At 42.3% G+C, this 57,671-nt stretch carries 48 protein-coding genes (2 of these 48 cut by a window edge); 14 read left to right on the top strand and 34 right to left on the bottom strand.

Annotated elements, in window-relative coordinates; all coding sequences use genetic code 11:
• The 6 genes from C0V77_RS19245 to C0V77_RS19270 form a co-directional block, all read right to left on the bottom strand.
• On the bottom strand, positions 1-512 hold the beginning of the coding sequence (locus tag C0V77_RS19245; RefSeq protein ID WP_229236329.1) for an ABC transporter permease. The gene continues 1,855 nt to the left of window position 1, outside the view; the window shows 512 of its 2,367 coding nt (coding positions 1-512); the start codon lies at positions 510-512; the stop codon falls past the left edge of the window.
• Between the two features lie 69 nt (positions 513-581).
• Entirely contained in the window at positions 582-2,981 is a 2,400-nt protein-coding gene (locus C0V77_RS19250; RefSeq protein ID WP_101728009.1) for an ABC transporter permease, read from the bottom strand.
• A 70-nt stretch (positions 2,982-3,051) separates the two neighbouring features.
• Positions 3,052-5,496, bottom strand: a complete 2,445-nt coding sequence (locus C0V77_RS19255) for an ABC transporter permease (RefSeq protein WP_101728010.1) — start codon at positions 5,494-5,496, stop codon at positions 3,052-3,054.
• Between the two features lie 140 nt (positions 5,497-5,636).
• Positions 5,637-8,060 carry an ABC transporter permease gene (locus tag C0V77_RS19260; protein WP_101728011.1) on the bottom strand — a complete coding sequence of 808 codons (2,424 nt, stop codon included), beginning with the start codon at positions 8,058-8,060 and terminating at the stop codon, positions 5,637-5,639.
• Between the two features lie 151 nt (positions 8,061-8,211).
• The gene (locus C0V77_RS19265) at positions 8,212-8,889 is read right to left on the bottom strand and encodes an ABC transporter ATP-binding protein (RefSeq protein WP_101728012.1); all 678 of its coding nucleotides are present in this window, start codon (positions 8,887-8,889) and stop codon (positions 8,212-8,214) included.
• A 209-nt stretch (positions 8,890-9,098) separates the two neighbouring features.
• Positions 9,099-10,349 (bottom strand): efflux RND transporter periplasmic adaptor subunit, encoded by a 1,251-nt coding sequence (locus C0V77_RS19270; protein WP_101728013.1) that lies wholly within the window; start codon positions 10,347-10,349, stop codon positions 9,099-9,101.
• Between the two features lie 355 nt (positions 10,350-10,704).
• On the opposite strand from C0V77_RS19270, the gene C0V77_RS19275 reads away from it, so the two are divergent.
• Positions 10,705-12,057 carry a sigma-54 dependent transcriptional regulator gene (locus tag C0V77_RS19275; protein ID WP_101728014.1) on the top strand — a complete coding sequence of 451 codons (1,353 nt, stop codon included), beginning with the start codon at positions 10,705-10,707 and terminating at the stop codon, positions 12,055-12,057.
• Between the two features lie 66 nt (positions 12,058-12,123).
• On the opposite strand, the gene C0V77_RS19280 is transcribed toward C0V77_RS19275, so the two are convergent.
• Entirely contained in the window at positions 12,124-12,768 is a 645-nt protein-coding gene (locus C0V77_RS19280; RefSeq protein ID WP_101728015.1) for a pyridoxamine 5'-phosphate oxidase family protein, read from the bottom strand.
• A 91-nt stretch (positions 12,769-12,859) separates the two neighbouring features.
• Between C0V77_RS19280 and C0V77_RS19285 the strand changes: the two genes are divergently transcribed.
• On the top strand, positions 12,860-14,341 hold the full coding sequence (locus C0V77_RS19285; RefSeq protein WP_101728016.1) for a PLP-dependent aminotransferase family protein: 1,482 nt from the start codon (positions 12,860-12,862) through the stop codon (positions 14,339-14,341).
• Here C0V77_RS19285 and C0V77_RS19290 read toward each other — a convergent pair.
• The 14 genes from C0V77_RS19290 to C0V77_RS19360 form a co-directional block, all read right to left on the bottom strand.
• Positions 14,325-14,684: an arsenate reductase gene (locus C0V77_RS19290; RefSeq protein ID WP_101728017.1), complete on the bottom strand. Its 360-nt coding sequence runs from the start codon at positions 14,682-14,684 to the stop codon at positions 14,325-14,327. The two genes, C0V77_RS19285 and C0V77_RS19290, sit on opposite strands and share 17 nt — an antisense overlap.
• Positions 14,685-14,810: 126 nt before the next feature.
• Positions 14,811-15,371, bottom strand: coding sequence for a DUF4136 domain-containing protein (locus C0V77_RS19295; protein ID WP_101728018.1), 561 nt, complete (start codon positions 15,369-15,371; stop codon positions 14,811-14,813).
• A 214-nt stretch (positions 15,372-15,585) separates the two neighbouring features.
• Positions 15,586-16,611 carry a 3-dehydroquinate synthase gene (gene aroB / locus C0V77_RS19300; RefSeq protein WP_101728019.1) on the bottom strand — a complete coding sequence of 342 codons (1,026 nt, stop codon included), beginning with the start codon at positions 16,609-16,611 and terminating at the stop codon, positions 15,586-15,588.
• 115 nt (positions 16,612-16,726) lie between these two features.
• Entirely contained in the window at positions 16,727-16,963 is a 237-nt protein-coding gene (locus C0V77_RS19305; RefSeq protein WP_229236330.1) for a hypothetical protein, read from the bottom strand.
• Entirely contained in the window at positions 16,932-17,537 is a 606-nt protein-coding gene (locus tag C0V77_RS19310; protein WP_101728021.1) for an RNA polymerase sigma factor, read from the bottom strand. The genes C0V77_RS19305 and C0V77_RS19310 overlap by 32 nt, the downstream gene beginning before the upstream one ends.
• Before the next feature lie 998 nt (positions 17,538-18,535).
• Positions 18,536-19,228 (bottom strand): YjjG family noncanonical pyrimidine nucleotidase, encoded by a 693-nt coding sequence (locus C0V77_RS19320; protein ID WP_101728023.1) that lies wholly within the window; start codon positions 19,226-19,228, stop codon positions 18,536-18,538.
• Between the two features lie 9 nt (positions 19,229-19,237).
• Positions 19,238-19,555, bottom strand: coding sequence for a ferredoxin (locus C0V77_RS19325; protein ID WP_101728024.1), 318 nt, complete (start codon positions 19,553-19,555; stop codon positions 19,238-19,240).
• 83 nt (positions 19,556-19,638) lie between these two features.
• Entirely contained in the window at positions 19,639-20,067 is a 429-nt protein-coding gene (locus tag C0V77_RS19330) for a hypothetical protein (protein WP_101728025.1), read from the bottom strand.
• Between the two features lie 88 nt (positions 20,068-20,155).
• A complete protein-coding gene (locus C0V77_RS19335) occupies positions 20,156-20,893 on the bottom strand; it encodes a shikimate dehydrogenase (RefSeq protein ID WP_101728026.1) in 738 nt (245 codons plus the stop codon).
• Complete coding sequence (locus C0V77_RS19340) at positions 20,890-21,540, bottom strand: VTT domain-containing protein (protein ID WP_101728027.1); 651 nt, start codon at positions 21,538-21,540, stop codon at positions 20,890-20,892. The genes C0V77_RS19335 and C0V77_RS19340 overlap by 4 nt, the downstream gene beginning before the upstream one ends.
• 47 nt (positions 21,541-21,587) lie before the next feature.
• Complete coding sequence (locus C0V77_RS19345) at positions 21,588-22,412, bottom strand: phosphosulfolactate synthase (protein WP_101728028.1); 825 nt, start codon at positions 22,410-22,412, stop codon at positions 21,588-21,590.
• 131 nt (positions 22,413-22,543) lie between these two features.
• Positions 22,544-23,383, bottom strand: coding sequence for a hypothetical protein (locus C0V77_RS19350; protein WP_143706134.1), 840 nt, complete (start codon positions 23,381-23,383; stop codon positions 22,544-22,546).
• A 211-nt stretch (positions 23,384-23,594) separates the two neighbouring features.
• A complete protein-coding gene (locus C0V77_RS19355; RefSeq protein WP_101728030.1) occupies positions 23,595-25,241 on the bottom strand; it encodes a pseudouridine synthase in 1,647 nt (548 codons plus the stop codon).
• 162 nt (positions 25,242-25,403) lie between these two features.
• A complete protein-coding gene (locus tag C0V77_RS19360; protein ID WP_101728031.1) occupies positions 25,404-26,021 on the bottom strand; it encodes an inorganic pyrophosphatase in 618 nt (205 codons plus the stop codon).
• Positions 26,022-26,334: 313 nt separating this feature from the next.
• Here C0V77_RS19360 and uvrB point away from each other — a divergent pair, with 313 nt between their 5' ends.
• A complete protein-coding gene (gene uvrB / locus C0V77_RS19365; protein ID WP_101728032.1) occupies positions 26,335-28,362 on the top strand; it encodes an excinuclease ABC subunit UvrB in 2,028 nt (675 codons plus the stop codon).
• Positions 28,363-28,443: 81 nt separating this feature from the next.
• On the opposite strand, the gene C0V77_RS19370 is transcribed toward uvrB, so the two are convergent.
• Positions 28,444-28,908 (bottom strand): single-stranded DNA-binding protein, encoded by a 465-nt coding sequence (locus tag C0V77_RS19370; protein ID WP_101728033.1) that lies wholly within the window; start codon positions 28,906-28,908, stop codon positions 28,444-28,446.
• Positions 28,909-29,035: 127 nt separating this feature from the next.
• Entirely contained in the window at positions 29,036-30,106 is a 1,071-nt protein-coding gene (gene mutY, locus C0V77_RS19375) for an A/G-specific adenine glycosylase (protein ID WP_101728034.1), read from the bottom strand.
• A gap of 299 nt (positions 30,107-30,405) precedes the next feature.
• Here mutY and C0V77_RS19380 point away from each other — a divergent pair, with 299 nt between their 5' ends.
• The 4 genes from C0V77_RS19380 (at position 30,406) to C0V77_RS19395 (ending at position 34,844) form a co-directional block, all read left to right on the top strand.
• Positions 30,406-30,690, top strand: coding sequence for an HU family DNA-binding protein (locus C0V77_RS19380; protein WP_101728035.1), 285 nt, complete (start codon positions 30,406-30,408; stop codon positions 30,688-30,690).
• 72 nt (positions 30,691-30,762) lie between these two features.
• Entirely contained in the window at positions 30,763-31,593 is an 831-nt protein-coding gene (locus C0V77_RS19385; RefSeq protein WP_143706135.1) for a tetratricopeptide repeat protein, read from the top strand.
• A 329-nt stretch (positions 31,594-31,922) separates the two neighbouring features.
• Entirely contained in the window at positions 31,923-33,473 is a 1,551-nt protein-coding gene (locus C0V77_RS19390; RefSeq protein ID WP_101728037.1) for an Rne/Rng family ribonuclease, read from the top strand.
• A gap of 102 nt (positions 33,474-33,575) precedes the next feature.
• Positions 33,576-34,844, top strand: coding sequence for a DUF2264 domain-containing protein (locus C0V77_RS19395; RefSeq protein ID WP_101728038.1), 1,269 nt, complete (start codon positions 33,576-33,578; stop codon positions 34,842-34,844).
• Between the two features lie 28 nt (positions 34,845-34,872).
• Here the strand turns inward: C0V77_RS19395 and C0V77_RS19400 are convergent, their stop codons facing one another.
• From C0V77_RS19400 to C0V77_RS19410, 3 genes are read right to left on the bottom strand one after another with little or no spacing between them, the layout of a single operon-like run.
• Positions 34,873-37,023 carry an FN3 associated domain-containing protein gene (locus C0V77_RS19400; protein ID WP_101728039.1) on the bottom strand — a complete coding sequence of 717 codons (2,151 nt, stop codon included), beginning with the start codon at positions 37,021-37,023 and terminating at the stop codon, positions 34,873-34,875.
• A gap of 43 nt (positions 37,024-37,066) precedes the next feature.
• On the bottom strand, positions 37,067-38,521 hold the full coding sequence (locus C0V77_RS19405) for a DUF1501 domain-containing protein (RefSeq protein ID WP_101728040.1): 1,455 nt from the start codon (positions 38,519-38,521) through the stop codon (positions 37,067-37,069).
• A gap of 39 nt (positions 38,522-38,560) precedes the next feature.
• Positions 38,561-40,906, bottom strand: a complete 2,346-nt coding sequence (locus C0V77_RS19410) for a PSD1 and planctomycete cytochrome C domain-containing protein (protein WP_101728041.1) — start codon at positions 40,904-40,906, stop codon at positions 38,561-38,563.
• Positions 40,907-41,207: 301 nt separating this feature from the next.
• Between C0V77_RS19410 and C0V77_RS19415 the strand changes: the two genes are divergently transcribed.
• From C0V77_RS19415 to C0V77_RS19435, 5 genes are all read left to right on the top strand, one after another.
• Entirely contained in the window at positions 41,208-42,362 is a 1,155-nt protein-coding gene (locus tag C0V77_RS19415; RefSeq protein ID WP_101728042.1) for a low specificity L-threonine aldolase, read from the top strand.
• Between the two features lie 172 nt (positions 42,363-42,534).
• Positions 42,535-43,626 carry a creatininase family protein gene (locus tag C0V77_RS19420; protein ID WP_101728043.1) on the top strand — a complete coding sequence of 364 codons (1,092 nt, stop codon included), beginning with the start codon at positions 42,535-42,537 and terminating at the stop codon, positions 43,624-43,626.
• A gap of 220 nt (positions 43,627-43,846) precedes the next feature.
• A complete protein-coding gene (locus C0V77_RS19425; RefSeq protein ID WP_101728044.1) occupies positions 43,847-46,417 on the top strand; it encodes a DNA translocase FtsK in 2,571 nt (856 codons plus the stop codon).
• 63 nt (positions 46,418-46,480) lie between these two features.
• A complete protein-coding gene (locus C0V77_RS19430) occupies positions 46,481-47,125 on the top strand; it encodes an outer membrane lipoprotein carrier protein LolA (protein WP_101728045.1) in 645 nt (214 codons plus the stop codon).
• Between the two features lie 142 nt (positions 47,126-47,267).
• A complete protein-coding gene (locus C0V77_RS19435) occupies positions 47,268-47,990 on the top strand; it encodes a DUF4386 domain-containing protein (protein WP_101728046.1) in 723 nt (240 codons plus the stop codon).
• Here C0V77_RS19435 and C0V77_RS19440 read toward each other — a convergent pair.
• Entirely contained in the window at positions 47,973-48,551 is a 579-nt protein-coding gene (locus tag C0V77_RS19440) for a Crp/Fnr family transcriptional regulator (RefSeq protein ID WP_101728047.1), read from the bottom strand. The genes C0V77_RS19435 and C0V77_RS19440 overlap by 18 nt on opposite strands.
• A 97-nt stretch (positions 48,552-48,648) precedes the next feature.
• On the bottom strand, positions 48,649-49,848 hold the full coding sequence (locus C0V77_RS19445) for an acetyl-CoA C-acetyltransferase (RefSeq protein ID WP_101728048.1): 1,200 nt from the start codon (positions 49,846-49,848) through the stop codon (positions 48,649-48,651).
• Positions 49,849-49,979: 131 nt separating this feature from the next.
• On the opposite strand from C0V77_RS19445, the gene C0V77_RS19450 reads away from it, so the two are divergent.
• On the top strand, positions 49,980-51,167 hold the full coding sequence (locus C0V77_RS19450; protein WP_101728142.1) for an MFS transporter: 1,188 nt from the start codon (positions 49,980-49,982) through the stop codon (positions 51,165-51,167).
• A 17-nt stretch (positions 51,168-51,184) separates the two neighbouring features.
• On the opposite strand, the gene C0V77_RS19455 is transcribed toward C0V77_RS19450, so the two are convergent.
• The gene (locus C0V77_RS19455) at positions 51,185-52,012 is read right to left on the bottom strand and encodes a phytanoyl-CoA dioxygenase family protein (RefSeq protein WP_101728049.1); all 828 of its coding nucleotides are present in this window, start codon (positions 52,010-52,012) and stop codon (positions 51,185-51,187) included.
• Between the two features lie 170 nt (positions 52,013-52,182).
• On the opposite strand from C0V77_RS19455, the gene C0V77_RS19460 reads away from it, so the two are divergent.
• Positions 52,183-53,031: an AraC family transcriptional regulator gene (locus tag C0V77_RS19460; RefSeq protein WP_101728050.1), complete on the top strand. Its 849-nt coding sequence runs from the start codon at positions 52,183-52,185 to the stop codon at positions 53,029-53,031.
• A 3-nt stretch (positions 53,032-53,034) separates the two neighbouring features.
• Here C0V77_RS19460 and C0V77_RS19465 read toward each other — a convergent pair whose 3' ends face one another.
• The 5 genes from C0V77_RS19465 to C0V77_RS19485 form a co-directional block, all read right to left on the bottom strand.
• Positions 53,035-53,829: a M48 family metallopeptidase gene (locus C0V77_RS19465; protein WP_101728051.1), complete on the bottom strand. Its 795-nt coding sequence runs from the start codon at positions 53,827-53,829 to the stop codon at positions 53,035-53,037.
• Positions 53,830-53,984: 155 nt separating this feature from the next.
• On the bottom strand, positions 53,985-55,295 hold the full coding sequence (gene rimO, locus C0V77_RS19470; RefSeq protein ID WP_101728052.1) for a 30S ribosomal protein S12 methylthiotransferase RimO: 1,311 nt from the start codon (positions 55,293-55,295) through the stop codon (positions 53,985-53,987).
• 230 nt (positions 55,296-55,525) lie between these two features.
• Complete coding sequence (locus C0V77_RS19475) at positions 55,526-56,521, bottom strand: aspartate-semialdehyde dehydrogenase (protein ID WP_101728053.1); 996 nt, start codon at positions 56,519-56,521, stop codon at positions 55,526-55,528.
• Between the two features lie 135 nt (positions 56,522-56,656).
• Positions 56,657-57,229, bottom strand: coding sequence for a 5-formyltetrahydrofolate cyclo-ligase (locus C0V77_RS19480; RefSeq protein ID WP_101728054.1), 573 nt, complete (start codon positions 57,227-57,229; stop codon positions 56,657-56,659).
• A gap of 3 nt (positions 57,230-57,232) precedes the next feature.
• Positions 57,233-57,671 carry the 3' portion of a cupin-like domain-containing protein gene (locus tag C0V77_RS19485; protein ID WP_101728143.1) on the bottom strand. It continues 413 nt past the right edge of the window, so only the last 439 of its 852 coding nucleotides appear in the window; the start codon falls outside the window, past its right edge — the gene reads right to left on this strand; its stop codon occupies positions 57,233-57,235.

A 57,671-nucleotide genomic window follows, 5' to 3' on the forward strand; every position in this document is an offset into this window, starting at 1 on the left:
AGTTTGATAGATTTTCCAATAGGGTTGTCATTCCCGAAGAATTTACGAACATAACTTTCAGTCAAAACTGCCTGATTGGGGTTGTCTAATACTTCTGGCTTACCTGCCTTCCACTCGTAATCAAATATCCTAAAGTAGTCAGCATTGGTAAATGCAGCCGATTCTCTTTCTGAATATTTTTGTATTTCTCCATTTGAGGCAACCGCAATTGTTAAAGGTTTATGGGCCAGATAAGTAGCTTTTTCAATGGCAGGGTAATCCTTTGGCCAGGTCTGGTGCAACATATAAGTACTGCCCTTTTCTCTCTCAATTTTACCGTCTCCCAGATGCAGGTCCACCACTGCCCGGTAAATCCGGTCTGCATTTTTATGATAGGTATCAACACTTACATGGTATTTCACCAATTGAAAAACCAGTATCCCTCCGGCCATACCCAAAGCCAGACCGAAAACATTCAGGAAGGTAAAGAGCCTGTTTCTAGCCAGAACTCTTAATGTAAATTTCAGTTTCATGTTATTTTGCATAGGGCAGAGAGCAGAGAGCAAAGGGCTTACACTATGCCCCATGCCCTTTGCCCTGTGCTATTCACTTTTAAGTGATTTAATCGGATTCATCAATGCTGCTTTGATAGCCTGAAAACTTACGGTAAGAAGAGCAATCAGAGTAGCTAAGAGACCTGTAACCACAAATACCCACCATTGGATAGTTATCTGATAAGCAAAGTTTTTCAACCAGCTATTCATAAAATACCAGGCAATGGGGCTGGCTATTACTACAGCAACCACTATCAGTTTCATAAAATCTTTCGATATCAATGTGGTCAGACCAGCTACCGAAGCTCCTAAAACCTTACGGATACCAATCTCTTTGGTTCGTTGCTCTGCTGTAAAAGCTGCCAGACCAAAAAGCCCCAGACAGGCAATTAGAATAGCCAGACCAGAAAAAACGAATACCACTCTGGCCGTTTGCGTTTCTGATGTATATAATGTGTTCAGGTACTGATCCAAGAATAGATATTCAAATGCTGAACTGGGTACACTTTTTCTGAAAGTAGCTTCCAGCTGTTTCATGGTCTGCTCAAGATTGCCTGTATTTAATTTAACGAGCACGTATGGCCTTGACTCGGTGTCATTGTTATGAAAAACATAAGACCCGATAGGCTGATGGAAAGAATCATAGTGAAAGTCTCTTACCACACCCACAATTTCAGCCTTGCGGTTCCAGAACAAATCTTCTGAAAACTTACCGATGGCATCCTGTGGGGTTTTATAACCCAAGAGTTTTACAGTTGTTTCATTCACAACAATCTGCACGGTTGTATCTTTCTCTGCCTTGGTAAGTGGCAGCGTTTTGCCTGCAACAAATTTGAGGTTCAGTACTTTTGCAAAATCGCCATTTACGCGGTTGGTGCGCACTGCAAAAGATTCATTAGGATTGCTTACTTTACTCATGCTCCGGCCGCTACCGCCAGTGCCGGGATAAGCCTGCGCGCGTGCAATCTCCAGCACATTGCTTAAATCTTTATAGTTATTAATTAACGCATCTATCTGTTCTTTATTCTCGGCTGCTGAGGTCATCACAGCTACCACTTGCTCCGGGTTATACCCCAGCTTTTTGTTTTGAATAAACCTAAGTTGCTGGAAAAATACAAAGGTGCAGATTATCAGAATTATTGAGGCTGAAAACTGAATAACCACGAGCGACTGGCGGAATAATCCGGCTCCGGTTTTACGACTAACAGGTGCCTGCAAAAGACTTTTTGGAGCAAATGAAGACAGGTAAAAAGCCGGATATGACCCTGACACAAACGTAACGAACGTAAAAATTGCCAATAAACCCAGCCCCACTTCAGGTGTAAAAACATCTCTTACTGATAACTCTTTACCGGCGATGTCATTAAAAAATGGCATCATTAACACCAGAATAACAAGCCCTAATATAAGGGCCAGCAAGACCGTCAAGAGGGTTTCAGTATAAAACCTGCCAATCAATTGGGCGTTGGTGGCGCCTATTGTTTTATTAATACCCACTTCTTTAAATCTTTTCTGCGAACGCGCCGTAGACAGATTCATGTAGTTAATACACGCAATTACCAATACCACCAAAGCAAGAACTGATAGTATCTTTACCTGGGCGGCATCTCCTGCCCTTTTTGTATTGGAATTGGTGATGTCTGCAGAGTTAAGATGGATATCAGTTAGCGGTTGCAGCCATAAACTAAACCAGCGGTCTGATTTGTCCGGAATGTTCTTTTCAAGTAAAGCCGTCATTTGGGCTTCTACCTTTTGCTGGCTTGCACCTGGCTTCAATAACACGTAAGTTTCAAAACTTGAATTACTCCACACAAGGTTTTTTGAGGCCCACTCAACACTATTAAAAGAACCCATCAATTCGGCATCCAGCGTAAAATTATGCGGAAGGTCTTCGTACACCCCTGTTACTTCCATTGTGTATTTGGCGCCAATTTTTACAATTTTGCCCATAGGGTTGGCATCACCAAAATACTTTTTGGCAGTAGCCTGGCTTAATACAATTTTATTGGGTTCTTTCAAAGCCGTTTTGGGGTTACCCTGTAGAAGATTAATATCAAAAATTTCAAAGATGGAGCCATCTACCCAATACAATTTTTTCTCGGTAAATTTCTTATCTCCAAGGTTTACAAAGGCCGTTTCCCCGTAATCATTCAGCAAAATACGCGCTTGCTGAACTACTTCTGGCACTTCATTTTTCAGGCTGGGTCCAACAGCATTGGGGGCATTGGCCCATTTAGCACTTTTACCATCAAAAGTAGCCGTTACCCCGATGCGGTAAATATTTGCGGCATTGGTATGATACTTATCAAAAGACAGTTCGTCTTTTACATATAGTATCAACAAAAGAGATACAGTAAGCCCAAGGGCTAAACCCAACAAGTTAAGCAAAGTAAAGAGTCTGCTTTTTACCAGACTTCTCCAGGCAATTTTCAAGTAGTTAAGTAGCATAATTTTATTGCTTTGGGCAGAGGGATAAGGGCAAAGGGCTTACACTATGCCCCATGCCCTTTGCCCTGTGCTATTCAGATTTCAATGACTTTACCGGATTCATTAATGCGGCTCTGATGGAATGAAAACTAATTGTAAACAGGGCAATTAAGACCAATACTATACCTGCCAGTGCAAAAATCCACCAATATAATTCGGTTCGGTGGGCAAAATCCTTTAACCAGTTCTGCATGGCAAAATAGGCCACCGGTGTTGCTGTTACGAATGCAAGGCCTACCATTTTCAGGAAGTCGATTGAGATAAGGCCCACAATACCACTGATACTGGCCCCTAAAACTTTCCGGATACCTATCTCTTTGGTACGTTGCTCTAGCACTATCAATGCCACTGCAAACAGCCCCATACAAGAAAGCAAAACGGCTATACCAGCTGCCAGGCTGAATATCTGAGACAGACGCTCTTCTTTCTTATACCAGCGGTCAACGTTTTCGTTGATAAAAGAGCCTTTGAATTCTTCGGTAGGCGCCAGCTTTTTCCATATATTCTTTACTAATTCCATCGACTCATTCAGGTTCTTTGACTGTGCGCGAATCAAAATATAGTTTACACTGCCTTTAGGAGCCATTTCAAGTGTGATGGACCGGCCTTCTCTGCGAAGCGAATACAGATAGAAGTCAGGAATCACACCTATAATTCTTTGCCGTCCAATTGCTGAATCGGGTAGCAGAAATTTATCAACCACAAAGGTTTCACCCATTTGTTTCACCAGACTTTCGGTTACAATTAAAGCCGTTGAGTCGGTACCGAATGCCGGGGAGAAATCGCGCCCCTGTACGGTTTTTATACCAAGCGTTTTCAGAAAATCATAATCCACATAAAGCCAGTCGCTTATAATAGGACGCACATTTTTAGTGTCGTTTTCATTGGGATAATAATCAAACCCGGCGGTACTTCTGGAAGAGGAGCCATCAAGCCCATTACCAAAATTAACGCCCGAACCACTAACTGATACGATAGAAGGATACCTGGCAAGCTCGTTTTTCATTTGCTTTACAGCCGTTTTATGGTCTAAAGCGCTACCAATGGGTACGCTGATAACCTGCTCTTTGTCATAGCCAAGCGGTTTGCTTTTCAGGTATTGCAGCTGTTCAAAAATCACAATTGTACAACTAATAAGCAGACATGAAATTGAAAACTGAACAATAATCAAAGAATTACGTAATACGCCGGGTTTCCTTTTTGTAAATCTGCCTTTCAATACTTCTACAATATTAAAACGAGACGACACAAACGCAGGGTACCCGCCTGCAATAAGGGTTACTAACAAAAAGCCCGACAATACAATAAACAGATTGGAAGAATTGAGAAAGTTTTCAATAGAAAGACTTGATTGAAACAAACTATTAAACTGTGGCAGAAAACCATAAGCTGCCGCCAGACCTAAAAATATAGCCAATGTGCAAATCAAAAACGATTCTCCCCAGCCTTGTATAAAAAGTTGCCCTTTGTTAGCACCCAGCGACTTCCGTACACCTACTTCTTTGGCTTGTGTTAATGATTTGGCTATGGTAAGATTAATGAAGTTAATAGAGGCTATGAGCACTATCAGTAAGGCAATTATTAACAAAGTATAGATATAGCTTTTACTTACGCCACTGCCCCAACCCGTAATGGTATCGAAATGCACATCTTCAAGCGGCATCATTAACAAACTCAGGTATTGCCCTTGCCCGTTCTTCATTTTGCCCGACTTCCGGGCGTCTTCTAAGGCGGGTTTCATGTATTTACTTACCAGTGCCTCAAACCGCTTTTCAGTAGCCGACTGAGTAGCGTTTTCTGCAAGTTTTACATATACCTGATGATTCTGGTTTGTCCATTTGTCTTTTATGGCCTCATAACTGCCATGATTCTCAGACCTGATGAGTACGTCATACTCAATACTAGAGTTTTTAGGGGCATCGTCAATAACGCCGGTTACCACAAAAGGTGTTTTACCCGTGGCCAGGTCAATAAGTAGTTGCTTACCCAAAGGGTCTACTTTACCAAATATATTTTCAGCTGTGGTTTTGCTGATAACCATGCCGTTTTTATCTGCCAGAGCAGAATTAATATTGCCTTTCAGCAGAGGAAAAGAAAAGACCTTCAGGAAGTCGGCATCAACGGTTCTGACATTCTTTTCAAATTTCTTACCGTTATAAATAATTGGCCCGCCTCCCCAGTTTATGCGGGTTGCCGCTTCTACCTCCGGATACTCGGCTTTTAAAGCAGGTGTAAGCGGATAGGCCATAGCAGCGCTGTATTCTGGTTTACCCAGCTTATCTACACTATTAAAATAGAGATAGTAAATCCGGTTGGCATCTTTATGAAAAGTATCATAAGAGAACTCGTAAGCCACAGTCAGGTAAAGCAGAATACTACTGCCAAAAGCCACAGATAGGCCAATAATATTAATGGCAGTATGCGTCTTGTTTTTCAATAACTTACGAAAAGCTATTATTAAGTAATTACGTATCATAGCCCCTCCGATTCGTCGGACCGTCCCCTAAGGGAGGATTTTTTTAAGTTAGATAATATTTTTACAAACTCCCCTTTTGGTTACTTTGTACTCGCATTTTAAAATTAGGCGTAAGCAACTCCCCTTTAGGGTCGGGGGCGCTATTCACTTTTTAGTGACTTTACCGGATTCATCAAAGCGGCTCTGATTGACTGGTAACTTACTGTAAACAAGGCAATCATAATGGCAGTGGCACCTGCTACTGCAAAAATCCACCAGCTGATGTTCGTTTGGTAGGCGAAGTCCTCAATCCATTTATTCATCAGGTAGTAAGCCAATGGCGTGGCCAGCAGAATGGCTATTAAAACAAGGCTCAGAAACTCTTTTGAAAGCAGCATAACCAGATTTGGGATACTGGCGCCCAATACTTTACGGATGCCGATTTCTTTGGTACGCTGCGCCATTATCATCAGCGCAATGGCAAACAGCCCCATGCAGGAAAGAATAATGGTTAGCACTGCGGCACTCATTACAATCTGCGACATCCGCTCTTCTTTTCTATATTGGTTATTGGTGTTTTCGTCAAGAAACGACGGAAGAAATTCTGATTTAGGCGCAATTTCTTTATAGGCATGGCCAATTACATCTACAATTGATTTGGGGGCATCAGGAGCCAGTTTTACAAAAACATAGTTGATGCCGAAATCGCCGGGCATCATAAAAGTAATGGCTTCTATTCTATTTTTTAATGATTCAAAATGATAGTCTTTTACAACGCCTACTATGGTTTTGCCGATACTATCGCCAATAGCTACTTTTTTGCCAATCGGGTCTTTGTAGCCCATTTGTTTGGCCATGGTTTCGTTGATGATACATCCGCGGTCTTTATCGGTTGTAAACTGCCGAGAAAAATCGCGGCCTTCTACCAGTTTTAACCCAAGTGTTTTTATGTAGTCGTAATCAATAGTCAGGCCATTGGTTCTATAGCTTTTTCCTTCCATCTCAAAAGTAAACACTGATTTTGAACTTGACCCGTCCTTTCCTCTGCCGATGTTGATATCAGCGCCTGATATTCCCAGAATCCTTGAGTCATTGGCCAGTTTATTGCGCATGTAGTCAAGCACCTTGCTGCCCTGAACCTCATTACCTACCGGAAAACTAATCACCTGCGTTTCATCAAAACCCAGTGGTTTGTTACGTAGGAAATCAATTTGTTTCCAGATTATTAACGTACAGCTAATTAATAAAATAGCGATGCTGAATTGCGCCACAATCAAAGCGCTTCTGATTCCCCCTGAACGCGAACTTACTTTTACTTTGCCCTTTAGCACCTCTATGGTATTAAACCGGGCAACAGCCAATGCCGGGTAGCCACCCGCTATGAGGGTTATGACCAGAAAACTTAGCAATAGCAATATACCAACTGTGGGATTAAGCAGATTATGAAACGTCAGCTCGCTTCTGAACATGGCATTGTACTGTGGCATAAGCATGGTGGCCAGTAGGCATCCTAAACCAAAGGCAACTACGCAAATAATAAACGCCTCGCCCCAGAACTGACCGACAATCTGGGCTTTCAAAGCTCCCAATGCTTTTCTCATGCCCACTTCTTTGGCGCGGGTCATTGAGCGGGCAATAGACAGATTAATAAAATTAATACAGGCTATTAACAAAATGAGCCCGCTAATAACCAGCAGAATATACGGGTAAGTAATATCAATAGCCCGGTTGCCTTCGGCCTGTTTGTTAAAATGTAATCCGATTAATGGTGCTATTCTAACACTTATTATTTCTCCTCTGTCATCAGGTTTTGCACCCTCTTTTTTTAGCTGGTCTATGCTTCCTTTAAAATATTTTTCGGTAAAAGACTTCATTTGCTTTTCTAAAGTCTCAGCTTCTACCTTATCGGCCAACTGCACGTAGGCATCATGGTAATTTGAATTCCAACTGTCTTTTGTATCTTTATATTCAGGGTTGTTTTCAAAGCGTATCAGTATTTCATTGTCTAACGTTGAGTTTTTAGGAGCCTTTTCTACCACGCCCGTTACCACAAACGCTTCAACTTGCCCACCAAAATTCATATTAAGTGTTTTCCCAACCGGGTCTGCCTTGCCGAATATATTCGCTGCCACTTCTTCATTTAAAACTACACTCCGAAGGTCGTTCAAGGCAGTGGCCGGGCTCCCTTTTAGCATTTTAAATGAAAACATCTTCAGAAAATCGGCGTCTACATACCTTATGCTCTCATCAATAGTTTTTTCCCCTTGCATAATCTGCACCCCACCTCCTACAATTCGGGTGGCATATTTTATTTCAGAGCCAAAATCAGAAATTAAAGCCGGGGTTAGCGGCGCAGGCATGTTGCCCTGGTAATGTATTTTATCTGGTTGATTAATTTTAAAGTAGACCTTAAAGATGTGGTCTCTATTCGCCTGGAAGTCGTCGTAGGTAAATTCAAACCAGGCAGTAAGAAACAATAAAATGGCGCTCCCGAAAGCAATAGAGAGCCCGACAACGTTGATTGAAGTATAAGATTTATTCTTCCAGAGGTTTCGGAATGCGATTTTGAAATAATTTTTTAACATAGTTTTTCATAATTATGATTATACAAGAATCCTTCGGAAGGCAATAGCAATGCGAGCCTACTATATTTTTGGTTATAGTAAGCCCATTTTATATCAATTTTGCTTTAATTAAGCATACCTTAAGAGACCAAAGCTCTGGTAAGGCAGTTAATTAAACGTGGAAGTTTTCAGTTACAACCTTGCCGTCAAACAGGTTAATGATTCGGTGAGAGAAGCCTGCATCATAAGGTGAGTGGGTAACCATAATAATGGTTGTGCCTTCGTTGTTCAATTCCTGAAGCAACTTCATTACCTCTTCTCCATTGGTTGAGTCAAGGTTACCGGTAGGCTCATCGGCCAGAATCAACTTTGGTTTGGCCACTACGGCACGGGCAATAGCCACGCGTTGTTGCTGACCACCTGATAGCTGTTGCGGAAAGTGATTACGGCGGTGCATGATGTTCATGCGCTCTAATACTTCTTCCACTTTTTTCTTGCGTTCGGTAACCGGAGTTTTCAGATACAAAAGCGGAAGCTCTACGTTTTCAAAAACGGTTAGCTCATCAATCAGGTTAAAGCTCTGAAAAACAAACCCGATATTTCCTTTGCGGTGAGAAGCCCGCTCTCTCTCACTAAGTTTAGCTACTTCCACTCCATAAAAGTCATAGCTTCCTTCTGACGGATTATCCAGCAAACCCATGATATTGAGCAGAGTTGATTTTCCGCAACCTGACGGCCCCATAATAGCTACAAACTCGCCATCTTTGATGCTCATATCAATGCCATTGAGGGCTGTGGTTTCCACCTCTTCGGTAGTGAACACTTTCTGAAGATTAGATATTTTAATCATAATTTTGTTTTTAGGTTTGCGAAAATGGGAAAGTAGAATAGAGAAACTATGCCTCAACTATTCTCTGCTTCTTTCCATGTTCAATTTATATCTTTAAGTTAATAATCTACTTTAAACTATTGGTTGGCTAACGGCACTTAATTGGTGCCGGCATTGAAGCTTTAGAAGTTGTACCAAGAATGAATGTTTTCTATCGATGACCACCCCTTTTACTTCAATTGAAGCACTTCGTTATCGCCGAAGTTCTCGTATGACGAAGTAATTACCTTTTCGCCCACTTCAAGCCCTTCCAGTACTTCAAAGAATTCAGGGTTTTTACGACCCAAAGTAATTTTGCGTTTTACAGCCTTGGTACCAGACTTATCTACCACATATACCCAGTTTCCGCCAGTATCTGAGAAGAAACCACCTACAGGCAGCAATACCGCTTTGGTAGCTTTGCCTAATTCGAGACGGATGGGTGACGACTGCCCTCTCTTAATACCTTCTGGTACTCCCTTCGAGAAAATCATGTCTACCTGAAAACGTCCGTTGCGAACTTCGGGATATATTTTGGTAATTTCAAGCGGATACTCTTTTCCGTTAAATTCAAAAGAGCCGCCAAGACCTGCAAAAATTCTTGAAATATAGTGTTCATCAATATCTACACGCATTTTAAATCCGTTCAGGTCATCTATCTGCCCGATGTTCTGGCCCTGGCTGATGTTTGAACCCACCTCTACATCAATAGATGACAACAAACCTGAAACGGGTGCTTTTACTACCAGATTCTCTAGTGTTTCGCGCCATAGCTGAACGTTCTTCTGGGTGCGCTCCAATGTACCCTCCAACTGTTTAATCTGCATGGCAGCGTTTTCTTCCTGATACTTCTGCGATTCCTCATCAATTTCGCGTTGGCTTAATAGCTTTTCATAATCGCGTTTGGCTTTCAGATAATCTGCCTCTGGTATCACTTTGTCTGCATATAGTTTTTTGTTTCTGACGTAGAGGTCTTTTGCCTGGTCGGTCAGGAAATCCAGGTCAGACATATTCTTGCGAATCGTAAATTTCTCCACCTTCAATCGCTGGCGCGTATTCTGCAGGTCATTCACCAATCGGCTGGCTTCTGTTTCCGACTGCAGGAAATTCAGTTTAAGGTTCTGATTCTCGAGTTTCAGAATAACCTGGCCTTGTTTTACCATATTACCACCGTCTACCACTTTTTCTTTTACGTACCCACCCACAATGGCATCCAGACGGATAATTCTTAAAGGTAAAACCACACCTGTTACTACAATAAATTCATCAAAATTACCATTAGACACCTGCGAAATCGTCATTTTATCTTTTTCAGCATTCAGAGTTGAGCGGCGGTCTGCAAAAAGCAGGCTATAGGCTGCAAATGATGCAAATAATACTCCGCCGAGGGTTAACAGGATTCGTTGTTTATTCCAGAATTTCTTTTTAATCTGCTTGTCCATTGTATTCTTTAAAATTGCCGTACAATTTGCTTCAGACAAATTGCCGCAGTGACTGTTAGTTTAATTGATTAATTGTGATTTAAATCTGTAATTCCTTAATTCACAATGTGTGCCAAATATTTCAAACAACTGACTATCAGTATTTTATAAAATATTTACTCTTTAAATTTGTCCGAAAACGGACAGCACTTGTACGCACACGGACGAATGGCTGAAAAGCATTAAATTAACAGAAAAAATTAATCAGTTTATTATCAATCTGTTATCTTCGTCTTAAGAAAGTTATCCTTTGAAAGGTATAATTTTTGTCGTAAAATGCATAAAACTACCTGATATTCTAATCTGACCCCGAATTATGTCTAAACTACTGATAATTGATGATGATGTAGATGTACTAAGCGCTGCTAAATTATTCCTGAAAAGACATTTTACTCAAGTTGATATTGAAAAAAATCCGGAGCGAATACCTTTTCTGGTTTCTAACGGCGATTACGATGTTATTTTGCTGGACATGAATTTCACACGAGACGTAAATACCGGCAAAGAAGGTTTTGAATGGCTCGATCGTATCCTGGATATAGACCCGAAGGCTTCTGTTGTGTTATTTACTGCATACGGAGATGTAGAAATGGCTGTGCGTGCCATTAAAGTAGGTGCGTCTGACTTTGTGCTGAAACCCTGGGAAAACGAAAAATTACTGGCCACGATGCAGTCGGCACTGGAAATAAGAGAACACCGAACAGGTAAAACCCCAACTGTAAAACGCAAAGCCGAAGGTAAAGTTGAGATAATAGGCAAAAGCCCTGCCATGCTTAAAATTTTTGAGACCATTGAGCGTGTGGCAGCTACAGATGCCAATATTCTGATACTGGGCGAAAACGGAACCGGAAAGGATGTAATTGCACGGGCATTACATGAAAGATCGGACAGGGCAGACAGCCCTTTTGTACATGCCGACCTGGGGTCAATATCAGAGTCTTTGTTTGAGAGCGAGTTGTTTGGTCATGTAAAAGGGGCTTTTACCGATGCGCGGGAAGACCGTGTAGGACGCTTTGAAGAAGCCAGCGGCGGTACGATATTTCTGGACGAAATTGGCAATATACCTTTACCTTTACAAGCCAAACTACTGACGGTATTGCAGAACCGGAGTGTAACCAAAGTTGGTTCAAACAAATCAAAAAACGTTGATGTACGGCTTATCTGCGCAACCAACGAACCAATTCATGCCCGCGTGGCGCAGCGCACTTTCAGGCAGGATTTACTTTACCGAATCAATACCATTGAAATCAAACTTCCGGCTTTACGAGAACGAACGGAGGATATTCTGCCACTGGCTGAACATTTTCTTAAAATTTATCGTAAAAAATATAACCGCCCGGTTAGCAGCATCAGCGCTGCTTTGGTTAAACAACTGCAACGCTACCAATGGCCTGGCAACGTGCGTGAGCTGCAACATGCCATTGAACGGGCTGTAATACTATGCCAGGGCAATGTACTGCAACCTGAAGACTTTTTTGAAGGCCACCCTTTTGAAAAGCAGCAGGATTCGATGCCGTCATTTGAGCAGACTTTCCAACTGGATGAAATGGAAAAAATGCTGATTATTAAAACCCTGAAGAAATTTAATGGGAATATAACCGAGGCCGCCCGCGAAATGGGTCTTACCCGGCAAGCCTTGTATAGACGAGTAGAGAAATACGGAATTTAATGCCCAGATTTTACCTGAATATAAACTGAAAGGCCGGCTTAACCAGATTGAAGCCGGCCTTTCAGTTTATCGCTTGTAATTCAACACATAATGGGGTACGGGTATTTCCTGCACCATTTTTGGGTCTGGTATAGGTGTATGCGGTTGTTGGCTTAGTGGCAGCACACCAGCCCATACAGGCCATTCCAAATCTTCTTCATCGTCATTCGGATTTCCGGTTCTTACCTTGGCCGATACCTCTTCAATAACAAAAGAAATAACCATCGTGGCTTTCATTTCTTTTGTATTGGGTTGTCTTACTTCTTCCCACCGACCAGGTATCACCTGATTGGTAAATGCTTCCAGGGCATCCCAACGCTCCTGCTCGTCAGTTACCAGAGTTGCCGCACTAAAAAGCACTACAGAGCGGTAATTGACCGAATGGCTGAAAGCTGAACGCGCCAGCACCAGACCGTCCAGAAAAGAAACGGTCAGGCAAACGCAACGCCCGTCGGCAATATTGCGCATGAAATGGCTACCCACCGAACCATGAATATATAATTTATTACCCATGCGGCAGTAGCCTGTTGGTATCATCATAGGTTGGCCCTCATGTACATAGGCAATATGGCAAAACAGGCCTTCATCCAGAATCTTATAAATGGTTTCCTGGTCATACAGCCCTCTTTTAGCAGACCGGCTGATTTTGGTATTTTTTGTAATCGGATACATAATATTTAATGATAATAGCGATTTATAAGGCAAATGTATATCTTTACTGGATTAGTCAGCTCATCCAACTTTACACAATCAGGTAGTCCAGTTGAAAACACCATTTAAAAGCCTTATCAATTTAGACAAGTCGCATTCTATTCCCTTGTATATTCAGATTGCCAACGCCATCATCAAGCAAATTCAGGCAGGAACTCTGCCCACTAACTCGCCTTTGCCCGGCACCCGCCAAATGGCTGCGTTACTGCAAATACATCGAAAAACAGTAATTGCTGCGTACGAGGAGCTGTTGTCGCAGAACTGGGTAGAAACCTTACCACAAAGAGGGACTTTCGTAGCAGGTAAACTGCCGGTGCTGCAACCCACGCAATTCTCAACAGAGGTGGGCAGGGTAGAACAGGGAGTTCTTATCAAAAACAGATTGAATAAACAATGGTCAATACCTTTACCCCCCAGTATTAACCATAGGCTGGCGTTTAATGATGGAATACCCGACGTAAGACTGGCCCCACGCGAAGAATGGGCAAAGCTCTACGCACACCATATACGCTATGCCAACACTGCCACCATGACTTATACCAACCCCAGGGGAAGTCTCAGATTCCGCTCTATTTTTGCCAGATACCTGAACGAAACCAGAGGAATACAGGCCAATGCTGAAAACATTATCACTACCCGCGGTAGCCAGATGGGTATTTACCTGGCCGGTTTAACCTTGCTGCAAAAAGGTGATACAGCCATTGTAGGTGAGTTGAATTACAGGGCTACCAATTATACCTTCAGGCAATTGGGCGCCGACCTGGCTACTATACCGGTGGATGATGAAGGCTTACAGGTAGAAGCCATTGAGGATATTTGTCTGACTAAAAAATTAAAACTGGTTTATGTTACTTCGCACCATTATCATCCTACGACGGTAACACTAAAACCCGAACGGCGACTAAAACTATTGGCACTGGCTGAAAAATATCAGTTCTTTATTTTAGAAGATGACTACGACTATGACTACCATTATGCCAATGCGCCTATATTACCCCTTGCCAGTGCAGACAGATACGGCTGGGTTGTATATCTGGGGTCATTCACCAAAAAGATTGCCCCTGCTTTCAGGGTGGGTTATGTAGCCGCCCATGAAGCCATTATTGATGAAATGACTCGCTTAAGACGAGTAATAGACCGCCAGAATGATTCTATTCTTGAAGAATGCCTGGCAGATATGCTCGAGAACGGAGATTTGAAACGTTATACTACTAAAGCCCTGAAAGTGTACAGAGAACGACGAGACTTTACATGCAGCCTATTGAAAGAATCGCTGGGAGATGTTATTCAATTCAGGATTCCTGACGGTGGTATGGCCATCTGGGCGCAGTTTGCGCAGGATATACCACTTGGCACACTATCTGAAAAAGTTGCTTCATACGGCTTATATCTGGCAAACGGCCAAACCTATGCCGACGAAAAACCGGATATAAATGCCTGCAGAATGGGCTTTGCAGGCATGAATCAGAAAGAAACAGAGGATGCCGTCAGAATCCTGAAAAAAGTTATAGGCTCTTTTAAGCCTCTGGGGTAAAAATAGCTTTGTACTGGTCTGGCTTAAAACCTACGGCCAGCACCTTACCGTCTTTTTCTACAACAGGTCTTTTAATAACTGAAGTTTTTTCCTGCATTAGCTGAACCGCCACAGCGGGGTCTCCAACGGTTGGTTTAACCTCGTCAGGCAATTCTTTAAAAGTAGTGCTGGCTTTATTGAACAGCTTTTCTAAGGGTACTTGTGCAAGCCAGTCATTCAGTTTTTCTTCACTAATACCCTCTTTTCTGTAATCATGAAACTGAAACTCAATCTGGTTGGCTTTCAGCCAGTTCAGTGTTTTTTTAATTGTATCGCAATTGGGGATTCCGTAAACCGTTAGCATAATGATAAATTAAAAATGAGGAACGTGTCACATTCCTCATTTTGTGTATAAAATTCTCGATACAAAATTACTAAAAAAGTATTGGCCCCGGGTTAGCAGGCAATAAAAAAAACGCACTACGCAGCACTAAAGGTCTTCAATTTTTCGGGGTTTTTCGCCAGCTGCAAAAAGCGGATACTGGTCAAAAATATTACGCACCACACTTCTGTAATAGTTAACCGGTTTGTTAACTTTTTTATTAAAAACGCCCGAAGCGTATCCCCGCCAGATTAACCTGCTGCTTTCGGCATCCAACAAAGAAACCAGTATCATGCCTCCGCCAAAATGCAAATTCTGTGTTTTGTAAGTTTCATCATCATCAAAATGGTTCACCCAGCGATCTAATGACGGTTGAAAATACCCTTTATAATCCACACGGTCACGGATAATGCTGTAGCTAACCAATAAGCCCGGGTCGTTGTCGGTTACTTTATATCCCCTGGCTTTCATTTGCCTGCGAATAGCATCCTGAATTTCAGTACAGATAAAGGAGGTGTCGACTTCGCAGTTTAAAAAGTTGTAGGTCTTGTATTTGGTAAAGTCAGTCTCATAACTGTAATCATTGTCAACCAATAATCTGAGCGAATTACAGCTGGTAGAGGCAATACCTAAAACAAGAAGAGCAGAGAGCAAATACAGTTTTTTCATACGACATACAGATTAGATTAATTTCAGTTAAATAAAGCTTATAAACAAAAAACTTAATAACAACCTCACAAATCTGCCGAGCGGATACTCATCAAATTTATCTATAGTTTTGTTAAAAGTCAAGATATGCTTAAGGGTGATATTTTACTGGTATCTATCCGTAAATCGACTTTTTCTCCTGCCCGTTTTCAGGTTTTATTGTTAACCTCCTCCATCACTTAACGTAATACTCCAGGGCTTTTTTCATTTCGTTTTTTGACACTGCGATATCGTAAAGACAGCTACCCGCACCATTAATTAATGAGAAACGTATTTCTTTACCCTTATTTTTTTTGTCCTGAAGGGTATGCTCTATTATAGCCCCGAAGTCTTCGGTTTTCATGGCTATTTTTCCATAAACCGAAAATATAAACTCTTCTATGCGGGCCAATGTTTGCTCGTCAATCAATTTTCTTTCAAAAGCTATATACGACTCGCAGAGCATTCCGGTTGCAATGGCTTCGCCATGAAGCAGTTTTTTTTTGCCTTTATCTAAAAAATAGGTCTCAATGGCATGCCCAAGCGTATGCCCGAAGTTCAGAATTTTCCGCAGGCCTTTCTCTGTGGGGTCTTGTTCAACTACCTTTTTCTTGATTTCAACCGAGTGCGCAATCAGGTCTCGCAGGTCTTGCTGCTCAAGGTCTTTTTTTCTGATTTCGTTCCATTTTTCACCATCCTGAATGAGGCAGTGCTTAATAATCTCGGCAAAACCTGAGCGCTTTTCCCGTTCAGAAAGCGTATCCAGAAACACCGGGTCTATCAACACGGCTTTAGGAAGCGTAAAAACGCCAAGGTGGTTTTTCAGGCCCTTGAAATCAATTCCGAGTTTTCCACCTACACTGGCATCAACCTGCGCCAGAAGTGTGGTTGGAATCTGAATAAAATCTATGCCTCTTTTATAGGTGGCAGCACAAAAGCCACCCATGTCGCCTATTACGCCTCCGCCCAGGTTTATCATCAGGGCATGGCGGTCAAGCTCGGCATCGGTCATGGCCGACCAGATTTCTTCACAAGTAGCCAGATTTTTATGCTCTTCTCCGTTTTTTACGGTTATGAGCGTATGTTTTGGCAGTAAATCTTTTACTAAAGTGTAGCAGTATTTTCTGGTGTTAGTATCGGTCAGAACAACAATTTTAGAATAGTCTTTCTGCGCCAGATAATTTTTCAGGCTTTCGGAAATAGGAGATATAATAACAGACATTTTACCTTTCGTTCGTTAAAGAACCAAAGGTAAGGAATCATTTAAAGAATTACCAGATGCCAAACTTACATTTCGGGTTTTAAACTCTGGCTAAGACAAAACAAAAAGCCCAAAATTAAATTTTGGGCTCATAATTCCGTGAGAAATTCAATATGTTGTCAATAGCTTTATCAGAGGGCGAAAGTTGGATCTGGTCTAATCCTAGTTTAATATCTGCACAATCAAGATAGAAGTCAAGCAACTCCGGGTCATGAAGCATGGCGTCTTCAATCAGTGCGTTTTCCTGACCTGATGTCTCGTTATACAAATAGCGAATTACATCATTTTGCGTATTGGTAAAGGTTTGTATCATAAGCATATGCTGTTTTACTCATCATTTTTCTAAGGTTGATGAGAGCATAACGCATTCTGCCTAACGCCGTGTTGATACTTACGCCAGTAGCATCTGCAATTTCCTGAAAACTCATGTCGTCATAATGACGCATCACAAGCACTTCTCGCTGCTGGTCAGGAAGACGTTTTATCAGATCTCTCAGATGCTCGTGAGACTCCCGTTTGATTTGCATCGATTCGATAGAGTCTTCCGCAAACTCAAGTGTATTAAATACACTGCTTCCGTCTTCAAACACTACGCTAGGGTAACGTTTCTCTCTCCGGAAAAAGTCAATTGCCAAATTGTGAGCTATTCTTAATACCCATGGAAGAAACTTGCCTTCTTCGTTATACTTACCTTCACGCAATACTTCTACAGCTTTTATGAAGGTATCTTGTAGCAAATCTTCTGCTACATACTGATCTTTAACAACAAGGTAAATGGTAGTATAGACTTTAGACTTATAGCGTTGTACAAGTGTCGCAAAAGCCTTTTCGTTACCGCGGATATACAATGATACTAGCTCACTATCGCTAACTTGGATTTTTCCCATTTCTGTATTTCAATTTAGTTAACGTAGAGGTTCAAATCATATTGTATATTCTGGTTTTTAATTTAGAAGATTTTTTTTGAATGGTTAAAGATAGACAATAAAATCAATTTCTGTCAAGGGTTTGGCACAAAATTTTAGTTAACAAAATGTTAACAAACCAAATGTTATTCTGGGTTTATCGTTATACGCAAAATAAAAAGAAAAAAAATGTATGTAGCATTTTGTTTAATCGTTTTTTAATAAAAAACTGAAAATCAATACATTATGCAGGCATAATATTACATATTTTTTTCCGTCATGGCACCCGACCTTTCGGGTGGCTATTCCTCAACAAAATACTTGCTCTCTCTAATATTTAACCAGTAATGCGCTCGTATTTTTTTTAAAATTAACAAATCACACAGAAAAAAATCTTTATCTGCAAATAACCTGCATTAACAACTCGATAATGCATCTTGATAAACTAATGTTTTTTCAGGTAAAAACCATAATTGTATTATTCTAATATACCCTATGCCCCAGGTGTATTTTATGAAACAGAGTCTTTGATGGCATGTAATTAACACCATACCGCTAAATAATTTACACTTTAAATAATTGGCTCAAAAGATATTTTTTAGTAATTCTGGTAAGCCATCTATTCGGCTCTTCTCAAATAAGACTTAATCTATAGGTAGAATTCTATGAAGAATATAGCAGGCATTTATAAACTGACAAATTCGAGGGTATTTTCAGTTCTATATCCTTTAACTTTTATTTTCGCTGATATTTTAGCGAAAAATCAACAGTTGAGATACCAATTAAAAGTCGCCATTTGTATTTTGGGAATTGCCATAATAGGATTCAATTACCTATATAGCTATTTGCAAAAAGATAAAAAAATAGCAACAAGGTGGTTAGTATCCTTGCTTATTGGAATCATTTGCGGTATGGCTTACGTAGTATATTTTAAGCCGAAACTTTAGTGCACAAAGAGCCTTCATTAAAAGGCTCTTTGTTTACAATATCCCTTTAAGCTCTACCAGCCGCTTAATATTAAAAGTGGGCTTCTGGTCAGTCTTCATACCATCCGGATTATAAAAGACCGAATCCATTTGGGCATTGATAGCACCCAGAATGTCGGCTTCATAATTATCACCAATCATCAGGCTTTCATCAAGTCGGGCTTTGGTTACATTTACTGCGTAGTCAAAAATCTTTTTATCGGGCTTGCGGGCTTCGGCTCTTTCGTTAGTAATTACTTCGCGGAAATAATGTTCTATCTTTGAGCTTTTTATTTTCTTTGCCTGTACATCCTGCCAGCCATTACTGATAATATGTATTTCATAATTGGGTGCAAGGAAATCGAGTACGTCTAGCGTACCCTCAATCAAATGCGATTTTTGTGGCAGTAATTCAAGAAAGGCCTCGTTCAGTTCCAAACCAAGTTTTTCGTCAGCCTCAACGCCCAGATTAACCAGTGTGTCTCTGAACCGTCTACGGCGCAGTTCTTCATGCGTTATCTGGTTAGACTCCAGCATGGCCCAATAGCGGCGGTTAACTACTGAAAATTCGGCCTGAAAAACACCAAGACCGGCAATATTCCAGGAATGCAAACCGAAACTTTCATATAACTCAGCCAATGACTCCCTTGAGTTCTTCTCAAAGTCCCACAGGGTGTGGTCAAGGTCAAAAAAGAGGTGCTTATACATGGCCAAATATTAAGCTCTTGCGGGAAACTTGAGCGCAAGGCGCTCAACAGGCTGGTTATTTACCAGGTGACTTTCTACAATTTCTTCTACGTCAGACAACTGAACATTGCCATACCAAACCCCTTCAGGATAGACCACCATTGATGGCCCAAAGGCGCAGGCATCCAGACATCCGGATTTCTGTGCTCTGATATCAAGCTGTAATCCCTTCTCTTTAAGAGATGCCTTAAAGGCTTCAACAAGCTCCATGCCATGTACACTGCCGCACGATTTCTTCGGTGCTTCCTTGTCGTTGGTACAAATAAATACGTGTTTCTTAAACTTCATAAAATATGGTTATAAATAAAGACGCCACAAAGGTACAAAAACTTTGTGGCGTCTCATGCTATTTATATATGTTCATTCTATTATCAGAACCAGCCGAATGGGTCCCATAAACCACCCAGCCCCCAAAAGATAGTAGATATTACACAACCCCAAAGGGCTTTTCGTACTTCGTCGTGGTCATTATCTGTTATAAAATATACCAACCCAAGGCCTACAATTCCTAAGCAACAACCCCACCAGAAACCACCTGCAATGGGCATTTCCTGCGGCGTTAAAAGGTTAGTTTCAGTAGTTGTAACCAATTGATAACCCTCCAGCAATTCAGGGTGATTTTTCTTTACCGTTTCAAGTGTTGCTTCAGGGTGGTCTGCCAGAAACTTTTCAAGTTTATCAACTTTGGCAAACTCGTCATTAACAGAGGTTTCTTTATACTCCAGATCAACCGGAGCAGCAAAGCCTGAAACAACCAGACAAAAAAAGAAAATAAATAGAAAAGATAGTCTCGTTTTCATAAGGTGCGCTAAGTTTATTTATTAAACAATACATTTCTTACCGGCAAGATGCACTTTACCTTTAAAGAGTTGCATAGCAGGCCGTATTTTATGAATTCCAGATTTCCCATGCTTTTTCAGCTTGCAGATGAAGCATTTCTAACCCATTGTGGGTTTTTGCTCCTTGCTCCTCACCTTTTTGCAGAAACAACGTCTGAACGGGGTTATAAACCAGGTCATAGAGGTAATGGTTAGCCGTTAACCTTTCATAGGGTATATCCGGGCATACATCAGACTTGGGATAGGTACCTACCGGAGAACAATTGATTATAAGCTGATAATTATCAATTTCAGACTTTAAATCATCATAACTAATGGTATCATCGGTTTTTGTTCTCGAAACTATCCTGAAAGGAATCGATAAATCATTCAATGCAACTATTACTGCTTTGGCAGCTCCGCCATTACCCAAAACCAGGGCTTTTAATGCAGTATTGACCGGAATAAACTCTTCCAGAGAGGTTTTGAAACCGTAATAGTCAGAATTGAAGCCTATCAGTTTGCCATCTGAGGCAATTTTAATAACGTTTACGGCACCAACTTTAAGGGCAGAGGCATCCAATCCGTCCAAAAAAGGCGTCACAGCCTGTTTGTGCGGAATTGTAACGTTAAGCCCTTTGAGGCCAGGTGTATTACTGATTATTTCCGGAAATTGCTCAATCTCGGGTAGTTCAAACAGCTCGTAGGCATGACTATCAGCCAAACCCATTTGCTCAAACTTTCCGGTGAAATACTTCTTCGAGAAAGAATGCCCCAGCGGATACCCTATCAGTCCGTAGATATTCATTTGGCCTTACTGAAGAATTTAGCTTTAATAATTGCCCATATCATAGGGGCAATAGAAACGAAAACTATGCCTAAAACTACTTTTTCAAAATTCAGTTTTACCCATTGGTTTGAGCCTAAGAAATAACCCAGCAACGTAATAGAAGTTACCCATAAAATAGCCCCCAGAATACAGAACATAATGTATTTTGGGTACTTCATGCTTCCGGCACCGGCCACAAAAGGGGCTATGGTACGCACAATTGGCATAAAGCGGGCCAGAATTACGGTTCTGCCACCATGTTTTTCGTAAAACTCTTCGGTTTGGGTAATATATGAGCGTTTCAGAAAAAGGATTTTATCTCTGGACTTGATATAGTTGCTGAAGTTTTTACCAACCAGGTAATTAACGTTGTCGCCCAATAAAGCCGCCAGAATTAAAAGCGGAATGATGAGGGTAACGTCCAGTTTCCCTGTCGATGAAGCAAGCAAACCGGCTGCAAAAAGTAATGAGTCGCCGGGCAGCAGAGGCATAATAATAAGACCGGTTTCAACAAAAACTATCAGAAACAATATGCCGTAGGTAAGGGTATCGTATTTATCAAGAAAACCCTGCAAGGTAAAAAGAGGGTCTTTGAGTAAGTCAATCAGAAAGTGTATAATTTCCATAAATGTGGAGTGCTTTACTAAGATGAAGGGTAAGTGTTTTAAGAATATTATTCGTCCTGAGTAATACGGCGGTCGCTGCTATATTTACCCAGTTTGAAACGTTTTTTGGTTTTTTCGGTCAGGAAATTACCGAAAGTATCTCCTCTTAGCCCTAAACGTATGGTTTCCAAAGGTATAACCTCGTTCGGAGCAATGTTACCCACATTTACATTAGGCCCTACCAGTTTTACAAAGTACACCTGTTGCGATTTCTGAGGTGCCTCCCAAATTATTTTCTCGGCCGGTATGGCATGAATAATCTCATCTACAAGCCCCTGACGAACCTCACCACTGCTACGGAACAAACCCACGTTGCCGCCCTCACGCGCCTCGCCAATTACCTTCCAGGCGCCTGCGTCCAGTTCAGCCTGCATCATTTCAATCCATTTGTAGGGGGCAAATATCTTTTCAGCATCTTTAGAGCCTACCTCAGACAGCACCTTGGCACGTTTAGCCAGCCGCGTAATATATTCGCACTTTTCATCATGTGCTATTTCAATAGAGCCGTCTGATACCTCGCAATGTTCAAGACCAAATTCATCCAATACCCTCAGGTAGTCTTCAAACTGGTCTCGCACAACAAAAGCTTCAAATAATGTACCGCCAAAATAAACCGGTATTCCGGCGTCTTTATAAGCTTTTAATTTATCTTTCAGATTAGGTGTTACGTATGAAGTGGCCCAGCCCAGCTTTACAATATCAATGTGTGGTGCCGAAATAGAAAGCATATCTTCTACTTCTCTGATGCTCAAGCCTTTATCCATCACCATTGTTAAACCTGACTCACGGGGCTTGCCTGTACGTTTGGGAACTTGACTTAGGTTATAATTCATTCTATGTCTCAACTTTTTTGCAAATGTAATAATTTTTAGATAATAGCACTTACTTTGTATAGATGTGGCAGTAAATAAAATGGCAATGACCACACCAAAAACTCACAAAATCTGAATATGAGGCACACCCATTATTTCTTAGACAAAAGCTGGTTGAGACCAATAAAGTAACCGATAACCGGAGATAACCCATACCCCATTATAATAACCGGGAAATTGCCAATAAATGCAGATAGCAGGGTGATAGAAAAATACACGCCTAATGAAAAAGACAACAAGCTATTGTTACCGGTACCCTGCACAAAAAAAGGTGCGGCTAATAACGCCAGTAATACAATTGCTACATACTGTAAGAATTTACTGATATGGCCAGCCATATAAACAATCCGCTCTACGTAATCCACCGGGGCAAGGCCGTCCAGGTTCAGCCATGTATAAAGGTTGGCAGCAGATACAAACAATATTAATAATACCTTGTGCAATGGGAGTTTGCAACGGCTCCACAACAGAAGCATTGCCGCAATTGAAAATGCTGAAACCTGCGATGCGTCTGGCTGCATAAGCAAAATAACAGTTACTATCGTAAATAAAACCAAAGGCCTGAGACTACTCCCCTGCCTTACAATCAGCATCAGAAAAACCGGGCAGGTTATCAGACCGGCATTCAGATTCAGGCCCCCTACAAAAACCCATCGGTGCACGCCAAACATATCTTTATTGAAAAAGGTAAGCAAAAGAAAACCAACAGATAAACCAGCTGCCAAATTAAGGTTGCGGGCGGGAAAAGTCTTTTGCCGGCTTTGGATAAACAAAGTTATAATAATACCCAAAATGGTAGCCGAAAGATTGGTAAGCCAGAAAACTATTGATACTCCATGATGATACATGATGTAGGCACCGAACAGACAAGCGGGTAAAGGAATGAGAGAGCGTCTGAAAACTCTCCACCCGGGTAATTTAATGGCCGACATATAAGAAAGCTAAATGGTTAAGGATTATCAGGAATAAGCATACGGGAAACATTTCATAAGAAACATTTCAGATTCAAAATTAGTGAAGCAAAACAGTAAAACCATTTACAACCCAACAAAAAAAATGGCTTTACGGCTCACAGATTTTATTCAGGGAGCCATAAAGCCTATTATACCTAAGAACAGATACTAATTAATCAATATCCGGTTTTTATATCATATACTTGAGTCTGATAACCTCTTTCTCGGTCAAAAAGCGCCACTTGCCTCTTGGCAAATCTTTTTTATTCAAACCTGCATAGGTGGTGCGGTCAAGTTTGAGTACTTCATAACCGAAATGCTCAAAAATACGACGCACAATGCGGTTTTTACCACTGTGTATCTCAATACCTACCACTTCTGCATCTGGTGTTACCAAAGCAAGGTCGTCTGCTTTTATGAAGCCATCTTCCAGGTCAATACCTTCTTTAATAGCATCAAAATGCTCGGTTGATATAGGCTTGTCAAGTTCAACCTGATAAATCTTTCTTATTTCATTAGAGGGGTGAGATAGTTTTTCAGCCAGTTCGCCATCATTTGTCAAAAGCAGCAAGCCCGTTGTGTTTCTATCAAGCCTGCCCACCGGATACACCCTTTCTTCGCAGGCATTGGCCACCAGGTCCATTACGGTTTTGCGCTCATTGGGGTCTTCGGTAGTAGTAATAAAATCTTTGGGTTTGTTCAGCAACAAATAAACCAGTTTTTCGCGGTTCAATATTTTTTTACCATATTTTACAACATCACTGGGTTTAACTTTGTAACCCATTTCGGTTATTTCCTTGCCATTAACCGTAATCTGACCTGAGGCAATCAGCTCGTCAGCATCACGGCGCGAAGCAATACCTGCATTTGAAATGTATCGGTTCAGTCTTATTAATCCATCAATATCTTTCTCTTCCTGTTCTACTTTACGCTTTACCCTGGGGGGCAAAGAGTTTTTCATTTTATCAAGATTGTAGTTAGGAGCAGCTACTTTAGATGCGCTTGCCTGGTTTTCTTTTCTTTCGCCTCTGGCTCCTTTGCTGTAACCTCTTTCTTCACGTCTGTCGTCACGTTTTTCGAATCGTGGTTTCTCTCTTTCAAATGGTTTTTTCTCAGCAAAATCACCTCCTTCTCTTCTAAACGACGGTCGTTCTGCGCGTTCAGTACCAAATGGCTTTTTGTCGCCAAAAGTACGTTTATTTTCAAATCCCCCTTCTGTTCTTTTCTGAAAAGGGCGGTCTGGGCGGTCGCTACTAAATGGTTTTTTCTCTCCATAAGGGCGTTTATTTTCGAACCCGTCATCCTCTTTTTTTACATAAGGACGAGCCGGACGCTCATCACCATAGGATTTCTTTTCACCGGATGGGCGTTTATTTTCAAATCCACCATCCTCTTTTTTCGCATAAGGACGAGCCGGACGGTCGCCACCATAGGATTTTTTCTCTCCATAAGGGCGTTTGCTTTCAAGTCCACCATCCTCTTTTTTAGTATAAGGACGAGCCGGACGGTTACCGCCAAAAGATTTTTTCTCTCCGTATGAGCGTTTACCATCTGTAGCTTTCTTTTCGAAAGGACGTTCTGATGGTTCAGAAGTAAAAGGCTTTTTAGCGCCAAAAGGTCTCTTTTCACCGAAACGTGGTTCTGAGAAACTTCTATCAAATCCTTCTTTTTTTGAAAAATTGCCTTTTGGTCTGGCGATGGAGTCAGTTCTTTTACTTGCGTAAGGACGTTTGTCGTCTGAGTAGCTTTTTTTATCCGAGCGTTGGTCGGACCTAGATGAGACCGGTTTTTCTTTACCCTCCGTTCTTGGTCTCCGGGGTCTTTCAGTATTCTTCATAAGTTTGCAGCATCACTGCTGTAATTAATTGATTATCAATTGCAAAGGTACAACAATAATACGAGATTCCTATATTACCTTAATTATTACTGTTCCACCGCTGTAAAAAACAAACGGGGCATCACCTGAGTTATGCCCCGTTGATATATTGTAACTTTAAACTTAAATAGGTTTAAAGATTAAATCTCTGTAATCCATCATCGACTTCCTGATTACCTCATGCGCACCTTCACGGCCATAAACATTAGATATTTCAATGGCATTTTTCTCGTCAGGTAAGCTTTTATAGGTAAGGAAATAGTGTTTCAGACGCGTAATGATAGCTTCCGGCAGCTCGCTGATATCCTTAAATTTCTGATAAATTGGGTCTGCTACCAGCACGGCAATGATTTTATCGTCAGCTTCGCCTTTGTCTAATAAACACAAACCGCCAATAGGTATAGCTTGTAATAAAATGTCACCATGCGGAATATGGTGGCTCGATAACACACAAATATCAAGTGGGTCACCGTCTCCCTCTGTTACTTTATCTGAGCCACGTTCGCGGGCCAGTTTTGCTACTTCCTCTCCGCAATAGGTTTGAGGAATAAACCCATATAACGAAGGAATAATATTTGAATATTTCTGAGGACGATCGATTTTCAAATAACCTGACTCCTTATCTACTTCATATTTAATGGTATCAGAAGGCACAATTTCAATAAATACTGTTACTGTTTCTGGGGCCTTTTCTCCAACAGGAATACCATGCCAAGGGTGTGCTTTGTAAACTGGCTTCATAAAAACTTGATTTTTGGGCAAAATAAATATAATTCTTCCGAAATCTAACACCGTTTTTTCTATGTAATTACATTTGGCAGAAACTTAATCTTAGATTCTATGAATTGTCCTGTAACAACTTTAACCAGTCATATCCTTTCCTGAAATTCGTACTGTGGCTTTACTTTTTATTCTTCCTTTGCCCGGGCTTCAAAATCTGTCTGCTGTCGCCTTGAAAAAGTTTATGTATAGTTTCTGATTAACAAAAAACACGAAACTATAACAACCCGACTTTTGTTTTAAAACGATAGGCTTACTGACCAGACTGTAAATTATGCTATACAAACTAACCTCAGAATACAAACCTACCGGTGACCAGCCAGTGGCCATAAAAAAATTGGTGGAGGGAATCAGGAATGGAGAAGAAACCCAGGTTTTACTGGGTGTTACGGGTTCGGGTAAAACATTTACCGTTGCCAATGTAATTGCCCAGCTAGACCGCCCCGTGCTGATACTAAGCCATAATAAAACTCTGGCTGCCCAGCTTTATGGCGAGTTTAAGCAGTTCTTCCCCGAAAACGCTGTTGAATACTTCATCAGCTATTATGATTACTACCAGCCGGAGGCGTACATTGCTACTACCAATACCTATATTGAAAAAGACCTGATGATTAATGAGGAAATTGACAAGCTGCGGCTTTCAACGGTTTCATCACTGATGTCTGGTCGGCGCGATGTAATTGTAATAGCATCGGTTTCATGTATTTATGGTGCAGGTAACCCCCATGAAATGAAGCAAAGCATTATTCAGATAAAAGTGGGCGAGCAGGTAAGCCGGAACCAGTTCTTGTATCAGCTTGTGTCGATACTTTATTCGCGTACGGAAGCTGAGTTTACGCGGGGGAATTTCAGGGTAAAGGGAGATACCGTTGATTTATACCCCAGTTACGCCGACTTTGCCTACCGTTTTATATTCTTTGGCGATGAGATTGAAGAAATACAGCGGATTGACCCCACCAATGGCAAAAAATTATCGACTGAAAAGCAAATAGCGGTTTTTCCTGCTAACCTGTTTGTAACCGGTAGAGATGTGATGCAAAACGCTATTCACGAGATTCAGGACGAAATGGTAAGGCAGGTAAAGTACTTTGAGTCTGACGGCCGCAGGCTGGAAGCGCAACGCATACAGGAACGAACCGAGTTTGACCTGGAAATGATGCGCGAACTGGGCTATTGCTCAGGTATAGAAAACTACTCACGCTTTTTTGACAGACGCCAGCCGGGCCAGAGGCCTTTCTGCCTGCTTGACTACTTCCCGGAAGACTTTATATTGGTAGTAGACGAGAGCCATGTATCAATGCCCCAGATTAGGGCCATGTGGGGAGGAGACCGGTCGCGCAAGGAATCGCTGGTGGAATACGGATTCCGGCTGCCATCAGCTATGGACAACCGGCCATTGAAATTTCAAGAATTTGAAGAGCTGATAGGCCAGGCCATTTACGTTAGCGCCACCCCGGCCGACTATGAGATAAGAAAAGCAGAAGGCGTGGTAGTAGAGCAGATTATCCGGCCGACCGGGCTGCTTGACCCTGAGATTGAAGTAAGACCAAGCATTAACCAGATTGATGATTTACTGGAAGAAATTCATTTAAGGGTTGAACGCAAAGAAAGGGTTTTGGTAACCACACTAACCAAAAGGATGGCCGAAGAAATGAGCCGGTATCTCGACAAAGTGGGTATCAAGGGCCGCTACATACACTCTGAGGTAAAAACTTTTGAACGGGTTGAAATCCTTCGTGAATTGCGCCTCGGCATTTTTGATGTTCTGGTGGGGGTAAACCTTTTGAGAGAAGGGCTGGACCTGCCTGAGGTATCGTTGGTTGCTATTATGGATGCCGATAAGGAGGGCTTCCTGCGTGATATCCGCTCGCTTATACAAACCATTGGTCGTGCAGCACGTAACGAAAACGGTAAAGTGCTGATGTATGCAGATACCATAACGGGTTCAATGGCAAAAGCCATTGAAGAAACTGAAAGACGCCGGGCCAGACAGATGGCCTACAATGAGGAGCATGGTATTACACCCAAAACGGTATTTAAAAGCAGAGAGGCCATTATGGAGCAAACCTCTATTGCCGACAGCCGCGCCAGCACCAAAACGTATTATATTGAACCACAGGAGGTTAGCATAGCCGCAGACCCTGTTGTAAGCTATATGAACAAAGGCCAGCTACAGAAATTAATGGATGAAACCCAGAAAAAAATGGAGCGTGCCGCCAAAGAGCTTGACTTCCTGGAGGCTGCCCGTTTCAGAGACGAAATGCTGCAATTGAAAGAAAAAATAGAACAGGTGCCTGCCTAAAAAATATCGATTTTAAACAATATAGGGGTTCAAAATTTTGAACCCCTACCGAGAATATCTTCATAATTCTATTGCTTATTCTTAAAACGGCAAATCATCGCCACCATCGCCGGCCATTTCAATAGGTGGTGGGGTTGGTACAGGTGCAGGTTTAGGTGCAAAATTGTTGCTGTTACCGTATGACGGCGCTGCGTCACTTTCTTCTGCATTACTGCTTCGGCCACCTATCAGCTGAATAGCCGTTCCTCTTACTCTGGTTGTATATCTTTCCTGCCCGTTCTGGTCAGTCCATTTTTCGGTTCTTATCTTTCCTTCAATGTAGGCCATGTCTCCCTTTTTCAGATACTGCTCAGCTACATTTGCCAGATTCTCCCAAAGCTCAATTCTATGCCATTCTGTTTGTTCTACCTTTTCTCCGTTTCTGTTGGTATAGTTCTCAGACGTAGCAATGCTAAAGTTTACTACTTTACCACCGCTTGGAAGCGTACGGACTTCGGGGTCAGACCCTAATCTTCCTAATAAAATCACTTTGTTTACTCCAGCCATTTTTTTATCTGTTTTGAATGTATGTCGTTTTGATCAAGAACAAATTTAATAAAAAACCATAATACTTTCTAAGATGCGCGTCCAATTGTTTGGTAATCAGACCGCAACCATTTTCAGCCCCTCAGCGCTACTTTTGAAATTCCTTATGTTGCTTTTTCAGGTACTTTTCTATCAGAACAGGCTTGGGCAAATCTTCCACTTCTTCCCACTCAAAAAAAGTGTAATTTGGCGGCAATGGCACATTCATGTTACCATCCACATCCAGATGCCAGAACCGCACCTCTATACGCTGGTGTGTCAGTATATGCCTGTAAACCTCAGATGTACTTCTGATAATAGCGTGTGGCAATAATGCCAGCAGAAAATCATTATCGGTTAATTCAATATCCATCAGGCTTCCTGGGCTTTCTAACAAATAAAAATCGTACAGCCCTTCCCAAATATCTTTTGGCCCGCGTTTGGCCATCAGTAACTTACCGGCCTTTTCAATTACAAAATAATCAAAGAAACGGTTGCGCACTTTTACTTTTTTCAGTTTCACAGGCAGTATTGCCTGCTTGCCTTGCAGGTTTGCCAGGCAGGAACCCTGAAAAATACAGAACATACAGCCGGGATTGACAGGTGTGCAATAAGTTGCCCCGAACTCCATCACCGCCTGATTGTGCGTACCCGGTTCCTCTTCTGAAATTAACTCGTTGGCCAGTTCGTTAAAAATCTTTTTTGCCTCATGGCTGGCTATGTCAGTTTCAATACCAAATACTCTGGCTAAAACTCTGTACACATTTCCGTCAACTACTGCCACTTTCTCGTTAAATGCAAAAGAGGCAATGGCAGCTGCGGTGTATGGGCCTATGCCCTTCAGTTTTACCAGTGCCGCATAATTATCCGGAAATATGCCATTGAAAGCACCTGCTATAATTTGGGCTGTCTGGTGCATATTTCTGGCTCTTGAGTAATAACCCAGGCCTTGCCACAGCCGCAAAACGTCTTGTTCATCGGCATTGGCCAGCGCTGTAACTGTTGGGTATTTCTCAACAAATTTATTGTAGTAAGGCATGCCCTGCACCACTCTGGTTTGTTGCAGTATAACTTCAGATAACCATATCTTGTATGGGTCGTTTGTATGCCTCCAGGGCAGGTCTCTTTGGTTACTGAAATACCATTTTCTGAGTACTTCGGAAAACGTTTGTCTTTCCAATTTTTATTGATGTTTTCTTAACAATCGCTTATTTTTTCTTTTTTAAAACGTTTGTTTTACCTTTAAAAAAAATATAACTCACTAATTATTAAGCAATTATATAAAAAAATACTAAAATGTTTTTGGGATACTAAGTTTAAAACCCATATCTTTGCAAACCCAAAATAAACCCAAAGAGTTTGGAGAGGTTGAATTAATAGAACTGAGCGTCTGCTTTTATTTTGTTTAATAAGTCCTTTCAATTCAATAGTTATCTTGGTAAAATTCAATATTAAAACCTTAAAAAATAAGTTACGATCGTGACTAAAGCAGAAGTAATTTCAGCGATTGCCGACAAGACTGGCGTGGACAAAGCAAGTGTATCATCTACACTTGAGGCATTTTTTAACACAGTAAAAGACACATTGGCACAAGGAGATGCTGTGTATGTCAGAGGTTTCGGAAGTTTTGTAAACAAGAGAAGAGCTGCTAAAAAAGCTCGTAACATTTCTGCTAAAACTACGGTAACCGTACCGGCTCACTCTGTTCCGGGCTTCAAGCCAGCCAAAGAATTTACGGAACAAGTGAAAGCCAACGTAAAATAATTTCATTGCCCGAAAGGGCTTATCGACCAATTGTGGGTAGTGCAATGCACTACCCACGGTTATCAGAAACTTATGAAAAAACAATTTTTGATTATAATTGTAGCAGCGATAGCCCTCACGGGCTTTCTTTATTATCGCCCTAAAGTGGTTGTTAAAAACGAGGCGAAGTCGAACCGTGATAAAGTAGCCGACAACAAAGGCCCTGCCACAGCAGACAACCACAAAGATGATATTGCCACGCAGGCGCCGAAGTTATCGCCGGAGCAGGAAAAACAAATTGCCGACCTGAAACAGAAGCTGACCACAGCCACTGACAAAAAAGCGGTTTATAACCAATTGGCAGAAACCTATGCACTTGGTAACAGATTTGACAGCGCCGCTGTGTATATAGAAAAAATTGCCCTGGCCGCACCGAGCACCGAAAACTGGATGAGGGCCGGTGATGCCTATTTACAGGCATATAATCTGGCATTGAAACCCGAAAACATTGAGTATCTGGCTAATAAAACCCGTAATGCCTATCATAAGGTTCTGGAGAAAAGCCCAAGACAGCTACAGGCCAAAACCAATCTGGCAATGACTTACGTACAGACAGACTCGCCTATGCAGGCCATTATGATGCTGCGCGAGGTATTGGCAGAAGAGCCCAACTACGAGCCGGCGCTGATGAACCTGGGTGTGTTATCAATGCAGTCTAACCAGTATGCCAAAGCCGCCGACCGTTTCAGACAGGTGTTGCGTATCAACCCTTCAAATGCCAATGCGCAGTTTGGTTTAGGATACAGCCTACTTGAATTAGGAGAGAAAGACCAGGCAAAAAAGATATTGCTTGACCTGAAAGAAAAAGTGAAAGACCCTACTTTATTGCAAGAACTCAACAAGACTTTGGAGAGTATAAAATAATTCACTATCTTTGCGGTTCGATAAAAAACACCGTGCCACGGTCTCCCCTGTTGAAAGACAGAGGAAAAACATATAAATAAATTATTGAATTAAATACCCCTTACCGACCAGGGGTTTATAATCTTTTACAATTATGCCTTGCGGAAAGAAAAGAAAAAGACACAAGATGTCAACTCACAAAAGAAAGAAACGTCTTAGAAAAAACCGTCATAAGAAAAAATAATCTTTCTTTACTTTGATAGTCATAGGCTCCAATAATTTGTGCTTATGACTATCAAAATCCATCATTTAGCCAAAACAATATCTAACCTCTTGATTCTACCTCAGTATTGAGCAACGAATTATATATCAGTACCACACAGAAAGGTGACAGGATAGCCCTAGTACAAGACAAAAGGCTACTTGAATATCACTTTGATGAGACGGAACACCAGTTTTCCGTCGGAGATATCTATTTGGGTGTAGTTAAGAAAGTTGTACAGGGCAACAATGCTGCCTTTGTAGACGTCGGCTACGATAAAGATGGTTTTCTGCACTATAACGAAATCATTTCGTACAATTCTCTCAGCAAATTTGTTAAAGACGTTATTGCCAAACGTCCTGTTAATCTTCGTCTGAAAGGTTTTCAACTTGAAAAAGATATAGACAAATTAGGTAAGATAAACGAAGTTGTTACCAAGAATACCCCTATTCTGGTGCAGGTTGTGAAAGAACCTATTTCTACTAAAGGCCCGCGGCTATCGTGCGACATCTCGATTGCCGGCCGGAACATCGTTCTGGTACCTTTCAGTACGTCTGTTAATATCTCCAAGAAAATCACTAATAAGCAAGAGCGTCAGCGTTTACATAAGCTGGTGTCGTCTATCAAACCTGAAAACTTCGGGGTGATAGTAAGAACCGTAGCCGAAAGCAAAGACCTTGACGAATTGAAGAGAGATATTGATTTTTGTGTTGACAAGTGGGAGTCGGGGATGAAAAATCTTCGGGATGCCAAACCTCGTGACCGCATCATCAGCGAAATGGATAGAGCTTCTTCTATTCTGCGTGATATGCTGAACGATGATTTCGACAATATCTATGTTGATTCGAAAGAAAATTTTGATGGTATCAAGAGCTTTTTACATACCATTGCCCCAGAAAAAGAGAAGATCCTGAAGCTCCATACCGGAAAAACAAAGCTTTTTGAGCAGTTCGGTATAGAGAAACAAATTAAGTCTTTGTTTGGCCGCTCGGTAAGCCTACCAGGTGGAGGGTACCTGATTATTGAACACACTGAAGCGCTTCATGTAATTGACGTAAACAGTGGCAATAAATCAACACAGGAGGGCGACCAGGAGTCTACCGCGCTCACCGTTAACCTTGAAGCAGCCAAAGAAATTGCCCGCCAGTTGCGCATGCGCGATATGGGTGGTATTATAGTGGTTGATTTCATTGACATGAAGAAAAACGAAAACCGTCGTTTGATTCAGGAAGCAATGAAAGAAGAAATGAAAGGCGACAGGTCTAAATATACCATTCTGCCTATTTCTAAGTTTGGCCTGCTACAAATTACCCGCCAGCGTGTACGCCCCGAAATGAATATTGTAACCCGCGAAACCTGCCCAACCTGTGGCGGTACGGGTACAATTCAGGCAAGTATTGTTATTACCGATTTGATTGAAAATAATCTGGACTATATCCTGTCGAAACAAAACGAGACAGGCATCAGCATTATTCTGCATCCGTTCGTTTACGCTTACTACCGTGAAGGTATCATTTCAAAACAAGTGAAGTGGTTCCTGAAATACCGTACCTGGATCAAACTCGTAAAAGATTCATCTATTGGTATCACCGAGTTTCATTTCATCAACAAGCACGGGGATGAAATCGAAATAAGCTAACTATTCCTTTTTCTTACTGCATTTTTATTTCCGGCACATCTGTTTATGTGGGTTGTTTGCTATTAATTTTAGGCATAAATTGCTTTAAATTATATTCAACCCATGAACCGCAGAGACTTTATCCAGAAAAACACAATGGCTGGCTTTGCCATTGCAGCGTCACCAGTTATCTCACAGGCCAACCCTGCCCCTGAAAAAGAAGATACACGCCTTTACTGGGCAAAATTACTTTATAAAATTGCCGAACCCGTTCTTAGGAATCTGAGCGAAGGCACCTTGCAAAAAAACTGGCAGGTAGAACTGAGCCCAATCTGGGACAACCGCAATGCCAAAGTTGCTTTTCTGGAAGGCTTTGCCCGTACCATGACAGGCATAGCCCCCTGGCTGGCCCTGCCGGATACTGATAATGAAGAAGGCAGACTACGCAAAAAACTAAGAACTTATGCACTGGGCAGTATTAAAAACAGCGTTGACCCGGCAAGCCCCGACTACATGCTCTGGCGAAAAGAAGGGCAAACATTGGTAGATGCCGCCTTTCTGGCACAGAGTTTCCTGAAAGCGCCTGAGGCACTCTGGCAACCGTTGGATGACACCACCAAAAAGCGGGTTATTGAGGAATTCAGATTGCTGCGCAGGGTTGTGCCGGGCAATAATAACTGGCTTTTGTTCTCGGCTATGGTTGAGGTATTTTTACAATTTGCGGGTGAAGAAGCAGACCGTTTCAGAATAGATTACGGGCTCAGGATTATTGAAAGTTTTTATGTGGGCGACGGCTGGTTTAAAGATGGAGAAGTTTTTCACATGGACTATTACAACTCGTTCGTGATTCACCCAATGATTGTAGATGTGCTTGACACTCTGCTGAAAGTACAAAAAAGGCAGTGGCCGGATAGAAAAAATCAGGCTCTTGAAGACCAGCATACCAAAGCCGTAAAAAGAATGCAGCGGCAAGCCGATTTTCTGGAAAGATTGATATCTCCCGAAGGCTCATTTCCTCCATTTGGTAGAAGTATCACTTATCGCTTAGGTGCATTTCAGGCATTGGCGCATACGGCACTTTTACACCAACTACCGGAAGGTGTAAGCCCGGCACAGGTACGCTGTGCAATGACAGCCGTTATGAAACGGATGTTCGGCCAAGAGGGTGTTTTTGATAAAGCCGGATGGCTGACCCTCGGTTTTGCAGGGCATCAGCCGGGCATTGCTGATTCATACTCTAACGCGGGCAGCATGTATCTCACCTCTTTGGGATTCCTGCCTTTGGGCTTGCCCGAAACCGACCCGTTCTGGTCGGCACCTGATGAAGAATGGACCCAGCAAAAAGCATGGTCTGGCAAGCCATTTAAAAAAGATAAAGCAGTAAGCTACTGATTAGTAACTAAACGGCATCCTGAAAAACTTAGTTGAGGAAGATTTCATCAACAAAAAACCAACCCGGCTTACCTTTTTCCGGATGCCACTTAGGCAATTTCGGTAGTGGCTTCACTACTACTTTTATTACTTTATATTCTCCGGGTCTGATCGGCACATTAATACCCATGTTTACAGCATTCTGCATTTTATCAGGCTGCTCCGGTACTATTTTCTGAAGTTTCTTGAGGTCTGCCTCACTGCTTCCCCCCCATACTTCAACAGTAGCAGGCGGCATAATGTGCGACCCCGGCTTCATTAAATAGCTCAGGGTTATCATGCTTAAAAACGTTGACTTCTTAAATTTCAGCAGGCTCACAAAATCTTCCTGCTGGTAACCCAGCCAAGCCGCATCGCCGTGGTTATCGTTCGGGCCTTTCTTTAAATCTATCAGGTTCCTGGCGCCCTTGCCTGCATACTGCGGCTTGGGTAAGGTAAGCAAAAGGGCTGTATCAGCTACAAAGCCAGCTTTAAAGAAAGTGTAAGATACTCTGTTACTTGCAAGCCATCCATCTTTGGTGGCCATCGCTTTTAAACGGGTATAGCTATCAACAACCAATGGTTTGGTGTATATCGTTCCGGTGGTTGAGTCAGGGTCTGTGCCATCTAAAGTATAATGAATCTGCACATTCTTTAACGTATGCTTTAGCTCTACCGGTATGCCTTTTTTAAGTATAAAATCTTCATTCACCAGAATCGGCGGATTCAGTTTCAGTACTTCTTTCGGATTCCCCCTGTAACCTGTATCAAATACAACCCCCGGATACTTTTTAGCAAATTCTTGAATTGCCACCGAATCTAACGAAGTATTCCATACGAAAACTTCTTTTAAAGCTGGCAACACCATTAATTTTTGTAGTTGGGCTTTTCCTACTTTTGTACCCGACAACGTAACAGAAAATAATTTTTTGTTTTGTGCAAGCTGGTCTAAAGTAACACCTGAAATATCAGTCTGATTCAGATTGAGTTTTTCAAGATTTCTGAATTGGGCAATCAGCTTAACATCTTCGTCTTTCACAGGCATTTTTGACAGGCTCAGTTCTACCAGCTGCTCTTTTACTTTAGCCAGATTCTCAAGCGATTTTTTATCGAATTTCCGACTGACAAAAAACTCGGCCTCCAATGCCGGAGACCCGGCTGCCAGCGGACTTACCACACAAAAAGGGGTATTAACGTCTGCCAATGTACTTTCAGATGCCTCGGCGAAATCGTAAGTTTTTATACTATTGCCACTGCCAGCCATTTTCATGGCCAATACCCTGGTTTTTGATGCCTCCGGATAATCCTTCACCGTTTTTTTTATGTTGGCGCCTTCCTGTATCCAAGCACTCAATAAGGCAATTTCTTCAAAAGTCAGCTGTTCTTTGCCTTTAGGCGGCATGTGCTCTTTTTCTTCAAGCGGTAAGTGTACCCTTTGCAGCAATAAGCTATGCAGGGTATCTCCGGCTTTCCATAAAGCGCCATGCTTACCCCCTTTCAGTATTTTTTCTATGCTGCTCATGTTCAGTTCTCCTTTTACTTTCTGGTCGTTATGACATGCCATACATTTCTTTTCCAGAATCGGAACAATAGAGACAGCATATAGATTGCTTTCATTCGAAAAATCTGACGATTTCTTTTTATTCTCAAAGGCTTCCAGTACATAGTTCTCACCATGCGTGATAGCCGCCCCATAGTGACCTGCTAAAATGAAAAGCACCAAACCGCATACTGACAGGTATTGAAATAACCTGGTCTTTTTTTGGCTCAAATCTTCATAGTACCAGGTTAAAGCATAAGTAAATACACTCACACCTACACCTGTCCACTTATGCCATTGCAAAAGACCGGCATCGTATCCTCCCTCTCTCGACAGGAAAAAACCCATCAAAGCAGCAATACATGACGTAAGCGCCGTAATGATGAGCATCAGCCTCACAAAGAATGCATAGCTTTTGGGTTCAATTTCTTTCTTTAGCAGTATTATGAGTGCCAGTATAATTGAAAACCCGATTGGTAAATGCAGCAGCATTGGGTGAAGCCTGCCAAACGGACTTACCCAAAGAGGCACCTTTACCCTTTCTTCAAAAAAGAGCAGAAAAATGAGCAGTAAATTACAAACTAGTAAAAGATACGAACTTGCTTTATAGAAACGATTCATCGAAGTGTTCAGGGTGCAATAGATGTTTCAGACAGGTGGAAAATCAGGCTATGATACCGGGCACCAGCTTACCGGCCACGTCGGTGAGCCTGTATCTTCTGCCTAAATGCTTATAAGTCAGCTGCTCATGGTTAAGACCCATCAGGTGCATCACAGTGGCATGGAAATCGTGTATATGCACGGGGTCTTTAACTATATTGTAACCAAACTCGTCTGTTTCTCCATAAACTATGCCGGGTTTTACCCCGCCGCCCGCCATCCAGATGGTGTAGGCTCTGGGGTGGTGGTCACGGCCATAATTATCTTTTGTAAAGTTTCCCTGGCAATAATTAGTTCTGCCAAATTCGCCTCCCCATATCACAAGCGTTTCGTCTAACAGTCCTCTTTGTTTTAAGTCCATTATCAAAGCTGCCGACGAACGGTCAACGTCTTCGGCCTGCAACGGCATTTCGTTGGGTAAATTACCGTGCTGGTCCCATCCCTGATGATACAACTGCACGAAGCGCACGCCCGATTCAGAGAGTTTTCTTGCCAGCAAAGCATTGGCCGCATAAGTACCCGGCACCAGGCATTCAGGGCCATACATTTTTACGATATGGTCTGGCTCTTTTGATAAGTCTGTCAACTCAGGCACAGCCGTTTGCATGCGGTAGGCCATTTCATATTGCTGCACTTTGGCCTGCACTTCGGGGTCGCCGTTGTTCTCAAAGCCCAGATTATTAAGTTCTGCCAGTTTATCCAGCATACGCCTGCGCGATTCTTTATCAATACCTTCTGAATCTTTCAGATACAGAATCGGGTCTTCTCCGCTACTGAACACCACGCCCTGATGGGTAGAATCAAGAAAACCGTTTGTCCACAGTTTTGAGTAAACCCCTTGCCCGTTGCCTCTTCCGCGCGACAATAACACGCAAAACGCAGGCAGGTTTTTGTTTTCACTACCTAAACCGTAGCTCATCCAGGCACCCATGCTCGGGCGATTACCAACCTGTGCTCCTGTCTGGAGGAAAGTCAGCGCGGGGTCATGATTAATGGCCTCGGTATTCATGGTTTTTATGATACAAAGCTCATCCACAATCCTGGCCATGTTGGGAAACATATCGCTTACCCATGCACCAGACTGACCGTATTGCTTAAAACCAAAATAAGACCCAACCAGCGGAAATTTGGTCTGGTTGGCGGTCATACCAGTCAGCCTCTGCCCTCCTCTGATTGACTCGGGCAGGTCCTCACCTGCCATTTTATTGAGCAAAGGTTTATAATCGAAAGTTTCAAGCTGAGAAGGTGCACCATTCTGAAACAGATAAATTACTCTTTTGGCTTTGGGTGCAAAGTGAGGCAAGCCAAGCGGCAATTGCGCCGAGCTGTCATCTCCGCCCCTGAAGAGGTCAGGAATCATCAATGAGCCCAAGGCCAAACTACCCAGGCCCACGGCCGATTTGCTCAGAAAATGCCTGCGGTTAATATTCAATCTGTTTTTGAAAAATTCGTTTTCCATCAGTGAAAATTAAAATCAGTAATTGGTAATCCAAAACGGCTAAATGCGGGTAATGGCTTCTTCCATGTTATACAACATCTGAATAGTTTGCATCAAAGCAGCGGCCGAAGCCTTGTCTTTTACTGCTTCATGTGTGTATTCACCTATATTAAGCAGCCTTTCGGCTCGTTTTATATCTTTTTTAAGTAAACCTGACTCTTGCGCAAAGTACTGCTTCACAATGGTCATTTCCTTTTCGGTCGGCTTTCGGCAAAGCACCTTTCTGAAAGCCTTTTCCAGTTTTGTGTCATAGTTACCGCTTTCAATTGACAGCTTTTCAGCCATTACCCTTGAGCCTTCAATCATCTGTGGGTCGTTCATCATTACCAGTGCCTGCAAAGGCGTATTGGTACGCACGCGCTGCACCTCGCATTGGTCGCGGTTACTGGCATCAAAAATAAGCATGGCAGGTGGCGGAACCGTTCGTTTAATGAACACATACATACCACGCCTGTACAGGTCAGATTCATGGTCCTGCACATATCTTGACAGCGTTCCGCGGCCAGAGGTTGCCACTTCCCACAACCCTTTGGGTTGATACGGTTTAATACTTGGCCCGCCGATTTCTTCATTTAGTATGCCACTGCTTGACAAAACATAGTCGCGTACGTTTTCTGCAGGTATTCGAATGCGAGAACTCCTTGCCAGATAAATATTCTCAGGGTCGGTGTTAAGATGTTTCTTTGTTACCACTGAAGCCTGCCGGTAAGTGGCCGACATTACCATCTTTTTTACCAGCCGTTTGACATTCCAGCCTTTTTCTCTGAAATCAACCGCCAGCCAGTCGAGTAATTCGGGGTGAGACGGCAGTTCACTCTGCATCCCGAAATCGCCCAATGTTTTTACAATACCTCTGCCAAAAAACTGCGCCCACAGGCGGTTCACATATACCCGTGCCGTTAAAGGATTTTTAGGGTCAAGCATCCATTTGGTTAGTCCCAGACGACCTCTTCCGTACTTTACGGTATCATAAGGCATTACTCTTTGTGGCAGGCCAAAGGTTACGGAGTCGCCGTGCGAATCATAATTTCCGCGGTTCAGTACATAGGTTGTCCGGGTTTTGGTAGTATCTTTCATTACCATTACCATCACTTTTGCGGTGTCTTTTTTATTGATAAACTTCAATAAAGACTTTACGTCTGCATCGGTTATAGCCATGTTCGGCGGGTCGGCAAAAGAGGCATCTATGGTTCCGAAAAGACCCTTTTCAGGCACCTGGTTAAAGAAAGCAAATGTGCGGTAATAATCTTTCTGAGAAATCGGGTCATACTTATGGTCGTGGCATTTAGCGCATTCAAATGTCAGCGCCAGAAAAGACTTGCCGAAGGTATTGGTGCGGTCGGTTACGTATTCAATCCGGTATTCTTCGTCAATTACCCCGCCTTCCTGTGTTATTTTATGATTTCTGTTAAATCCGGTTGCCAGTAGCATTTCTTTTGAAGGTTTACCGCTTCCGTCCGGATTCGGCAGCAGGTCGCCGGCTAATTGCCAGCTCAGAAACTTACTGTAAGGATAATTCTCATTAAAGGCATGAATCACCCAGTCTCTCCAGGGCCACATGGTACGCAGCCCATCGTCCTGATACCCGTGCGAATCGGCATAACGGGCTACGTCCAGCCAGTAGGTAGCCATTTTCTCACCGTAGTGCTTGCTCTTTAATAGTTCGTCTACAATTTTTTCATACGCATTTGGCGATGTATCTTTCAGGAAACGGTCTTGCAAGTCTACACTTGGCGGCAGGCCGGTTAAGTCGAGGCTTACGCGTTTCAGCAACTGTTCTTTGTCTGCCTCATCATTGGGTTTCAGACCCTTCTCGCGCATTTTGTCATACACAAAATTATCTATCTCGTTCACCACCCAATCTTCATCGGCTTTAGGCACCGTTGTTTTACGTGGTGCAATAAATGCCCAGTGTTCTTTATATTTTGCACCCTGCTTAATCCATTTTTCTATCAGGTCTATTTCATGCCGGGTCAGTTTCAGGTTTGATTCAACCGGAGGCATCAGTTGGCTGGAGTCTTTGGCAGTAATTCTGAGAAACACTTCTGACAAATCCGGATTCCCGGCCACAATGGCATGTGCCTTTGGGTTGTCTTTCAGCGCAGCATACGCGCCTTCCGGGGTATCCAGGCGCAGGTTCGCTTCGCGGGTTTTGGCGTCGGGGCCATGGCACTTAAAACAGCGGTCGGATAGTATCGGGCGGATATGAAAATTATAGTCTACCTCATCTGGTATAGCCGATGTTTCTGCTGAAGCGCTGGTGCAATTCCAGACCACAGAGGCAATGCCAACCGTAATAAGGCAAAGAAGAAATAGGTATTTAATTTTTACGGTTAAAGTTTTCATTAAGGGTGTTTGAATAGAGATGGCCCAAAAACAAAAGTAGTATTTTTTGTAGAAAAAATGAAATTATTTAAAACATTATTAAATTATTTTAAAAATTCATTTTTACTCATTTACAAAGCTGTTTTCTGCAAAAAATTGGCTCCAGAGGCCATATTTTATAATTTAATTGAATAGATTTTAATAATTACGCTAAAGTAGACAGAACGACTATCCGATTGCACCAAAAAATCAGTTTTTTAGATGCAAAACCTAAAAAATTATATTTAATTTTAGTGATTCCTCTTATATCATTCGCAAACTTATGAACCATCTACGCCGCAGAAATTTCCTGAAGCTATCTTCCGCGTTTTCGCTGGCGCCTGTCTTTGCTGCCAACGCTTTTACAACTGAAAACCCACCTGTTGACGTGCCACCTGCCACCGTTAATTTTGTATCAGATGGGCTTGTACTTAATGCGGCAGCTTATTCACAATTACTGGCAGATATTACCAAAAAAAAGAACCTGACGGCCGACTATTATTCTCAGAACGGCTGCGTAGAAGAGCTGGAAACAAAAATGGCAAATCTGCTGGGCAAAGAAGCCGCCGTTTTTATGCCAACGGGTACATTGGCTAATCATCTGGCCATACGGACGCAGGCAGGAAAAAACAGCAGGGTAATTCTTCAGCACGAAAGCCATGTGTATAACGATACAGGAGATTCCACTCAGATACTCTCCAATCTTAATCTGGTTCCTTTAGGTTTAGATAAGGCAACCTTTACGGTTGAAGAAGTAAGCGAGGTGCTGAAAAGAACAGCAGGTGGCAGAGTGGCTTCTAAAGTAGGGGTTATTTCTATTGAATCGCCTGTACGAAGGAAAAACGGCCAATTGTTTGATTATGAACAAATGCAACAGATTTCAGCTCTTGCCCGAACCAATAACATTAAAATGCACCTTGATGGTGCGCGGTTATTGCTGGCTTCTGCCTATACAGGTATAAGTCCGGCTGCTTATGCCTCATTATTTGATACCGTTTATGTCTCGCTTTACAAATATTTCAATGCGGCATCAGGGGCTATTCTGGCTGGGCCAAAAGAACTGATAGCCCCAATGTATCATGAAAGGCGGATGTTTGGAGGCGGTTTGCATCAGGTCTGGCCTTTTGCAGCGGTGGCCTTACATTATCTGGATGGTTTTGCCGACAGATATGCCAAAGCTGTAAACATTGCCGAAGACCTGATAAAAAACCTCGAGGCGCATGGGGCATTTAAAATTGAGCGGATTACCAACGGAACCAATATTTTTAAGCTGACAGTGAAAGGCATAGCCCCAAAAACATTTGCAGAAAACCTGAAGAAAAATGGTATTACAGCCAGGCCAAATGAAAGCAATGGTTTTAATCTTCTGGTGAATGAATCATTGTTGAGTAGTAATGCCTCTACCTTGGCTCAGGCGTTTGTAAATAGTTTGAAATGAATGTTCTTCATCAAAAATCACCCAATGAATTGGGCGACTATCTAAACAAAGGTTATTTTTCATACGTCAATACCGACTTAAGTCGGTATAAAATCAACTATAAGTGTTGATTTGAAAGCCAGTGAATACATTCGTCGTTGTTATAAATATCGGCCCTTTAATAATATAATTCATGAAAAAAATCTACTCCCTCATACTCCTGAGCATCACCCTAAACAGTTTTGCACAAAATAATATTCCGGCTACTAACGAAGCCATCTTTCTGGAAGATATCAGCTGGACATACGCTCGCCAAATACTCAACAGTGAAACGGTGGTTGTCATTCCCCTCGGCGCGGGCGCCAAAGAACATGGGCCTCATTTGCCTTTATCGACTGATTTTCTGCAAGCACAAGAGCTGGCTAAAAGAGTAGCTGCCAAAAAAAAGGTGGTTATTACACCCACCGTCAGTTACGGGTTTTATCCGGCTTTTCTGAAATACCCGGGCTCTACCAGTACTACTTTTGCAACAGCCACCAATATGGTGGTTGAGATAGTGAGAAGTCTGGCGGGCTATGGGCCTCGCAGATTTTATATTATTAATGTAGGGGTAAGCACCACTCCTACCCTTGAAACAGCCGCCAGAACGCTGGCAGATGAGGGCATACTACTCTATTTCAGCAGGTATGACCGCCCTGCTTTCGATAAAGCAGAGGCTCGTTTCAGAACTAAAACTTATAGCGGCCATGCCGATGAATTGGAAACCTCTAATGTACTAAGCATCCGCCCCGATTTGGTTGATATGGACAGAGCCGTTAATGATTCGAGCATGAAAGGCAAAAGCGGAAACATGACGCCCATCATGATTGAGGGTGGCAATCTGAATACCAGTGGTATAAACGGCTATGCCGCTTTGGGAACCAGAGACAAAGGAGAAAAGAACATGGCATCGTTTGCGCATGAATTAATGAAAGAGATTGACAGCATAGCCACTTGTGCTTTACCCAAAGTAAAAAACAAAACGGCTGAGTTTGCCCAATACGTAGGCACTTATGTAGATGCCACCGGGCGAAAACTGGAAATAAGCCAGAAAGACAATACGCTGCACTTTATCTGGAACGGGCGAGACACTCGTAATTTCTTCCATCTTTATCAGGATGCCCCCGATTATTTTTCGTCTATGAATATGAACATACTTTTTGTAAAACACGAGTCGGGTGCGGTAAACAAAGCCTGGTGCCAGTTCAGGGGCGAGAGGTTCTGGGTTACAAAGGCAAGCCAATAATTTTCTTGTGGTTCCGTTATCAATAAAAAACCTGTAAAGACGGTTATTCCCCGGCAGGTAATTAAGGCTATTGCTTTGCTCGGAAACCAGATTCTGATTGGCCTGTCTATTAACCTTTTAATGCACCACGAAATACTATTTTCCTTGTTATTCAAGGGTTTTTCTGCCAGGATTCATATATTTGTTTTAAAATTGATAGCTTTCCTAATAAAAGTATAAGATGTCGGGTAATACATTTCGCAAAAAACAGCCCCCGAAGAATACCGAGCGTACGGCTTCGAAAGGTTCGGGAAACAGCGGAACAAAAGAGCCGATAGAGATCAGTGTAAATACCGATGGCTACGTGCTTGCCTTCGGAGTTTTCTTGTTGGTTCTCTCGGTTATTCTTCTTGTTTCGTTTATTTCGCATTTATTGGTGGGCAACGCTGATCAGGACATTGTTCAACGTAATTTTAGCGCTTCTCTTGAAGAAATAGACCTCAAGCCTCGTAACATGATGGGCCTGATGGGTGCCTATATTTCGCATTATTTTATTTTTGAATGGTTTGGTATTTCAGCTTTCGGCTGGATTCCGGTTATTTTCTGGGCAGGGTTTCGCCTGGTATTCAAAAAAGACCTCCTGCCACAAAGTCTGAATCGCTTCACTATTGCCAGTGTTTTCTATATTTTCTGGGCAAGCATCTGCCTCGGCTATTTTGTTACCATAATAGATATACCCGCTGGCACCTTATGCGGGGGTATTGGTTATTCGGTCAATAAATTTCTTTACCATGCCATTGGTGCAGGCGGTATACTTATCATCATGCTGGTTTTGGTGGCCTGGCTTATTTTCTTTCATGGTTACTCTACTATTGACGACTGGTTTATTACAAAGGTATTTTACCGCCAACCGCAGGTTGACATTGCGACCGAACGAATAAGAAATGCGGTACAGGTTGATTTGGACGAAGAGGTTTCACCTTATGACGAACCCTCTTTCAGAAGAAAAGAACCTGCCCGTGAAGAACAGGTAAGAACTGAACCTGTTATGGAAGTGGCCGAAACACCGAAATCTTTTGAAGAAAAATCAGTGGCTGCCAGCCTGATAATTGACACAGAGGTCAATAAACCGGTGCAATTTGAAATAGAAAAGCCTCAACCTCAGAAAAACACCGAAACCAGCCAGGTATCAGGCAACGGCCCTACATTTATTATAGAAGATACCAGGGTAAATGAGCACCAGCCAGAAGAGGAAGAAGGAGACCTGGACGATGACGATGTAAACGAAAAGGTGCTGAAAGACTATGGCATGTATGATCCTACCCTTGACCTGGGCAGTTACCAATATCCGCCTGTTAGTCTTCTAAGTGAATACAGCAACGCCGGAGGTAAAGTAACTGAAGATGAGCTGGAAGCCAACAAGAATAAAATTGTGGAAACCATGCGCAATTTTCAGATTGGTATTTCAAGCATAAAGGCTACTATTGGCCCCACGGTTACGCTCTACGAAATTGTACCCGATGCCGGTATCAGAATTTCAAAAATCAAGAATCTGGAAGATGACATCGCCCTTAACCTGTCGGCTTTGGGTATCCGTATCATTGCACCCATGCCCGGTAAAGGCACGGTAGGTATAGAAGTGCCGAACAAAAACCGTGAAATGGTAACGATGAAATCGGTTATCTCGAACGAGAAATTCCAGAAAAGCAATTATGAATTACCCATTATTCTGGGCAGAACTATATCAAATGAGGCTTTTATTACCGACTTAGCCAAGATGCCTCACTTGCTGATGGCCGGTGCCACCGGACAAGGTAAATCGGTGGGCTTAAACGTAATTCTTACGTCTCTGCTCTACAAAAAGCACCCGTCACAAATCAAGTTTGTATTGGTTGACCCTAAAAAAGTTGAGCTGACACTTTACAACAAAATTGAGCGGCATTTTCTGGCAATGCTGCCAAATTCGGAAGAAGCAATTATTACTGATACCAAGAAGGTTATCTATACCCTCAATTCGTTGTGTATTGAGATGGACAACCGCTATAATCTGCTGAAAGATGCAGGTGTGCGAAACATCAGAGAATACAACACCAAGTTTGTGCAACGCCGCCTGAATCCTGAAAAAGGACACAAATATTTACCATACATTGTACTGGTGATTGACGAGTTGGCCGATTTAATGATGACCGCCGGTAAAGAAGTTGAACAACCCATAGCCCGTTTAGCTCAACTGGCCCGTGCCATTGGTATACACCTGATTGTTGCTACCCAGCGCCCATCGGTTAATGTTATTACGGGTCTTATTAAAGCGAACTTCCCGGCGCGTTTGTCTTTTAAAGTAACTTCAAAAATAGACTCACGTACCATTCTTGATACCGGGGGGTCTGAACAGCTGGTGGGCAATGGAGACATGCTGCTTTCTATGGGTTCAGACATGATACGCCTGCAATGCCCATTTGTAGATACGCCGGAGGTAGAAGACATCTGCGAGTTTATCGGTAGCCAGAGAGCCTATGAGTCTGCTTATATGCTACCCGAGTTTTATGGTGATGATGATAACGAAACACTGGATTTTGACGCTTCAGAACTGGACTCTATGTTTGAAGAAGCCGCCCGTTTGCTGGTTAGTCACCAACAGGGTAGTACCTCATTAATACAACGTAAAATGAAACTGGGCTACAACCGTGCCGGCAGAATTATTGACCAACTGGAAGGTGCAGGCATTGTAGGGCCATTTGAAGGTAGCAAAGCCCGTGAGGTGCTGGTAAAGGACCTTACTCACCTGGAAGAAATATTACGCAATTTGCGTTAGTGTTAATCCCTGGTATAAATTTTTAGTCTAAAGGGTATATACACCCAGTTAAACGTTTACAGAATGAAAAAATTGATTTTAATAATAGGCGGGCTGGTTATAACCAGCCTGGCAATTGCCCAGAAAGACCCCAAAGCCACAGCCATATTAGACGAAGTGAGCCGGAAATACCAGAGCTTGAAATCTTTCAATGCAGCTTTTACTTTTGGAACAGAAGGCAATAATGCCAAGTTGCTTGAAAGTACCAAAGGCGATGTAACAGTAAAAGGAAATAAATTTCATTTAAAAATGGCAGGGCAGGCTGTATTTACCAACGGAAAAGACCTTTACACCTATGTAAAAGAAACCAATGAGGTAAATATTACAGAATATGACCCCAGTACCGACGAGGCGCTGTCTCCGACCGGTATTTTGAACCTTTATAAAAAAGGCTATAAATATGTTTATGCCGGAGAAACCAAAGAGGGCGCGCAGGTATATGATAATATTGAGCTGACCCCCGAAAGCAAATCGGGTAATATAGCCAAAATTCAGATGAAGGTGGATAGAAAAGATAAGGCCTTAAAATCCTGGAAAATATGGGATAAAAGCGGCAAACGCACGGTTTTCAGAGTAGATAAATTCGTACCCAATGCACCGGCTGACGAAAAACTTTTCACTTTTGATAAAAAGCTGTATCCAGGAGCTGAGGTGGTTGATTTGAGGTAGTTTAGTATTACCCAAAACAAAACCCTGATGGACAACCTTCGGGGTTTTGTTTTATATACTCGCACCTATTGATTTCTTAACTTTAGTCAATGTCTGACAACCAGTAGCTCTTTAGTTTTGTGCTCCTATTCCAGATTCAAAAATGAGCATCAAAACACCAGGCACCACTACCGGGCAAGCAGCTTTTATAGCAGCAATAGCGTCTATCATCATGTTTTTCGCAGCTATGATAGCTGAGTTTCATACACACCAGAGCCTTATTGTACCTACCAATGCGCAGGCTACTGCACATAATATAATCGAAAATCCCTTTAAGTTTCAAATAGGTTTGCTCGCTTTTATAATTGTTCTTATTTGTGATATAATGGTCAGTTGGGCATTATATATTTTCTTTAAAAAAGTAGATAGAGGTTTCTCATTCCTGGCTGCTATTTTCAGGTTGGTTTACACAACCATTTTTGCAGTTTCATTGCTGAACCTCGTATCAGGTTTCAGGCTGTTATCTACTAACCAATCGCTGCCATTTGATGAGGCTTCTGTTCAGGCGCTGATTTATTTCAATGCATTTGATGACGGCTGGGCAATTGCCCTCATCTTTTTTGCTTTTCATTTATTGCTTCTAGCCTTTCTCATCATCCGTTCGGGTTTAGTTCCTAAAATTATTGGTTTTCTTTTGTTCTGGGCTGCCATTGCCTATATGACCGATAACATCGCAAAGTTGTCAGCCAGTAATTACCATAACCATAAAACTGTTCTAACCGCACTGGTGGCTATTCCATCAATAATAGGAGAAGTAGGTTTTGCCATCTGGCTGCTAATAAAGGGAAGAAAACTAAAAGAAGAAGGCTCATTTACGGAGGCTTAGCCGTTTTCTGATTCTGCTGAGAGACTCCGGCTTTATGCCCAGATAACTGGCTATCTGGTGTTGAGGCACACGTTGAAGCAACTCAGGACGTTTTTCTTGAAGTTGGTTGTACCTTTCTTCAGGAGAAGACGCAATAAATGTCGCAAAGTCATCCTGCGTTTTACCAAAGTCAACTTCAAGAAATGCGCGTGTAATTTCAAGCAATTTCGGAAATTGTGCATACATTTCCTGCTCTGTGTCAAGATAGCCAACAATGGCGGTGGTGTCTTCCGAGCATATCCAATTCTGGGTAGAAGGAATTTGCCTTGCATAGCTTGAAAAAGACACAACCGCCTGCTCTTCAGTAAAAAAGGCTGTAGTTTTTTCGTCTCCGTCGGCTAGATAATACTGCCTTACACAGCCTTTCAATATAAAAAAACATCTTTTAGCTATTTCACCTTCTTTCAGCAGTAATGTGCCTTTTTTGTAGGTCTGCACCTGTAGCTTATCAGCAATGCTTTCTGCTTCGTCTTGTGTAAGCGTTTCAAATTTTGATAAGAATTTCAGCAGTGCATTATTCATATACTATTGCTTGACGGTTAAAATATGTTTCAACCAGGCATATCAGATTTACCAATAAACACAAGAGGGACAAACATTTTGCCCCTCTTGTAATATTTTAAACTCTCTCAAAAACAGTAGCAATACCCATTCCGCCACCGATACATAAGGTTACTAAACCCGTTGCTTTATTGGTCCGTTCCATCTCATCAATCAAAGTACCCGATAGAATAGCACCTGTTGCACCTAGTGGATGCCCCAAGGCAATAGCTCCACCGTTGATGTTCACTTTGCTGTGGTCTACCCCCAGCTGGTCCATAAAATACATGGGTATGGCTGCGAAGGCTTCGTTTACTTCAAAAATATCAATATCACTCACCAGCATGCCTGCACGTTTCAGAACCTTCTGAGTAGCCGGCACAGGGCCGGTAAGCATAATAGTCGGGTCTGAACCCACTACCCCGAATGCCTTGATTTTTGCTCTGGGTTTTAAGCCCAGTTTCTCTCCTGTGGCTTTGTTGCCTATCAGCAAGGCTCCTGCTCCGTCGCTTATCTGCGACGAGTTGCCTGCATGATGCACATGGTTGATTGCCAGCAGACTATTGTATTTAAGCAAAGCCAGGGCATCAAGCCCCATGCTGCCTATCATTTCAAAGGCCGGCTTTAGTTTGCTTAACGATTCAGCAGTTGTATCAGGCCTGATGCCTTCGTCTCTGTCAAGCACCGTCAACCCTATTTCATCTTTTACAGGTACTACTGAACGGAAATAACCATTTTGCTGCGCTTGCACGGCTCTTCTTACCGACTCAGCAGCAAAGGTATCCAGCTCTGTTCTTGAGTAACCATATTTGGTAGCTATCAAATCGGCAGATATGCCTTGTGGAACAATGCTATGACGTGCAATTAGCTGCGGATTCATCATCATTGCGCCGCCGTCTGAGCCCATTGGCACGCGTGACATAGACTCTACTCCACCAGCCACTATCAGGTCTGCCTGACCCGACATTACATAAGCGGCTGCCATATTGATAGCCTCCAGCCCCGACGAACAGAAGCGGTTTACCTGTACACCAGCCACACTCTGGGCATAGCCTGCATCTAGCACAGCAGCACGGGCAATGTCACCTCCCTGCTCGCCCAGTGGCGATACACAACCGGCAATTACATCATCTATATAAGAGGTATCTAAATCATTGCGCTCTTGCAAGGCTTTTAAAACGGTTGAGAGCAATTGCACAGGCTGAACATCATGCAAAGAACCGTCTGCTTTGCCACGCCCGCGAGGGGTTCTTAGGGCATCATATATATAAGCTTCCATTTACGTTATTGGTTTGTGTTGAAATAGTATGCTTGCATACCTATTACAACAAAACTAAGAAATTGTTTAGTTTGATGCAAGCAATGAAAACATTACCTTTGTTTCAGTGCTATTACCTAATTTTTCTTCAGATGGTTTCCTTGTTTCGCAATGCTTTTGGCGGCCTTTCAAAGCAGGTGTGGTTATTGGCTGTTGTTATGTTTATCAATCGCAGTGGTACAATGGTAATTGCATTCCTGACGGTTTATCTTACCCGGAAATTACATTTCAGTATTGAACAGGCTGGCGTTATCATGACCCTTTTTGGAGCGGGTTCTATATTCGGAACCTGGATGGGTGGCAAGCTTACTGATAAAATCGGATACTATCCGGTTCAGTTCTGGAGCCTGTTTCTGGGCGGCATTATGTTTATTGTAATGGTTCACTTACAGAGCTTCTATCCGCTGTGCGCTTGTGCGCTTTGTCTTAGTGCGTTCGGAGAAGCCTACCGCCCGGCCAACACCGCCTCTATTGCAGATTTCAGCACACCTGAAAACTTTACCCGTTCGGTTTCTCTCATTCGCCTGGCTATCAATATAGGCTGGTCTATCGGGCCGGCCATCGGAGGCTTTCTGGCAGCTTATAACTACAGCCTGCTATTCTGGGCTGATGGTTTTACAAATATTGGCGCCGGATTATTGGTTTGGGCGTTCTTAAGAAGCACAAAAAAGGAAAAAACATCCACAAAGAACACCTTTGTACCCGATAAAAACGACTCGGCCTTCAAAGACCGCATTTATTTGGTCTTCATTCTGCTGGCTACGCTCTATGCCATTGCTTTTTCTCAATTGTTTACCATCGGCCCGCTTTTTTATAAAGAAGCCTGTCATTTAACCGAGGTCCAGATTGGCTATCTGTTGGGCCTGAATGGCCTGATGGTTGCCCTGATAGAAATGGTTTTTATATACAAAATTGAAGGAAAATTCAGACGATTGTCTCTTATCAGTTTCGGAACATTACTGGTTGTACCCAACTACATTATATTTTTGCTTACACACAATTATTTCTGGCTGATAATAGGTGTGGTGTTTGCTACTTTTTCAGAAATGTTTGCCATGCCTTTTATGAATGCATTCAGCATTGAGCGAGCCAAACCTCATAATCGTGGACAATACTCGGCGCTTTATGCCATGAGCTGGTCTATGGCGCAGATTTCGGCTCCACTCATAGGCACACAAACGATTGCCAGGTTTGGCTATGATGCCCTTTGGTATATTCTGGGGTCTTTAGGTCTGATTGCGACCATAGGATTCGGAGCTTTAAGGAAGAAACTGGTGTAAAGCTTCGCCTGTCATGCTCATGATACATATAATATAGGGTTCAGTTTTCCATCTGCAATGCTGCCAACGGGTTTACTATCAAGCCAGGTTTGCCAGTCAGCCAAACGGTACTCGTTGGTAGGTTCAACAATTCTAATGTCTTTGTCCATGTATATCATGGTCATTACCTTACGGGGCTTATCAGATTTGTTCGGCCCAGCGCGGTGATACGTCCATCCGGCATGAAAGCTTACTTCACCCAGTTCAAAGGGTGTATCGTTCATTGAGAACTGCTTCAGAGTATCTGCCAGCAGGGCTTCCGACTCGTCAGATATCTCTTTATCGCGACCTATTTCCAGGTTCTGGCTTTTTTCGGCAAATGCCAGAGGCCCCATTTCCATTGGTGTTTCCTGTAACGGAATCCAGACAGTAATGGTATTTAAACTAGAAAGCGGCCAGTAAAACTGGTCGGCATGCCAGGGAGTAATACCGCCAGAGGGCTCTTTGTACAGTGCCTGGTCATGGTAAAGCCTCACACCCGATACCCCCATCAGTTCGCTGGCAATACGCGCCAGCCGTTCAGAAAAAACAAATTCTTTTACCTCCTCATTTTCGCACCACAAATTCATAATCTGCAAAAACGCTTTTTCGTACGTAGTGCGTTCGTCCATTGGCTTGTTCAGCTTATTGAGTCTGAAAACCCAATCTGTAATAATTTCACCGTAATAGGTTAAGACTTCCGCTGATAGTACATTTTTTAGCTTTACGTAGCCGAATTCCTGGTAGAATGCAATGGTTTCTGCTGATAATGGGAAGGGTTCTCTGAGTTGTTGCAAAAGAATTGTTTTCTCTGACTCAGCAATCATTGCTTAAAGTGTTATGGTTGAATAGAGAATACAAATCTCGATAGAATTTTTCTAAGAAAAATCTTTATTATTTTCATTTTTGTATAGTATTTTAACATAAATTTGAAACTCCATGAACCAACTACGTTAATCAATGCCGCTGAATTTATTTTAGCCCTGTTGTAATTCTTATGAAAGCGCTTTTTGAGAAAGTAATAACTGATGAAGGCTCGTCTTTCCTGACAAGATATGTAGCCCTGCCCCAATTTGATGCCCCCCTGCACTATCATCCTGAATATGAGCTGACTTTAATTGTAAAGGGTAACGGACAAAGATTTGTTGGCGACCACGTCTCTGCTTTTGAAGATGGCGACCTTGTTCTGCTGGGTTCTAATCTGCCACATTTCTGGCGAAGTGAACATGTGAGCAAAAATGAATATGACCTTGACGAAGCCGTGGTGATTCAGTTTTCTCCGGCCTTTGTAGATAATATTTTAGATAGCCTGCCTGAATGTAAATCTATTGTTTCAATGCTGAATATGGCTGATTCGGGCATCAAATTTCCGGTATCTATGGCGCCGCTTGTGCAAAAAGTATTTGAAACTAAAGGCGTAATACGCTTGCTGGCTTTGATTGATGCACTAGAGCAATTATCTAAATGCGCCGATTATCAGTTGCTGGCCAGCGAGGGTTTCAATATTAAACCTGATGAGACTGAAAATGAGCGGATGCGGAAGATTCTTGAGTTTACGCTTGAGAACTTCAAGGAAGATATATCTTTAGAAACAGTGGCAGAAATTGCAAATCTTACGGTTCCTTCGTTTTGCAGATACTTCAAATCCCGAACCAGAAAAACCTATATTTATTTTCTGAACGAAATACGATTAAGTAACGCCCGTAAGATGTTGATGAATAATGAACTGGACATAAGCCAGATAAGTGTTGAGTGTGGGTTCCAGAACTTATCGCATTTTCACCGGATATTTAAAAGCCAGACAGGAGTTACCCCTCTGGTTTACAGAAGGCAATATGAGGCTTAATGTTTACTGTGCTTTTTTGAATATACCTTTAGGGTCTTCTTTCTTTTCAAGCAATGCCTGCAAAATTTCGGGGTTTGCGCTTTGAGGGTCTAAAGAGTAGCCTTTGTGGAAATTATCCCAGGCTTCGTCAATCTGGTTATTGGTGAGCCTTGCCAGCGACAACTGCATATAAGCATTGGCATACTCCGGCGATTTTTTAATTACATCTGCCAGTAAGCTAAAGGTTTTATCGATATGCTCGGTTTTGCTATCAACCATAAACCACTTCAGGTAAACGGTCGACAAATCTACCATCAGCGTGGTGTTATCTTCATTGTCAAGCTGCAAGCCATGCTCCATCAGCTCTATGGCTTCTGAGTATTTCTCATTCTGGTAATTAATAACGCCCAGACCCCAGTATACGTCTACATTCTCATCATTAAGCAGATAAGCCAGATTGAAACGATACGTTGCTGTATCTCTTTGGCCTTCGCCCAGATACTCCCAGGCTCTTGAAGAGAAAAACTCACTGGCTTCTTTACGACTTTTGAAGTTCAGGTCACATACTTTCAAAAATTCTGCATCTGTTGCTTTCTGGCTATCGGTTTTATCAAAACCTCCAAAAAGAGGCAGAAGATGAATATTTGTACCTGCGGGGGCAAATCGCTTTTTGGTATTCTTGACCTCTGAAGCAGGCGAACTGGTCTTCACTACAGACGTACTGCCAAAACTTGCATTTTGCGAACGCAGAACAGGTGTCTGAGCCGACAACTCTGCTGAAACAAATAGGGTAACACAAGAAAACAAATACAATCTCATTACTTTTCCTGAAATAAACTTCAAATAAATAACGTCTGGCACGCTGAATTATTAGTAATTACTGAAAATTAATAATTCAGCGTATAACAATTTATAATGGCTATAGCATGTAAGATTGCGTGGCTGAAAACCCGTCAGGGCAAGGCAGGTAGTTATCAGACAACCACCTCTCCGTATAAATCAAATTCAGTTGCATCGGTGATTCGTATGTTGGCGAAGTCTCCGAGGCGAACATACTGAGAAGCCGGCACCAGCACTTCATTATCCACTTCCGGCGAGTCAAATTCTGTTCGGCCAATAAAATAACCGCCTTCTTTGCGGTCGAACAACACCTTAAAGGTCTGCCCGATTTTCTGCTGATTGAGTTCCTGAGAAATACCCTGCTGCAACTCCATAATCAGATCGTTCCGCTCCTGCTTCACCTCTGCCGGTATATCGTCTGGCATGGTATACGAATGCGTATTTTCTTCATGTGAATACTGAAAAACCCCCAGGCGCTCAAACCTTGTTTCTTCTACAAAACGGTACATCTCTTCAAAGTATTCTTCGGTTTCGCCGGGATGGCCGGCTATCAGGGTAGTGCGTAAGGCAATGCCCGGCACTGTATCCCTGATGGTTTTAATCAGGTCTTCTGTTTTTTCTCTGGTAATACCCCGGCGCATCAATTTCAACATTTCTGTTGAACCATGTTGCAAGGGCATATCAAGATAATGACAGACATTCGTGCGATTCTTCATTACCTGCAGCACATCTAAAGGGAAGCCCGAAGGATACGCATATTGCAGGCGAATCCATTCTATTCCTTCAACATCAGACAGCCTGTCGAGCAAATTGGCCAGTTCACGCTTTTTATAGAGGTCTAACCCATAATAGGTCAGGTCTTGCGCAATCAGAATCAGTTCTTTGGTGCCTTTTCTTGCCAGATTCTTCGCCTCCAACACAACTTCTTCAATTGTTTTTGAAACATGCCCGCCTCTCATAAGAGGTATTGCACAAAAACTACAGGGGCGGTCGCAGCCTTCGGCTATTTTCATGTAGGCGTAATGTGCCGGGGTAGTTAGCAGGCGTTCACCCACCAGCTCCTGTTTATAATCGGCCTTCAGGGTTTTCAATAAGCGTGGTAGCTCATTGGTACCAAACCAGGCATCAACCGTTGGTATTTCAAGCTCGAGTTCGTCTTTATACCGATGCGACAAACACCCAGTTACATATACTTTATCGACCACGCCGGCATCTTTAGCGTCGGCATAGCGTAAAATTGTATCTATTGATTCCTGCTTGGCATTATCAATAAACCCGCAGGTATTAATAATAACAATATTGGCATCATCTTTCTTACCTTCATGCGTTACATGGTAGCCATTGCCTTTTAACTGCGTATAGATAACCTCCGAATCGACCAGATTTTTGGAGCAACCAAGCGTAACTATATTTACTTTATTTTTTACTGAACCTTTTGTTTTCAACTTTTTACTGATTGTAGTAAGACAGGCGTAGAATAGACTAACGGCTATTCAGGGTACAAAGTTCGGAAAAGAATAGGATATTAAAAAGTTTAGAGCAGTTTCACAAGCTAAATCGCCCTTTTAATACCATATAAGACTGTTTACTGCTGATTTTTGCCTTAACTTATATACGAAAAAAGGGTATCGGCAGCCGATACCCTTCTATATAAAAACATCTGTAAAATCAGTTTTTAAGCAAGTAAACCCTTTGCCAGCAAGTACTCGGCAATCTGAACGGCATTTGTAGCTGCACCTTTACGAAGGTTATCAGCTACAATCCAGAGGTTAAGCGTTTTAGGTTGAGATTCATCACGACGGATACGGCCTACAAAAACTTCGTCTTTTCCGTGTGCATTAATAGGCATAGGATACACAAAGTTTTTAGGGTCGTCCTGTACAACCACTCCCTCCATTTCGCTTAGCAACTGCGGGATATCAGCGAGGTCAAACTCGTTTTCAAATTCAATATTTACCGCCTCAGAGTGCCCGCCGATTGTCGGGATACGCACCGTAGTTGCTGTTACTGCAATGCTGTCGTCGCCCATTATTTTCTTGGTCTCGTTGGTCATTTTCATTTCTTCTTTGGTATAACCATTGTCAAGAAATACATCAATGTGGGGCAACACATTCAGGTCTATTTTGTGCGGGTACACCTTTTTAGCTTCGTCGTCGCCACTTCTTTCAGCAAAAAGCTGGTCAACTGCTGCTTTTCCGGTTCCGGTAACTGACTGATAGGTAGATACCACCACACGCTTTATCTTATATTTGTCATGCAAAGGTTTCAGAACCACTACCATCTGTATAGTTGAGCAATTCGGGTTTGCAATAATTTTGTCTTCTGCTGTTAAGGTATCTGCGTTTACCTCTGGCACTACCAGTTTCTTGGTAGGGTCCATTCTCCAGGCTGATGAATTATCAATAACCGGGATGCCTGCTTCTGCAAATTTCGGAGCCAACGCCAACGAAGTACTTCCACCAGCCGAAAAAATTGCCACCGCAGGCTTCATCTTGATTGCGTCTTCATAGCCTACTACTGTAAACTGCTTACCCTTAAATTCAACCTGTTTACCAATAGATTTTTCTGAAGCAACAGGAATGATTTCGGTAACGGGGAAATTACGTTCCGCCAAGACTTTCAAGATTTCAGTGCCTACCAGTCCGGTAGCACCTACAACTGCGATTTTCATGATTAACAACCCTCTTTTGAGGGCAAAATTTAGTTAGACATATATTTACAGCAAAGCCCCAATTTTCAAAGGGGCTTTGGAATTACAAAAATAGAAGTTTTTTTGTTTGTTTTTCTTGGAATAATCCAAAATATTTTAAAAGCTCCAAATTCCGTTAGGTGTAATACAATAATCGAGCTTTATATCAGTGTCATTCACGTCATCAATGGCCTCTACGGGGTCAAAAAAAGATACGCCAATCTTCACAACATCAGGCCTGCATCTGGTCAGAAAACGGTCATAATAGCCTTTACCGTATCCTACTCTGTAACCTCGTTTATCAAAAGCCAGCAGAGGTAATAAAACCATATCAATTTCTCGTGCATTAACGGTCAATGGTGAGCAGTTAACAGGTTCGGGTACACCAAATTTATTCTCCAGCAGGATGGTATCGTCTTTCAGCCAGTAATTTGTCATGGTGCCGTCATCATGGCTTTTTGGAACAACTATTCCGGCCTTGAAATCCTGTTTGAGCGTATCTATAACCAACTGCGTATCAACCTCAATCTTTTTCTTCATGGGCAGATACGTATGAATAACCGAATACTTATGAACAGGAAAACTTTTAAAAAGCCAATCATGGATTCGTTGCGAGTAAGTCTGGCTGTCGGTACCCGAAAGTTCTTTTCTTTTTTGCAGGTACGCTGCTCTTAATGCCGCTTTATTCATCTATCAGGCTTCCTGTAATGCCTGAGCTGCTTTTTCTCTGGCTTTATTTTCTTTCCACTCTTTCCACTGGCCACCCAGCATTTTGGTCATTCCTTTATCAACAAATGTGTGGCGCACCAGATTCCAGCCACCTCTTACGGTAGTAAATATTGAGTCATTGGCACGCAGGGCAAGGCTGAAACCGCCATCTACGTACTTAATATAGTGCCACCATAGAGAAGGGATAAACACGGTTTCGCCATGCCCGAAGGTGGCCTCATAGCCTACGGCATTTTTAAACGCCGGGTATTTCTCAAAATCGGGTTTCAACGGATGCACGTGGCTTTGAACCGTGAATGGGTGGTGATACAGATTTGTACTCTCTTCAGGCGGAAAAAGAATGATTTGCTTACGTGTCTGAAACTGTGTCAGAAACACGTGCGAGCAGTCCATATCATAATGC

The sequence above is a fragment of the Emticicia sp. TH156 genome (assembly GCF_002855535.1).
Taxonomy (GTDB): domain Bacteria; phylum Bacteroidota; class Bacteroidia; order Cytophagales; family Spirosomataceae; genus Emticicia; species Emticicia fluvialis.

What these genes read in the sequence shown, in the direction of transcription:
- C0V77_RS19320 (WP_101728023.1), bottom strand. Translation starts at nt 19,228, where the DNA reads ATGTATAAGCACCTCTTTTTTGACCTTGACCACACCCTGTGGGACTTT.
- C0V77_RS19400 (WP_101728039.1), bottom strand. Translation starts at nt 37,023, where the DNA reads ATGAATCGTTTCTATAAAGCAAGTTCGTATCTTTTACTAGTTTGTAAT.
- C0V77_RS19475 (WP_101728053.1), bottom strand. Translation starts at nt 56,521, where the DNA reads ATGAAAATCGCAGTTGTAGGTGCTACCGGACTGGTAGGCACTGAAATC.
- C0V77_RS19405 (WP_101728040.1), bottom strand. Translation starts at nt 38,521, where the DNA reads ATGGAAAACGAATTTTTCAAAAACAGATTGAATATTAACCGCAGGCAT.
- C0V77_RS19450 (WP_101728142.1), top strand. Translation starts at nt 49,980, where the DNA reads ATGGTTTCCTTGTTTCGCAATGCTTTTGGCGGCCTTTCAAAGCAGGTG.
- C0V77_RS19425 (WP_101728044.1), top strand. Translation starts at nt 43,847, where the DNA reads ATGTCGGGTAATACATTTCGCAAAAAACAGCCCCCGAAGAATACCGAG.
- C0V77_RS19310 (WP_101728021.1), bottom strand. Translation starts at nt 17,537, where the DNA reads ATGGGAAAAATCCAAGTTAGCGATAGTGAGCTAGTATCATTGTATATC.
- C0V77_RS19340 (WP_101728027.1), bottom strand. Translation starts at nt 21,540, where the DNA reads ATGGAAATTATACACTTTCTGATTGACTTACTCAAAGACCCTCTTTTT.
- C0V77_RS19415 (WP_101728042.1), top strand. Translation starts at nt 41,208, where the DNA reads ATGAACCATCTACGCCGCAGAAATTTCCTGAAGCTATCTTCCGCGTTT.
- C0V77_RS19350 (WP_143706134.1), bottom strand. Translation starts at nt 23,383, where the DNA reads ATGTCGGCCATTAAATTACCCGGGTGGAGAGTTTTCAGACGCTCTCTC.
- C0V77_RS19455 (WP_101728049.1), bottom strand. Translation starts at nt 52,012, where the DNA reads ATGATTGCTGAGTCAGAGAAAACAATTCTTTTGCAACAACTCAGAGAA.
- uvrB (WP_101728032.1), top strand. Translation starts at nt 26,335, where the DNA reads ATGCTATACAAACTAACCTCAGAATACAAACCTACCGGTGACCAGCCA.
- C0V77_RS19345 (WP_101728028.1), bottom strand. Translation starts at nt 22,412, where the DNA reads ATGAATTATAACCTAAGTCAAGTTCCCAAACGTACAGGCAAGCCCCGT.
- C0V77_RS19395 (WP_101728038.1), top strand. Translation starts at nt 33,576, where the DNA reads ATGAACCGCAGAGACTTTATCCAGAAAAACACAATGGCTGGCTTTGCC.
- C0V77_RS19275 (WP_101728014.1), top strand. Translation starts at nt 10,705, where the DNA reads ATGTCTAAACTACTGATAATTGATGATGATGTAGATGTACTAAGCGCT.
- C0V77_RS19260 (WP_101728011.1), bottom strand. Translation starts at nt 8,060, where the DNA reads ATGTTAAAAAATTATTTCAAAATCGCATTCCGAAACCTCTGGAAGAAT.
- C0V77_RS19480 (WP_101728054.1), bottom strand. Translation starts at nt 57,229, where the DNA reads ATGAATAAAGCGGCATTAAGAGCAGCGTACCTGCAAAAAAGAAAAGAA.
- C0V77_RS19385 (WP_143706135.1), top strand. Translation starts at nt 30,763, where the DNA reads ATGAAAAAACAATTTTTGATTATAATTGTAGCAGCGATAGCCCTCACG.
- C0V77_RS19460 (WP_101728050.1), top strand. Translation starts at nt 52,183, where the DNA reads ATGAAAGCGCTTTTTGAGAAAGTAATAACTGATGAAGGCTCGTCTTTC.
- C0V77_RS19270 (WP_101728013.1), bottom strand. Translation starts at nt 10,349, where the DNA reads ATGGACAAGCAGATTAAAAAGAAATTCTGGAATAAACAACGAATCCTG.
- C0V77_RS19295 (WP_101728018.1), bottom strand. Translation starts at nt 15,371, where the DNA reads ATGAAAAAACTGTATTTGCTCTCTGCTCTTCTTGTTTTAGGTATTGCC.
- C0V77_RS19435 (WP_101728046.1), top strand. Translation starts at nt 47,268, where the DNA reads ATGAGCATCAAAACACCAGGCACCACTACCGGGCAAGCAGCTTTTATA.
- C0V77_RS19265 (WP_101728012.1), bottom strand. Translation starts at nt 8,889, where the DNA reads ATGATTAAAATATCTAATCTTCAGAAAGTGTTCACTACCGAAGAGGTG.
- C0V77_RS19280 (WP_101728015.1), bottom strand. Translation starts at nt 12,768, where the DNA reads ATGTATCCGATTACAAAAAATACCAAAATCAGCCGGTCTGCTAAAAGA.
- C0V77_RS19290 (WP_101728017.1), bottom strand. Translation starts at nt 14,684, where the DNA reads ATGCTAACGGTTTACGGAATCCCCAATTGCGATACAATTAAAAAAACA.
- C0V77_RS19360 (WP_101728031.1), bottom strand. Translation starts at nt 26,021, where the DNA reads ATGAAGCCAGTTTACAAAGCACACCCTTGGCATGGTATTCCTGTTGGA.
- C0V77_RS19440 (WP_101728047.1), bottom strand. Translation starts at nt 48,551, where the DNA reads ATGAATAATGCACTGCTGAAATTCTTATCAAAATTTGAAACGCTTACA.
- C0V77_RS19335 (WP_101728026.1), bottom strand. Translation starts at nt 20,893, where the DNA reads ATGAATATCTACGGACTGATAGGGTATCCGCTGGGGCATTCTTTCTCG.
- C0V77_RS19305 (WP_229236330.1), bottom strand. Translation starts at nt 16,963, where the DNA reads ATGATACAAACCTTTACCAATACGCAAAATGATGTAATTCGCTATTTG.
- C0V77_RS19370 (WP_101728033.1), bottom strand. Translation starts at nt 28,908, where the DNA reads ATGGCTGGAGTAAACAAAGTGATTTTATTAGGAAGATTAGGGTCTGAC.
- C0V77_RS19465 (WP_101728051.1), bottom strand. Translation starts at nt 53,829, where the DNA reads ATGAGATTGTATTTGTTTTCTTGTGTTACCCTATTTGTTTCAGCAGAG.
- C0V77_RS19330 (WP_101728025.1), bottom strand. Translation starts at nt 20,067, where the DNA reads ATGAAAACGAGACTATCTTTTCTATTTATTTTCTTTTTTTGTCTGGTT.
- aroB (WP_101728019.1), bottom strand. Translation starts at nt 16,611, where the DNA reads ATGTCTGTTATTATATCTCCTATTTCCGAAAGCCTGAAAAATTATCTG.
- C0V77_RS19410 (WP_101728041.1), bottom strand. Translation starts at nt 40,906, where the DNA reads ATGAAAACTTTAACCGTAAAAATTAAATACCTATTTCTTCTTTGCCTT.
- C0V77_RS19430 (WP_101728045.1), top strand. Translation starts at nt 46,481, where the DNA reads ATGAAAAAATTGATTTTAATAATAGGCGGGCTGGTTATAACCAGCCTG.
- C0V77_RS19445 (WP_101728048.1), bottom strand. Translation starts at nt 49,848, where the DNA reads ATGGAAGCTTATATATATGATGCCCTAAGAACCCCTCGCGGGCGTGGC.
- C0V77_RS19420 (WP_101728043.1), top strand. Translation starts at nt 42,535, where the DNA reads ATGAAAAAAATCTACTCCCTCATACTCCTGAGCATCACCCTAAACAGT.
- C0V77_RS19325 (WP_101728024.1), bottom strand. Translation starts at nt 19,555, where the DNA reads ATGAAGTTTAAGAAACACGTATTTATTTGTACCAACGACAAGGAAGCA.
- C0V77_RS19255 (WP_101728010.1), bottom strand. Translation starts at nt 5,496, where the DNA reads ATGATACGTAATTACTTAATAATAGCTTTTCGTAAGTTATTGAAAAAC.
- C0V77_RS19250 (WP_101728009.1), bottom strand. Translation starts at nt 2,981, where the DNA reads ATGCTACTTAACTACTTGAAAATTGCCTGGAGAAGTCTGGTAAAAAGC.
- C0V77_RS19355 (WP_101728030.1), bottom strand. Translation starts at nt 25,241, where the DNA reads ATGAAGAATACTGAAAGACCCCGGAGACCAAGAACGGAGGGTAAAGAA.